The 57,671-nt window shown below is 64.3% G+C and carries 44 protein-coding genes (2 of these 44 cut by a window edge); 27 read left to right on the plus strand and 17 right to left on the minus strand.

From position 1 onward, the window contains the following. From EJ067_RS28070 to EJ067_RS28100, 7 genes are all read right to left on the minus strand, one after another. A protein-coding gene (locus EJ067_RS28070) for a sulfate/molybdate ABC transporter ATP-binding protein (RefSeq protein WP_126088396.1) crosses the window boundary here: on the minus strand, positions 1 to 1,018 show its 5' portion. It extends 23 nt beyond the left edge of the window; 1,018 of the gene's 1,041 nt are visible here — the first part of the coding sequence; the start codon lies at positions 1,016 to 1,018; its stop codon lies beyond the left edge, outside the window. Between the two features lie 13 nt (positions 1,019 to 1,031). Continuing rightward, positions 1,032 to 1,916, minus strand: a complete 885-nt coding sequence (gene cysW, locus EJ067_RS28075) for a sulfate ABC transporter permease subunit CysW (RefSeq protein ID WP_126088397.1) — start codon at positions 1,914 to 1,916, stop codon at positions 1,032 to 1,034. Next, entirely contained in the window at positions 1,909 to 2,760 is an 852-nt protein-coding gene (cysT, locus tag EJ067_RS28080; RefSeq protein WP_126088398.1) for a sulfate ABC transporter permease subunit CysT, read from the minus strand. The genes cysW and cysT overlap by 8 nt, the downstream gene beginning before the upstream one ends. Before the next feature lie 110 nt (positions 2,761 to 2,870). Further along, entirely contained in the window at positions 2,871 to 3,899 is a 1,029-nt protein-coding gene (locus EJ067_RS28085) for a sulfate ABC transporter substrate-binding protein (RefSeq protein WP_126088399.1), read from the minus strand. 204 nt (positions 3,900 to 4,103) lie between these two features. Further along, positions 4,104 to 4,802, minus strand: a complete 699-nt coding sequence (locus EJ067_RS28090; protein WP_189510819.1) for a M15 family metallopeptidase — start codon at positions 4,800 to 4,802, stop codon at positions 4,104 to 4,106. Positions 4,803 to 4,884: 82 nt separating this feature from the next. Next, on the minus strand, positions 4,885 to 6,975 hold the full coding sequence (gene pbpC / locus EJ067_RS28095) for a penicillin-binding protein 1C (protein WP_245468078.1): 2,091 nt from the start codon (positions 6,973 to 6,975) through the stop codon (positions 4,885 to 4,887). A gap of 81 nt (positions 6,976 to 7,056) precedes the next feature. Next, positions 7,057 to 12,549 carry an alpha-2-macroglobulin family protein gene (locus tag EJ067_RS28100; protein WP_126088402.1) on the minus strand — a complete coding sequence of 1,831 codons (5,493 nt, stop codon included), beginning with the start codon at positions 12,547 to 12,549 and terminating at the stop codon, positions 7,057 to 7,059. A gap of 278 nt (positions 12,550 to 12,827) precedes the next feature. Here EJ067_RS28100 and EJ067_RS28105 point away from each other — a divergent pair, with 278 nt between their 5' ends. The 6 genes from EJ067_RS28105 (at position 12,828) to EJ067_RS28130 (ending at position 27,421) form a co-directional block, all read left to right on the plus strand. After that, positions 12,828 to 14,756: an autotransporter assembly complex family protein gene (locus tag EJ067_RS28105; RefSeq protein ID WP_126088403.1), complete on the plus strand. Its 1,929-nt coding sequence runs from the start codon at positions 12,828 to 12,830 to the stop codon at positions 14,754 to 14,756. 2 nt (positions 14,757 to 14,758) lie between these two features. Continuing rightward, positions 14,759 to 20,809: a translocation/assembly module TamB domain-containing protein gene (locus tag EJ067_RS28110; protein ID WP_126088404.1), complete on the plus strand. Its 6,051-nt coding sequence runs from the start codon at positions 14,759 to 14,761 to the stop codon at positions 20,807 to 20,809. Positions 20,810 to 21,082: 273 nt separating this feature from the next. Beyond that, the gene (locus EJ067_RS28115) at positions 21,083 to 22,732 is read left to right on the plus strand and encodes an ABC transporter substrate-binding protein (protein WP_126088405.1); all 1,650 of its coding nucleotides are present in this window, start codon (positions 21,083 to 21,085) and stop codon (positions 22,730 to 22,732) included. Between the two features lie 226 nt (positions 22,733 to 22,958). Next, positions 22,959 to 23,993, plus strand: coding sequence for an ABC transporter permease (locus EJ067_RS28120; RefSeq protein ID WP_126088406.1), 1,035 nt, complete (start codon positions 22,959 to 22,961; stop codon positions 23,991 to 23,993). A 12-nt stretch (positions 23,994 to 24,005) separates the two neighbouring features. Further along, positions 24,006 to 25,163 carry an ABC transporter permease gene (locus EJ067_RS28125; RefSeq protein ID WP_126088407.1) on the plus strand — a complete coding sequence of 386 codons (1,158 nt, stop codon included), beginning with the start codon at positions 24,006 to 24,008 and terminating at the stop codon, positions 25,161 to 25,163. Positions 25,164 to 25,210: 47 nt separating this feature from the next. After that, the gene (locus EJ067_RS28130; RefSeq protein ID WP_126088408.1) at positions 25,211 to 27,421 is read left to right on the plus strand and encodes an ABC transporter ATP-binding protein; all 2,211 of its coding nucleotides are present in this window, start codon (positions 25,211 to 25,213) and stop codon (positions 27,419 to 27,421) included. A 95-nt stretch (positions 27,422 to 27,516) separates the two neighbouring features. Here EJ067_RS28130 and EJ067_RS28135 read toward each other — a convergent pair whose 3' ends face one another. Then, positions 27,517 to 28,107, minus strand: coding sequence for a transglycosylase SLT domain-containing protein (locus EJ067_RS28135; RefSeq protein WP_126088409.1), 591 nt, complete (start codon positions 28,105 to 28,107; stop codon positions 27,517 to 27,519). Between the two features lie 211 nt (positions 28,108 to 28,318). Between EJ067_RS28135 and EJ067_RS28140 the strand changes: the two genes are divergently transcribed. Next, positions 28,319 to 29,857 carry a trimethylamine methyltransferase family protein gene (locus EJ067_RS28140; protein WP_126089780.1) on the plus strand — a complete coding sequence of 513 codons (1,539 nt, stop codon included), beginning with the start codon at positions 28,319 to 28,321 and terminating at the stop codon, positions 29,855 to 29,857. A 64-nt stretch (positions 29,858 to 29,921) separates the two neighbouring features. Further along, the gene (locus EJ067_RS28145) at positions 29,922 to 32,348 is read left to right on the plus strand and encodes an FAD-dependent oxidoreductase (RefSeq protein WP_126088410.1); all 2,427 of its coding nucleotides are present in this window, start codon (positions 29,922 to 29,924) and stop codon (positions 32,346 to 32,348) included. A gap of 18 nt (positions 32,349 to 32,366) precedes the next feature. Here the strand turns inward: EJ067_RS28145 and EJ067_RS28150 are convergent, their stop codons facing one another. Continuing rightward, the gene (locus tag EJ067_RS28150; RefSeq protein WP_126088411.1) at positions 32,367 to 32,765 is read right to left on the minus strand and encodes a DoxX family protein; all 399 of its coding nucleotides are present in this window, start codon (positions 32,763 to 32,765) and stop codon (positions 32,367 to 32,369) included. Between the two features lie 182 nt (positions 32,766 to 32,947). Here EJ067_RS28150 and EJ067_RS28155 point away from each other — a divergent pair, with 182 nt between their 5' ends. Continuing rightward, a complete protein-coding gene (locus EJ067_RS28155) occupies positions 32,948 to 33,454 on the plus strand; it encodes a hypothetical protein (RefSeq protein ID WP_126088412.1) in 507 nt (168 codons plus the stop codon). Between the two features lie 139 nt (positions 33,455 to 33,593). Here the strand turns inward: EJ067_RS28155 and EJ067_RS28160 are convergent, their stop codons facing one another. Further along, the gene (locus EJ067_RS28160; RefSeq protein WP_126088413.1) at positions 33,594 to 34,370 is read right to left on the minus strand and encodes a VOC family protein; all 777 of its coding nucleotides are present in this window, start codon (positions 34,368 to 34,370) and stop codon (positions 33,594 to 33,596) included. Positions 34,371 to 34,547: 177 nt separating this feature from the next. Between EJ067_RS28160 and EJ067_RS28165 the strand changes: the two genes are divergently transcribed. From EJ067_RS28165 to EJ067_RS28195, 7 genes are all read left to right on the plus strand, one after another. Next, positions 34,548 to 35,282: a gamma-glutamylcyclotransferase gene (locus EJ067_RS28165; RefSeq protein ID WP_126088414.1), complete on the plus strand. Its 735-nt coding sequence runs from the start codon at positions 34,548 to 34,550 to the stop codon at positions 35,280 to 35,282. Positions 35,283 to 35,396: 114 nt separating this feature from the next. Beyond that, the gene (locus EJ067_RS28170) at positions 35,397 to 36,761 is read left to right on the plus strand and encodes an NAD(P)-dependent oxidoreductase (protein WP_126088415.1); all 1,365 of its coding nucleotides are present in this window, start codon (positions 35,397 to 35,399) and stop codon (positions 36,759 to 36,761) included. A gap of 2 nt (positions 36,762 to 36,763) precedes the next feature. Next, positions 36,764 to 38,077, plus strand: a complete 1,314-nt coding sequence (preA, locus tag EJ067_RS28175; RefSeq protein ID WP_126088416.1) for an NAD-dependent dihydropyrimidine dehydrogenase subunit PreA — start codon at positions 36,764 to 36,766, stop codon at positions 38,075 to 38,077. Between the two features lie 112 nt (positions 38,078 to 38,189). Next, positions 38,190 to 38,708 carry an Rrf2 family transcriptional regulator gene (locus EJ067_RS28180; RefSeq protein WP_126088417.1) on the plus strand — a complete coding sequence of 173 codons (519 nt, stop codon included), beginning with the start codon at positions 38,190 to 38,192 and terminating at the stop codon, positions 38,706 to 38,708. Between the two features lie 40 nt (positions 38,709 to 38,748). Then, positions 38,749 to 39,207 (plus strand): carboxymuconolactone decarboxylase family protein, encoded by a 459-nt coding sequence (locus EJ067_RS28185; protein WP_126088418.1) that lies wholly within the window; start codon positions 38,749 to 38,751, stop codon positions 39,205 to 39,207. A gap of 64 nt (positions 39,208 to 39,271) precedes the next feature. Continuing rightward, a complete protein-coding gene (locus EJ067_RS28190; protein ID WP_126088419.1) occupies positions 39,272 to 39,649 on the plus strand; it encodes a DoxX family protein in 378 nt (125 codons plus the stop codon). A gap of 100 nt (positions 39,650 to 39,749) precedes the next feature. After that, a complete protein-coding gene (locus EJ067_RS28195) occupies positions 39,750 to 40,244 on the plus strand; it encodes a DUF3592 domain-containing protein (protein ID WP_126088420.1) in 495 nt (164 codons plus the stop codon). 12 nt (positions 40,245 to 40,256) lie between these two features. Here the strand turns inward: EJ067_RS28195 and EJ067_RS28200 are convergent, their stop codons facing one another. Both EJ067_RS28200 and EJ067_RS28205 read right to left on the minus strand, forming a co-directional pair. Next, positions 40,257 to 40,979 (minus strand): SDR family oxidoreductase, encoded by a 723-nt coding sequence (locus tag EJ067_RS28200; protein ID WP_126088421.1) that lies wholly within the window; start codon positions 40,977 to 40,979, stop codon positions 40,257 to 40,259. Then, positions 40,976 to 41,821: an SDR family oxidoreductase gene (locus EJ067_RS28205; protein ID WP_126088422.1), complete on the minus strand. Its 846-nt coding sequence runs from the start codon at positions 41,819 to 41,821 to the stop codon at positions 40,976 to 40,978. The genes EJ067_RS28200 and EJ067_RS28205 overlap by 4 nt, the downstream gene beginning before the upstream one ends. 102 nt (positions 41,822 to 41,923) lie before the next feature. On the opposite strand from EJ067_RS28205, the gene EJ067_RS28210 reads away from it, so the two are divergent. Beyond that, a complete protein-coding gene (locus EJ067_RS28210; protein WP_126088423.1) occupies positions 41,924 to 42,796 on the plus strand; it encodes a helix-turn-helix transcriptional regulator in 873 nt (290 codons plus the stop codon). A gap of 11 nt (positions 42,797 to 42,807) precedes the next feature. On the opposite strand, the gene EJ067_RS28215 is transcribed toward EJ067_RS28210, so the two are convergent. After that, complete coding sequence (locus EJ067_RS28215) at positions 42,808 to 43,437, minus strand: TetR family transcriptional regulator C-terminal domain-containing protein (RefSeq protein WP_126088424.1); 630 nt, start codon at positions 43,435 to 43,437, stop codon at positions 42,808 to 42,810. 239 nt (positions 43,438 to 43,676) lie between these two features. Here EJ067_RS28215 and EJ067_RS28220 point away from each other — a divergent pair, with 239 nt between their 5' ends. The 4 genes from EJ067_RS28220 to EJ067_RS28235 all read left to right on the plus strand — a co-directional run bounded on the left by EJ067_RS28220 (position 43,677) and on the right by EJ067_RS28235 (position 48,227). Next, positions 43,677 to 45,005, plus strand: coding sequence for an aspartate aminotransferase family protein (locus EJ067_RS28220; RefSeq protein WP_126088425.1), 1,329 nt, complete (start codon positions 43,677 to 43,679; stop codon positions 45,003 to 45,005). 70 nt (positions 45,006 to 45,075) lie between these two features. Next, on the plus strand, positions 45,076 to 46,326 hold the full coding sequence (locus EJ067_RS28225; protein ID WP_126088426.1) for a Zn-dependent hydrolase: 1,251 nt from the start codon (positions 45,076 to 45,078) through the stop codon (positions 46,324 to 46,326). A 69-nt stretch (positions 46,327 to 46,395) separates the two neighbouring features. Beyond that, the gene (gene hydA, locus EJ067_RS28230; RefSeq protein ID WP_126088427.1) at positions 46,396 to 47,847 is read left to right on the plus strand and encodes a dihydropyrimidinase; all 1,452 of its coding nucleotides are present in this window, start codon (positions 46,396 to 46,398) and stop codon (positions 47,845 to 47,847) included. 2 nt (positions 47,848 to 47,849) lie between these two features. Continuing rightward, complete coding sequence (locus EJ067_RS28235; RefSeq protein WP_189510151.1) at positions 47,850 to 48,227, plus strand: hypothetical protein; 378 nt, start codon at positions 47,850 to 47,852, stop codon at positions 48,225 to 48,227. A 17-nt stretch (positions 48,228 to 48,244) separates the two neighbouring features. On the opposite strand, the gene EJ067_RS28240 is transcribed toward EJ067_RS28235, so the two are convergent. After that, entirely contained in the window at positions 48,245 to 48,655 is a 411-nt protein-coding gene (locus EJ067_RS28240; RefSeq protein WP_189343863.1) for a cupin domain-containing protein, read from the minus strand. Between the two features lie 110 nt (positions 48,656 to 48,765). Here EJ067_RS28240 and EJ067_RS28245 point away from each other — a divergent pair, with 110 nt between their 5' ends. The 4 genes from EJ067_RS28245 to EJ067_RS28265 all read left to right on the plus strand — a co-directional run bounded on the left by EJ067_RS28245 (position 48,766) and on the right by EJ067_RS28265 (position 52,826). Continuing rightward, positions 48,766 to 49,557, plus strand: a complete 792-nt coding sequence (locus EJ067_RS28245; RefSeq protein WP_126088430.1) for an ABC transporter ATP-binding protein — start codon at positions 48,766 to 48,768, stop codon at positions 49,555 to 49,557. 226 nt (positions 49,558 to 49,783) lie between these two features. Beyond that, positions 49,784 to 50,662, plus strand: a complete 879-nt coding sequence (locus tag EJ067_RS28255; protein ID WP_126088432.1) for an ABC transporter permease — start codon at positions 49,784 to 49,786, stop codon at positions 50,660 to 50,662. Continuing rightward, the gene (locus EJ067_RS28260) at positions 50,659 to 51,813 is read left to right on the plus strand and encodes an ABC transporter permease (protein WP_126088433.1); all 1,155 of its coding nucleotides are present in this window, start codon (positions 50,659 to 50,661) and stop codon (positions 51,811 to 51,813) included. The genes EJ067_RS28255 and EJ067_RS28260 overlap by 4 nt, the downstream gene beginning before the upstream one ends. Positions 51,814 to 51,854: 41 nt before the next feature. Next, entirely contained in the window at positions 51,855 to 52,826 is a 972-nt protein-coding gene (locus EJ067_RS28265) for an ABC transporter substrate-binding protein (RefSeq protein WP_126088434.1), read from the plus strand. 39 nt (positions 52,827 to 52,865) lie between these two features. Here the strand turns inward: EJ067_RS28265 and EJ067_RS28270 are convergent, their stop codons facing one another. After that, positions 52,866 to 53,324: an Lrp/AsnC family transcriptional regulator gene (locus EJ067_RS28270; RefSeq protein WP_126088435.1), complete on the minus strand. Its 459-nt coding sequence runs from the start codon at positions 53,322 to 53,324 to the stop codon at positions 52,866 to 52,868. 123 nt (positions 53,325 to 53,447) lie between these two features. Between EJ067_RS28270 and EJ067_RS28275 the strand changes: the two genes are divergently transcribed. Continuing rightward, positions 53,448 to 54,731, plus strand: coding sequence for a cystathionine gamma-synthase family protein (locus EJ067_RS28275; RefSeq protein WP_126088436.1), 1,284 nt, complete (start codon positions 53,448 to 53,450; stop codon positions 54,729 to 54,731). Between the two features lie 162 nt (positions 54,732 to 54,893). Then, entirely contained in the window at positions 54,894 to 55,340 is a 447-nt protein-coding gene (locus EJ067_RS28280) for a CHRD domain-containing protein (RefSeq protein WP_126088437.1), read from the plus strand. Positions 55,341 to 55,390: 50 nt separating this feature from the next. Here the strand turns inward: EJ067_RS28280 and EJ067_RS28285 are convergent, their stop codons facing one another. Next, on the minus strand, positions 55,391 to 57,040 hold the full coding sequence (locus EJ067_RS28285; protein ID WP_126088438.1) for a thiamine pyrophosphate-binding protein: 1,650 nt from the start codon (positions 57,038 to 57,040) through the stop codon (positions 55,391 to 55,393). After that, positions 57,037 to 57,671, minus strand: partial view of a CaiB/BaiF CoA-transferase family protein gene (locus tag EJ067_RS28290; protein WP_126088439.1) — the 3' portion only. The gene runs 541 nt beyond the window's last position; only the last 635 of its 1,176 coding nucleotides appear in the window; its start codon lies off the right edge, out of view — the gene reads right to left on this strand; its stop codon occupies positions 57,037 to 57,039. The genes EJ067_RS28285 and EJ067_RS28290 overlap by 4 nt, the downstream gene beginning before the upstream one ends.

Raw genomic sequence — 57,671 nt, forward strand, 5'->3', positions numbered from 1 at the left:
AGCGTCCCGGCCTGAACGCCACCCGGCTCTTCTGCGCCGCGGGATGATCGATGGGCAGCTCGATCTCGACGCGCTGGCGCTCGCCGCCGACCTCGAGCTCGACCCGTCTGGTGCCGGCGACGCGCCGGCTGGCGGCGACCGTGCCGGCGATGCAGCCGCTGCAGCCGTCAAGCAGCTCGACATCGTGCGGACGGAAATAGAGCAGTGCCTCGCCGGGGGCAGCGTTCGGCGCCGGCAAGCCGATCGGCCGGTCGGCGAGCCAGATCTCGCCGTTGTCGACCTTGACCGGCAGCGAGCTCGATTCACCGATGAAGGAGTAGACGAAGGGCGAGTTCGGCGCGTCGTAAATCTCGTCGGCCGAGCCGACCTGCTCGATGCGGCCCTGGCTCATCACGACGACACGGTCGGCGAGTTCCAGCGCTTCCTCCTGGTCGTGCGTGACGAAGACCGTGGTATGCCCGGTGGCGTCGTGGATCTCGCGCAGCCAGCGGCGCAACTCGCGACGCACTTGCGCGTCGAGGGCGCCGAACGGCTCGTCGAGCAACAGCACCTTGGGCTCGATCGCCATGGCGCGCGCAAGCGCCACGCGTTGACGCTGACCGCCGGAAAGCTGCGCCGGGTAGCGCTTCTCCAGCCCCGACAGCTGGACGAGGTCGAGCAGTTCCGACGCCCGGCGACGGATCTCTTTTCCAGACGGCCTTGCGGTTCCATGCCGGACCTTCAGGCCGAAGCCGATATTGTCGGCAACCGTCATGTGGCGGAACAGCGCGTAATGCTGGAAGACGAAACCGACATTGCGCTCCTGGATCGACTTCTGGGAGGCGTCCTCGTCGCCGAAGAAGATGGCCCCTTTGGTCGGCCGTTCCAGGCCGGCGATCAGCCGCAGAAGCGTCGTCTTGCCGGAGCCGGACGGTCCAAGCAGCGCGATGAGCTCGCCCGACCTGATGTCGAGCGACACGTCATGGAGCGCCGGAAACCGCTCAAACTCCTTGCGCACGTTGACAACGCGAACTTCCATAGAATGACCTCTATCAATGTCCGCGCGACGCGGCGATCTCGGCGCCGTAGCGCATCTCGAGAAGTGTTTTCAAGACCAGCGTCACCAGGGCCAGGCCGGCCAGCAGCGAGGCGACCGCGAAGGCGCCCACGGCGTTGTACTCGTTGTAGAGGATTTCCACATGCAGCGGCATGGTGTTGGTGAGGCCGCGAATGTGGCCTGAGACCACGGACACTGCGCCGAACTCGCCCATGGCGCGAGCGTTGCAGAGAAGCACGCCGTAGAGCAGCCCCCATTTGACGTTGGGCAGCGTTACATACCAGAAGGTCTGCCAGCCATTGGCGCCCAACGAAAGCGCCGCCTCCTCGTCGCCATTGCCCTGTTCCTGCATCAGCGGGATGAGCTCCCGGGCGACGAACGGAAAGGTGACGAAGACCGTGGCCAGCACGATGCCGGGCACAGCGAACAAGATCTGGATGCCATGCGCCTTGAGCCATTCGCCGAGCAGTCCTTGCGCGCCGAAGAGCAGCACATAGACCAGGCCGGAAATGACGGGCGACACCGAGAAGGGCAGGTCGATGAGCGTGGTCAGAAACGCCTTGCCCTTGAACTCGAATTTGGCGATCGCCCAGGCGGCCGAGATGCCGAAAATGACGTTGAGCGGCACCGAGATCGCCGCCACCAGCAGCGTCAGGCGGATCGCCGAGCGCGTGTCGATACTGGAAAGGGCCTCCGAGTAGGAGCCGATGCCCTTGGCAAGCGCCTCGTGGAAGACGACGATCAGCGGCAAGAGCAGGAAGACGGCGAGGAAGGCGAAGGCGATTGCCATCAGCACGGTCTTGACTTGCCGGCTTTCGGTCACCGCCGCCGACTGGCTCTCGTGATGCGGCTCGTAGGATTTGATCTCGGGGTCAGCCATAGCGCTTGCGGCTCCAAGTCTGCACGAGATTGACGACCAGAAGCATCAGGAAGGATAGCGCCAGCATGATCGCGGCGACCGCGGTCGCCGCCTCGTAATTGTATTCCTCGAGCCGGATCACGATCAGAAGCGGCGCGATCTCGGACTTGAAGGGCAGGTTGCCGGCGATGAAGATGACCGAGCCGTATTCGCCGACGCCGCGCGCGAAGGCGAGCGAAAACCCGGTGATGATGGCCGGCGCCAGGCCGGGAAAGAGCACGCGGGTAATGATCTGGAAGCGGCTGGCGCCTAATGTGGCTGCAGCCTCCTCGACCTCCTTGTCGATCTCTTCCATGATCGGCTGTACGGTGCGCACGACGAAAGGCAGCCCGATGAAGACGAGCGCCACGACAATGCCGAGCGGCGTGTAGGCGACCTTGATGCCGAGCGGCATCAGAAGCTGGCCGACCCAGCCATTCGGCGCATAGAGCGTGGTGAGCGCGATGCCGGCGACCGCCGTGGGCAACGCGAAGGGCAGGTCGACCATCGCATCGGCGACGCGGCGGCCGGGGAAACGGTAGCGGACCAGCACCCAGGCGACGATCGTGCCGAACACGACGTTGACGACCGCAGCCAGGAAGGCGGTGCCGAAGCTGATCTTCAGGGCATTCAGGGTGCGGCGGTCGGTAGCGATCGCCCAGAAATCTGTCCAGCCAAGTGCTGCCGAACGCCAGACCAGCCCCGAGAGCGGGATGAGGATGATGAGCGTGAGGTAGGCAAGCGAGAAGCCGAGCGTCAATCCGAAGCCCGGAATGACGCTCGGCTGTCTGAACCGCCACCCCGCTTTAGCGGGTGTTGTGGTCATGGAATTCCGGCTTGTCCCTTCTTACTCAGAACCAGACCGCCCATCGCCTCGGCTCGGGCACTCGTACAATAGACCCAATCAGGTTCATCCGGCCTAATGGCCACCATGCTTCATTGGGCGGGCTTGTAAATCTGGTCGAATATACCACCGTCGCCGAAATGATAAGGCTGCGCCTTCTTCCAACCGCCGAATTGCGGATCGTCGATGGTGACCAGCTTGATTGCAGGCAGCTTGGCGAGGTCCTCAGCAGGCACAAGGTCGGGCTTGGCCGGACGATAGTGGTTCTTGGCGATGATTGTCTGGGCCTCCTTGGAATAGAGCCAGCCCAGATAGGCCTCGGCGACTTTGCGCGTGCCCTTGGCGTCGACATTGGCGTCGACGACCGCGACCGGCGGCTCGGCCAGGATCGAGGTCGGCGGGTAGACGATGTCGAAATTGTCGGCGCCGAATTCGTCGAGCGCGAGATAGGCCTCGTTCTCCCAGGCGATCAGCACGTCACCCAACCCCTTCTGGGCGAAGGTCACCGTCGAGCCACGGGCGCCGGTATCGAGCACCGGGACATTCGCATAGAGCTTGCCGACGAATTCCTTGGTCTTGGCTTCGTCGTTGCCGTCATTGGCGTTGGCGTAGGCCCAGGCGGCGAGATAGTTCCAGCGAGCGCCGCCGGAGGTCTTCGGGTTCGGCGTGATCACCTGGACGCCGTCCTTGATCAAATCGTTCCAGTCGTGGATGCCCTGGGGGTTGCCCTTGCGCACCAGGAAGATGATGGTCGAGGTGTAGGGTGCCGAATTGTTCTCGAACTTCGTGCGCCAGTCCGGATTGATCTTCTTCGTCTTCGAGGCGATGGCATTGATGTCGCCTTCGAGCGCGAGCGTCACGACGTCAGCATCGAGGCCGTCGATCACCGCGCGGGCCTGCGCGCCGGATCCGCCATGCGATTGCTGGATGGTGACGGTTTCGCCGGTCTCGGCCTTCCAATGCGCGGCGAAGGCCTCGTCATAGGCCTTGTACAGTTCACGCGTCGGGTCGTAGGACACATTCAGAATGGTCGTGTCGGCGAACGCGAAACCGAGCGTGCCGAACTGGACAGATGTGGCGACCAGCGCGCCGAGCAGTTTCCTGAAATGAGGGTTGGTCATTTCCGCCTCCGTTGAACGGCACGAACTCTAGCGATTTTATAGAAATTAGATGCATTGAATGTTGCCTTTTTCGCCTCCTTGCAGCAATTTTTCGCTGAGCAGCGCCTGGTCAAGGAAACAATTTCCTCAGCCTGCAACGCCGGACTCCTCGTCAGCCGACCTAATTAGAAGCGGTCCGCCTCCAGGCAAGTCCCTGCGGTCTAGCTAGTTTGCGGTGACCGGAAAATCGAAACGCTGTTTCGGAAAGGGCTCTTTCGCCAGCGTGAAGTGCCACCATTCGCGCGCATAGTTGCGGAAGCCGGCGGAGCGCATGGCCGCCAGCAGCATCTTGCGGTTGGCGGCTGCCTGGGCGGGAAGAGGGCGATGGACCGTCTCGCTCATTGGATCGAAACAGTCGAAGCCGGTGCCGAAGTCCAGCGTGACCGCGTCGGGTGCCCCGCAAGCGGGATGTGCCGCGCTTGTCTTGTCCATCTCGGCGATCGCCAGATCGACGGTCGAGCCGCGCGAATGGCTGGACAGCTCGCCGACGTAACCCTTGGCGATGAGGTCGCCGCGCTCGACCGTCGGGTACCATCGCGGGTCGGGTGGGCCGCCTTGCCGCGTCCATTGCCCCATATCGGCAACGGCGCGCGCCGGGCGGTAGCAGTCGAAGACGACCAATGTCAGGCTCCTCGCGGCGATCGCTTTCTGGACGCTGGAAAGCGCCTTCGCCGCCTGTTCGGTCAGAATGCAGACCGGCGCTTCATAGCCTTCGACCTTGCGGTGCAGGAAGTTTTGGGATCCGGCATAGCGGATGTCCTTGCGGATGGTCGGATCGATATCGGCCAGCCGCACGAAGCCGGCGGGGAGGGGATCGGCGTGGGCGGCGAAGGAGGTGGCAGCCAGAAGAGCCAGCGTTGCGATGGTTGCAGCAGACTTTGACGGGGGATGCCTCGTGCTGGACCTCAGGCCAAGAAGCGCAATCCGCTGAATCGCTTGCTGCAAATTATTCAACGAAAACCTTCACGCTGGCCGCGCGTCCGGCGGCGTCGATCACGGTCAGCGTCGAATAGCCGGTGCCGTCGGGCTGCCAGGTCGCGGTGCGGCGGCGGTCGATGCCGGCGAGCGGCTTGCCGTTGGCCAGCCAGCGGAACGGTGCGCGGCCGCCTTGCAGCTTCAGCACCAGCGGCGTGGCCTCGGCCGAATTTGCGCCGAGATCGACGCGGGCGCCGTCCGGCGGGAAGACGATGGTCGGCGCCGGCTCAGTCGCCCTTGCCTGCACCAGTCCGTCCGATCCGGCGCCGAAGCGGGCGAGCGTCACCGGCAGTTCCTCTCGCTTGGGGTTGAAGACGCCCGGCGGCCGGCCGGACAGCGGCACGCTGGCCAGACCCGAGCGGACGAAGCCTTCGAACAGGATCGGCGCGGCCGAGACGTAGCCGGAAAGGCCGGGGATGGGGCTGGCGTCGGCGCGGCCGACCCAGACGCCCAGCACGTAGCGGCCGTCGAAACCGACCGACCAGGCATCGCGATAGCCGTAGGAGGTGCCGGTTTTATAAGCGATGCCGCGCTGGGCAGCGCCTTCCGGCGGCTTCACGCCGGACAGGATGTCGTCGATCTGCCAGGCGGCCTGGTCGTCGAGGATGGTAGCGGTGGTGCGCTCGGCGTTGGCCGGCTCGGTGCCGTCATGCAGCGTGTGCATCTTGCCGCCATTGGAGAGGCCCGTATAGAGCTGCACGAGATCGCGCAGCGTCACGCCGGCGCCGCCGAGGCCGATCGCCAGGCCGGGCGCCTCGTTGAGCGGCAGGACCAGGTTGACGCCGGCCTGGCGGAAGCGCGCCGTGAGCCGCGCGGGACCGACCGCGTCCAGCACCCGGATCGCCGGCACGTTGAGCGACAATTGCAGCGCCTGCCTGATGCTGACGTCGCCTTGGTAGCCCATGTCGAAATTCTTCGGCCGGTAGCCGCCGAAATCGGCAGGGCTGTCCTCGATGATCGTCTCCTGCGCCACCAGGCCTTGCTCGAAGGCGAGCCCATAGATGAACGGCTTCAGCGTCGAACCGGGCGAGCGCACGACCTTGGTCATGTCGATCCAGCCGGAGCGGCTGGCGTCGAAGAAATCGGCCGATCCGACCTCGCCAAGAATGTCGCCCGTGCGCGCATCGGCCATCACCATGGCAATGGAGAGTTTCGGCCCGAGCTTCCTGGCGGCCTCCCTTGCCACCTGTTCCAGCCCCTGCTGGACGCTTCGGCGGATGGTGAGCTGCAGCGGCTTGCCGGGCTCCGCCTTGGGCAGCATGGCGTAGGAGGCATGCGCGGCCAGCGCCGGCAGCTTGCGGCGCAGGCCGGATACGTCGTCGAGGGCGGCGCGCGCGGCCTCGCGTTCGCCAAGCAGGCCGGCGGACACCATGCGGGCGAGCACGCGATCACGCGCGGCATGCGCGATGTCGAGGTTGCGGTCCGGCCGCCGTTTTTCCGGCAGTTGCGGCAGCGCGACGAGCAGCGCGGCCTCCGAGACCGTCAATCGCTTCGGCTCCTTGCCGAAATACGCAAGCGAGGCGGCGCGCACGCCCTCGAGATTGCCGCCATAGGGCGCCAGCATCAGGTAGCGTTCGAGGATTTCGCGCTTGGACAGCCGCCGCTCGATCTGGATGGCGCGCAGGATCTGCTTGAGCTTGGAGCCGAGGCTGCGGCCGTCGCGCGGCTCGATCAGCCGGGCAAGCTGCATCGACAAGGTCGAGCCGCCGGAAACGATATGGCCGCTGGTGGCGAACTGGCCGGCGGCGCGGCAGAGCGCCAGCAGGTCGACGCCGCGGTGGTCCCAGAAGCGCTTGTCCTCATAGGCGACGAGCATGTCGACGAACTCTCTGTCGACCTGGTCGAGCCTGGTTCCGAGCCGCCAGTAGCCGTCCGGCGTCGCGAAGGCGCGCAGGAGCTGGCCGTCGCGGTCCTGCACCTCGGTCGAGACCGTCAGCGTTGCCGGCAAAGGCGGCGGGAAGGCGCGGTCGAGCTCCCAGAGGGCGGCGACGGAGGCGGCCGCAAGACAGGCAAGCGAAATGCCCGCGATGGCGGTTCGTCGGAGGAGTTTCCTGGAGAGCATGGCGCTGCCCCTCATCCGCCTGCCGGCCTTCTCCCCATGTAGTGACGGGGAGAAGGGAGACACCGGCAGCGCTGGCGATCGTTACTCCGCCTTGACCTCCATCATGCCGGAGGCGGTGCGGGCCGAATATTGCGGCCGGTACATGTCCTCCACCGTCGCCGCCGGATGGGCATAGGTGCCCGGCGTCACGGCGCGCACGACATAGGCGAGCGTGATGTTGCGGTCGCCGTCGCCTTCATTGGGATTGAAGGCGGCTACGAAGCGGTCGTCGCGGAACTCCAGATGCGCGGCATCCGTCTGCGCCAGCCACGAGAAGTTCGACAATTGCGCGCTGGAAACCAGGCCCGGATTGTCGATCTCGAAGCCTGCCGGCAGCAGGTCGGTGATCAGCAGACGAGACGCCCATTTGTTCTGCTCGTAGATCTTGAGCACGACCACATAGCGTTCGTTCTGCCTGGCCTCGGTGACGTTGGCCTCGGTGCCGTCGAGCCTGTAATAGGTGCGATCGATGGTGAAGCCGTCGCCGCCGGCCGGCAGCGGGTCGACCGGCGCCGCCACCGCGGTCACAACCGCCTGCAGCGGCGTCGTGCCGGTGTTGGCGATGGTGAGCGGGCTGCCCTCGAGGTCGCTGCCGGAAACGCGGTCGGAATAGCCGCCCGAATGCGGCGCGCCGTTGACGGAAAGCGTGATGGAATCATTGCCTTCCTTCAGCGCGCGCGCCGCCAACAGCATCCAGGATTCGTCCTGCGTGCTCGTCCAGCGGGCGTCGGCGCGTTCCCTTGCCAGCAGCCTGATCAGCTGCGGCACGATGCTCGGCACCGGCTTCGATTCCGCCGCCAAAGCCAGCATCGCAGCGCCATCGCGGAGCGGCGAGCCGTAGTCGGACCGGTAGTAGTCGTATTCGGTGCCCGCCTGCGCCAGCCGCAACGCCGTCTGGAAGGTGGCTTCCGAACGCTGCGTGTCGCCATAGAGCGCCAGGCTCGCCGCCAGCTGCGCGACCGCCATCGGGCTGGTGAAGGCCTCGAGCTGCGTATCGGCATAATAGCGCAGATCGCCGATCGAGGCCTTCTTGTTGCGGGCGAGCACGTAGAGCGCGTAGGCGATCTCGCTGCCGCGATCCTGGACGTCCTGGTCGTAGCCGAGCGAGTTCTGCAGGTTGTTCAGCGCCTGGCTCATCGCCTGCGCCGGCACGTCGTATTTCTGCTCGCGCGCCCGGGTCAGGAACTCCGTCACATAGCCGTCGAGCCAGAGATCGCCGGAGCCCGGACCCCAAAGACCGAAGCTGCCGCTGGAAGCCTGGTAGCTGAGCACCTTGTAGACGGCGTCCTGGATGCGCCCGTGCAGGTCGGGATCGCTCTCCATACCGATGCTGGTGGCCATGTCGTTGACATAGAGCAGCGGCATGGCGCGGCTGGTGGTCTGCTCGGCGCAGCCATAGGGGTAATGGTCGAGGCTCATCAAAAGCGAAGGCACGTCGAAGGCCGCCGCCTGCGAGACGCCGACGCTGACCGAGGCGCCGTCGAGCACGCTTGCCGCGAGCAGCTCCCTGTCGACGCGCAGCGCGCCGCCATTGGGTTTCAGGTCGACCACCATGCGGTTGGTGACCGGAAGCTGCGCCGGGCGCACCGGCAGATAGAGCGTCTGCTCGACCTCGGTGCCGCTGTCATGCGCGAGCTTGACGGTGATCGAAGCGTCGCCCGCCGTCCGCGCGATCAGCGGGAAGGAGAGCGACTGCCGCTTGCCCTGGGCGAGCGTCAGCTTCTCGGGCAGGGGTTTCTCGCCGGTCGAGAGATCCCCGGTCGTGGTGACCGAGAGCTTGTAGTCGCCGACGGGACCATCGGTGTCGGCGATGTCGAGGCGCATGGTCGCGGCATCGCCGGGTGCCAGGAAGCGCGGCAGGCCGGCGGTGATCACCACCGGATCGCGCACGATGACGTCGCTCTCGGCATGGCCCACAGCCTCCTTTGTCCAGGCGACGGCCATGACGCGCACGGTGCCGTTGAACTGCGGGATGTCGAAATCGACCCGCGTCTTGCCGTTGGCATCGAGCTCGACCGGGCCGGAGGAGAAGGCGACCAGCTTTTCGGTCGGCGGGCTGCCTTGCGACTGCATGTTGGCGCCGTCGCCGCCGGTCCTGAGCTTGCCGGTGGTGCCGAGCGAGCCGTCGATCAGGCGGCCATAGAGGTCGCGGATCTCGAGGCCCAGCATGCGCTGCCCGAAGAACCAATTTTCCGGATCGGGCGCCTTGTAGTTGGTCAGGTTGAGGATGCCGACGTCGACGGCCGCGACCATGACATAGGCGTTGCTGCCGGGTTGCGCGCCGCTGACGGCGACCGGGATCGAAAGCTGCTGGCGCGGCGCGGTCTTTTCCGGCGGCGTCAGCGTGACGGCGAGCTTCTTCGAGCCCGGATCGACGGTCAGCCATTTGACGCCGATGGCGCGGGCCGGCATGCGCGATTGCTCGGCATCGCCCGGCCTGAACAAAGTCGCCGTGACATAGGCCCCGGCGCCCCAGTCGTCGCCGACCGGGATGTCGACGGTGCTGCCGCCGGCCGGCACCGAAGCGGTGACGGTCTTCAAGAGTTTGTCGGCGCCGATGGTGACGAGCAGTTCGCCGGCAAAATGCGGCGAGACCTTCAGCCTGGCGACTTCGCCGGCAGCGTAAGTGTCCTTGTCGAGCGCGATCTCCAGGCCGTCAGGCGTCTCGGTGGTGGTCGAGGCGACGTACCAGCCGGCGTCGAATTCGTAGCTGGTCGCCGGACCGTCGGGGTCTGCCGTCTCGACCTCGAGCCGGTAGCGGCCCCAGTCGACTGGAAGCGATACGGTCGCCTCGCCGTCGGCATTCAGGTCGATCTGGCCGTTGGCGACCGCCTTGGTGAGGTTCACCGCTTCATAGTTCCAGTAGTTGTTCGAGCGGTACCATTGGTAATTGCGCTCGACCTTGACCAGCGACCACTGGGCGCCTTTCAGCTCCTCGCGCTTGCCGTTCGGATCGACAGCGATGATGCTGAACTTCGCCGTCCCGCCTTGCGGCACCTCATCGCCTTCGAAATCCGGACGGATGCCGATCATCTCCTTCTCGGGATGGACGGCGATGTCGAGCGAGCGCTCGACGGCGCGGCCGCCGGCTTCCCGCATGCGGACAGTGACCTTGGCGTTGACCAGCTTGGTGGTCGAAGGCAACTGGTCGATCGAGACCGGGAAGGTGGCCTTGCCGTCATCGCCGACGACGGGAAGGTTGGCCAAAGGCGTCACCGTCGGCTCGGCCGACTGCTCGTCGGCGAGGCCGAAGGTGAAGCCCTTGAACCGGTCCCAGCTGCTTGTGGTCGACAGCGTCATCTCGCCTTCGAGCGCGAGGCCCGCGGCCGGCGCGCCGTAGAGGAAGCGGCCGTCGACGCTGGCATTGGCGGTCTCGCCCTGGGCGATCTCCTTCTTGTCGGCCGTCAGGTCGAACTCGATGCGATCCGGGACGAAGTCTTCGACCAGGAACATCTGGCTCGCCACCGGTGACTGCTTGGGATCGGTATAGATCGACACCGTCCAGGTGCCGCGCATGGCGTTGCCCTCGAGCGGCAGGTCGACGGCATGGCCACCAGCCGACGCGCCGTCGCTGACGATGCGGCGGTTCTCGACGCCGTCAGGACGGGTGAAGATGAAGGTCAGCGGCAGGTTGTCGACCGCCTTGGCCGCGCCGTCGCGGGCAAGGGCCGCGACATGGACGTCCTCGCCCGCGCGGTAGATGCCGCGCTCGGTCCAGGCATAGACGTCGAGAGCGCCGGGCGCGGCACGCCCGGCAACGCCACGGTCCGACAGATCGAAGCCGGCACGACCCATGTCGAGGAAGACGAAGTCGTTGTCGCCCTGCTTGGCCATCAGCACGGCCGGCACCATGCCGCCTTCGCCGCGCGTCAGGCCCGGGTTGAACACTGCGTGGCCTTCGGCATCGGATGTCGCCGTGCCAAGGATCTCGTTGTTCTTGGCAAGCAGCGTCAGTTCGGCGCCGGCGATCGGCTTGGCGGAGCCGAGCGATCGGGCAAAGACGTTGAGACCGTCCTCGCCGGTATAGGTGGAGAGGCCGATGTCGGAGACGACGAACCACTGCGTGGCGCGCGAACCATAGTCGTCGTCCTTGTCGTCGACCGGCTGGGCGGTCAGCACATAGACGCCGGGTTTGCGCTGCGGGATCGCCTCGTCCACCGGAAACGAGGTGGTGACCTCTTTGTTGAGGTCGTTGGCGATGTCCAGCGTGCCTTCCCAGACGGGCTCGCCCATCTGGTCGGAAATGGTGGAAATGTCGTAGCCGTCGAGCTGGTGCAGGAATTGGTAGCCGGACAGAAGCTGCGCCAGCGAACGATCGCCGATGCGATAAAGCTTCATCTTGGCGGCGTTCATATTGACGGTGACGACGGGAATGCCGCGGCGGGCGCCGGAAGGCAGCACGAAGCTGTCGCCGGTGAAGCGGGCCGACGGGGCGCGGTCCTGGACATAGATCGACAGCACGACCGGGGCGGCGATCGTCTCGCCGATCGCCGCCGGCAGGCCGGCGCGGAAGGTCACGTCATAGTGCTGGCCGTGCTCCAGCCCCTCGACGCAGATCTGCTTGTCCTTGGCCTCGACGGCCTTGGGCGCGGCGTTGTCGACGGTGACGAACTGCGAATAGTCGACGCCGGTCTTGACCAGTGCCTCGGAAAACTGGGCGCAGATGCGCGGCGTGCTGGAATCGGCATCGACCGAGTGGTCGATGACGCGGAAACCCTTGCGCGCCTTGAGGTCGGCATAGTCGGCCTGCACGGCGGGTGAGCTCACCAGCGCCAGGCTCGCCTCATAGGCCTGGATCGCAGGCCGGAAGAGGTCGCGCTTATCGAGGCCGGCGGCAAGCAGCGCCAGCGCCTCGGCGCGGGTCTTTGCGGTGCGCACCAGCTTATACGCGTTGAAGGCGGCCGAAGTGACGTTTGCCGGCAAGGTCGAGGATTCGGAGGTATTGGAAGCCGGCTGCACGCCGAGCGTCTCGCGCGCCAGCGCCAGCCAGAGCGCACCGTCGTCGGGCAGGACGGACAGCGCCGCCTGGTATTTCTGCATGGCGAGGCGATGGTCGCCGGTCAGCGCCGCCTGCTCGGCCGCGGCCTGAAGCGCCGCCAGCCCTTCGGCCGGCTTGTCATAGGCCGGATCGGTCAGCTTGTTGCGGAACTGCTGGGCCTGGTCGACCATCCAGCCGGGAAAGAAGGTAAGTTCCGGCGGAGCGCCGATGTCGGGGTCGCCATCGACATTGGCGATCTTGCCGGCGACTGCGCCGCTGAAGGGTTTGAGCTGATTATAGTCGGATTTGAGAAAGCACCATTTGGCCTTGGTGTTGTAGGTGAAGGCGCGGCAGGCGGGGTCGCCGAGGCATGTGGTCTTGCATTGGTCGAGGCTGACATTCTGGTCCGACCTGAGATCGAAACCGAAATAGTCGGAATTGTCCGTCGTTACGATTCGCCGGGCTTCGGCCGCGAGTGCCGCGCTCGATGCGAGGAAGACAGGAGCGAAAAAGAGAAGGAGAAGGAAAGAGAGACCACGAGCCGCGCGCATTGCCACATCACCCTCCAGACATTGCCAGCGTCCGGGCATGATCAAGCATCAAGCGGGCTTGTCAACGCCGGAACGCTGCAGGTTTTTCAACCCGCCAACGGTTTCCAAGCCGGCCAAAGGCCGGTATTTCGACAGAACCTCTATGAGATGGATCACACATTCTTGCGAAGATGCAAAAGGTGTGAATTCCAAGCCCGGTCTATTTCAGACAATTGGATTGTGGCCCCTTTACGAGCGTTTCAGAACTTCATTCCAATTTTAGTTTTGTCGACTAGGTTGTGTTAATGCCGGCGTATGAAACGCAGATGTCAGGAGGGATCGCGCCAGGGCGCGGGCTTCCGCGCGCCCTGCTTTTCGCGCTCGCCTGCTCCGCGATGATCGCCTTCGAAGCGCGGCCGGCGGTTGCTTTCGAGATTTTCGGCATCAAGCTCTGGGGCTCGTCCAGCGACGAGGACGCCGATATCGTCGATCCGCTGCGCTATTCGGTGACCATCGATGCGCCCGACGCCGACAAGGATCTGGTCGAGAAGCTGGAGAATGCTTCGACGCTCAAGAGCGACGAGGAGCATCCGGTTTCGGGGTCGCTCGGCCTGATGGCCAAGGCGCGCAGCGACCGGGAACAGCTCGTGGCCGCCCTTTACGCCGACGCCCGCTACGAAGGCGTGGTCACCATCACCATCCAGGGCAAGTCCATAGACGAACTGCCGCCGGATGCCGAATTCAAGGGGCCGCAGCCCATCCCGGTGGTCGTCAGCATCGCCGCCGGGCCGAAATTCACGCTTGGCGACATCAGGCTGAAGGGCGACGCGGCCGGTCTGGCGAGCGCCGATTTCGGCTTGATCGCCGGCGGCGACGCAGGATCGGGTGCGGTGCTCAAGGCCGAAGCGGCGATCGTGCGCGCCCTCAAGGAAGAGGGCAGGCCGCTCGCCAAGGTGACGGACCGCGAGATCGTCGCCGACCATAAAAGCTCGACACTCGACGTGACGCTGACGGTGGCGGCCGGTCCGGTCGCCGGCTATGGCGACACCACGGTCGAGGGCACCGAGAAGGTCGACCGCGACTTCACCGAATACATGACCGGCTTGAAGCGGGGCCAGCAATATTCGCCGCAAGAGATTGACGATGCCCGCGATCGGCTGCTCGGGCTCGAGGTCTTCAACAGCGTGACCATCAAGGAGGGCGACAGCCTCGACACCCAGGGCAATATCCCGATCGGCGTCCAGGTGAGCGAGCGCAAGCCGCGCTTTTTCGGCATCGGCGGCACGTTTTCGAACACGGAAGGGCTGGGGCTCGAAGGCTATTGGGGCCACCGCAACCTGTTCGGCCGGGCGGAGAAGCTGCGCATCGACGGTTCCATCAGCGGCATCGGCAGCAACAGCATTTCGGCGCTCAACTACAATGCCGGCATCATGTTCGAGAAGCCGGGCGTGCTCGGGCCGACCTCGAAGTTCTTCACCGGCATCAAGACCGTGTTCGAGCACCCCGACGCCTATGACCATTTCTCGGTCAAGGGCAATATCGGCGTGTCCTACGATCTCGACAAGAAACAGAGGGTTTCGGCGGAATTCGCGCTCGACTACTCGCGGATCACCGACGTCTTCGGCAAGCACACCTATCTGATCGCCAGCATTCCGCTGCAATATGTTTATGACAGCCGCGACAACAAGCTCAATCCGACCAGGGGTTTCCGGGCGCTCGCCTATGCCGAGCCGAGCTACGACATCCTGAACGGCGCGACCTTCCTCAAGCTGAAGGGCGAAGGCTCCGCCTATCAGTCGCTCGACACGGCGAGCAAGTTCGTGCTGGCCGAACGCGCCGTGCTCGGCTCGATCGTCGGCACCGGCTTGCAGAACGTGCCCGCCGACCGGCGTTTCTATTCCGGCGGCGGCGGCTCGGTGCGCGGCTATGCCTATCAGGGCATCGGCCCGAAGGACATCGACGGCCAGCCGATCGGCGGTCTGTCCTTCTTCGAGACGTCGATCGAGATGCGTATCGCCGTCACCGACACGATCGGCATCGTGCCCTTCGTCGATGCCGGCACGGTCTCGACGAAATCCTTCCCGGATTTCTCGGACGTCAAGGTCGGCGCCGGCGTCGGCTTGCGCTATCTTACGCCATTCGGGCCGCTGCGCATCGATGCCGCCGTGCCGCTCAACCGCGATCCGAGCGATCCGCATTTCGGCATCTATGCCGGCATCGGCCAGGCGTTCTGACGATGAAGATATTCTGGCGCATCCTTCGCATCTGTCTTTACGCGCTGCTCCTGCTGCTCGTGCTGGCGATCGGCGCGCTCGTCGTGCTGACCGGGACCGAAGGCGGCCGGCAAAATCTTGCCGGCCTGATCTCGAACATGGCCTCGACCGACGACCGCAAGGTCACTGTCAGCGGCATTGAAGGCATATGGTCCGGCGCGTTGCGGCTGGACCATGTCGTGCTGGAGGATCGCGCCGGACCCTGGCTGGTGGCGCGGAAGGTGGCGCTCGACTGGTCGCCGACGGCGCTCCTGTCGCGCAATTTCAATGCCGATCGCATCGCCGCCGAGCGCATCGAGCTGGCGCGGCTGCCGCAAGGCGGCCAGCAGTCTTCGCAGAGCGGCTCGACCGGCTTGCCGGTCTCGATCGACGTGAAGCAGATCGACCTGCCGGAGATCGCGCTTGGGCAGGAGCTGGCCGGCAGCGGCATTGCGGAACTAGCCGCCAAGGGCTCGCTCAAGGCCGATCCGTCGCCGCTGGCGATCGACACGGTGCTCAACGTCGCCCGCCACGACGGCAGAGAAGGCAGTGTCGACGCCAAGGTCCATTTCGCGCCGGCCGACAACAAGCTCGACCTCGATCTCAAGGCTTCGGAACCGGCCGGCGGCATCATCGCCAACCTGCTCAAGCTCCCCGATGCGCCGCCGGTCGATATCGTCGTTTCGGGAACCGGGCCGCTCGCCAATTGGAGCGGCATCGGCACCTTCGTCGTCGACCGCCAGATCGTCACCCAGCTCACCGGCCGGCATCAGCTCAGCGACAAGGGGCATTATATAGAAGCAAAGGGCGACGGCGAATTCGAGCGCTTCCTGCCGGAGAAGTTCAAGTCGCTGTTTGCCGGCAAGACGAGCTTCGACGTGGCCGGGACGGCGATCACGAGCGGCGGGGTCGATATCGAGCGCGCCACCATCGAGAGCGACGCGGTCCACGGCACGGCCACCGGCAATGTCGACCCGAAGGGCGCCAGCGACCTTGCCGTCGAACTCTCGGCCAAGGAAAAGCCGGTCACCATCGATGTCGGCACCAGCGCGGTGCCGATCCTGGTCGCGATCGATAAGGCGACGGCGCGCGCCTTTGGCGATGGCAAGGCGCCGATGGTCGACATCGGCACTGCGTTGGCCTCGATCGCCGTCGGCGGCACGCAGCTCAACAACGTGACGGGGGAAATCCACTCCGACGGCTTCGACGTTGAAAACCGAAGCGGTCCGGTCAGCATCAAGCTCGCCGCCGCCGGCCTGAAGACCGACGTGGCGACGCTGGCGCCGCTGGTGACGGGCAAGCTCGCCGCCGATCTCTCCGGTTCGATCAGCCGCGAGACCGTTACCGTCGACAAGGGCACGCTGCGCAGCGACGCGCTGAATGCCGCGCTGACCGCCGGCGTGTCGCTCGCCGATCTGTCGATGACGCTGAAGATGAACGCCGACGCCGTGTCGAAGGCGCTGCCGCCGCAGATCAGCTCGCTGCTCGGCGAGCGGGTGAAATTCTCGGCCACCGCCACCCGCGATCCGGAAGGCGCGTTCGCGGCCAACGAGCTGGAACTCACGTCCGGCTCGCTTAGCGCCCGCGGCACCGCCAGCGCCCAAGGCTCGGACATCCAGGCCAACGTCAAGGGAACGCTGGGCGATGTATCGGCGCTGTCGTCGCTGGCAGGCACGCCGCTCGCCGGCGGGATCAATTTCGCGCTGAGCGCAAGCGGACCGCGCTGGGCGCCGGACTTCTCGGTCTCGGCCGACAGCGCCAGCCTGACGGCGGCCGGCCGCACGGTGAAGGACATCAAGCTCTCGGCAAAGGGCAAGGCCGATATCGCCAACCCGTCGGCCGACGTTTCGCTGACCGGCAGCGCCGAGGAGCAGCCGCTCGACATCCGGGCCTCGCTGGTGACCGCCGACGGCAAGCGCTCGATCAGGGGGCTCAGCCTCGCGCTCGGCGACAACAAGGTTTCGGGCGATCTTGCATTCGACGATCAGCTCCTGCCGATCGGCACGCTGACGCTTGCCGTGCCGGACATCGCGCCGCTTGCGGCACTCGGTAACCAGAGCGCGACCGGCGATATCAACGGCACGATCGTCTTCGCCAAGGACGGCGCGGCGCCGAACGTCACCATCAATGCGGCAAGCACCTCGATCGCGCGCGGCGAGCTGGCGGCAAAGACGATCACCGTCGACGCGCTGATCGCCAATTACCTCAAGGGTCCGGCGATCTCGGGCACGATCAGGGCCGACAGCGTGACTTCCGGCAGCACGGTGATCAGCGGTATCGGCATCGATTTGAAGCGCGACGGCGACTGGACCAATTTTTCCGGCGGCGCGACGGCATCGGGCATTCCGGCCACCGCAACCGGTCGCGTGAAGATCGCCGACGGCAAGACCAGCGTCGAGATCGCGTCGGGCGAAGCGACCGTGCGCGGCATCAAGGCGGCGATCGCCGAGCCTTCCAGCCTCTCGATCGCCAATGGCGTCACCAGCATCGAAAAGCTGGCGCTCAACCTCGGTGGCGGCACGGCGACGGTTTCCGGCAGCGCCGGACAGACGCTCGACCTTACCGCCAATTTCGCCAGCCTGCCGGCGGCGCTCGCCAATGATTTCGTGCCCGGCCTCGACGCAGCCGGAACGCTGGAAGGCGCGGCGCATGTCACGGGTCCTTCGTCCAGCCCCGATGTCCAGTTCAACGCCAAGCTCGCCGGCGCCGAGACCAGCCAGACCCGGCAGGCGGGGCTCGGGCCGCTCAATCTCGATGCCGCCGGCAGCTATACGCTGGCGGGCGGCGTGGCCCTCGACCACGCAAGGCTTTCGGGCGACAAGATTTCCGGCAACGCCGCCGGCACCATAAATCCGAACGGCGTCAGCGACTTTTCGCTCGATCTCACATCATCCGGACCCAGCCTGCCGTTGACGATCGGCAGCGCCGAGAGCCCGGTCAAGGTCGAGGTCCAGTCCTTGTCGGCAAAAATGGCGGGCGAAAGCACGCAAGCCCGCCTTGATGTTTCCGCGATCCTGCCTTCCGTTGCCGCCAGCCAGGCGAAGGTGGACGGTCTTGCCGTGGCGCTGCATTCGGATGCGTTCGATCTCAAGGGGCGTGCGGGGCCGGTTTCCGGCACGGTGTCGGTCGACAGGATCGGTCTCGACAACCCCATGATCGCGCCGTTGATTGCCGGCAAGGTCACGGCCGCGGTCAACGGCCGATTGACGGCCGATGCCGTTGCCGTCAGCAGCGGCTCGTTCAAGAGCGATGCGCTCAACAGCCAGGTCGCCGGCCGGATATCGCTGCGCGACGGCGCCATCGACCTCAATATGAAAGCCAATGTTGCTTCGTCCGCCTTGCCGGCCGCGGTGCGCGGCATGCTTGGCGAGAGCGCGCAGTTGAGCGCCGCGCTGAAACGCGACGCCAATGGCAACGTCAATGTCGACGGCCTGAAGGTCAACTCGGGCGCGCTGAGCGCCGACGGGCAGGCGAGCCTTGCCGACAACAAGCTTGCCGCCGACGTCAGGGGCGCGCTGAGCGACGTTTCGCTGCTGTCGAAAGACGCCAAGGGCGCCATCGCTTTTGCCCTGAATGCGCAAGGTCCGATCATGGGGCCAGACCTGTCTCTGACCGTCAACAGCGACCGGCTCTCGGTCGCGGCGCGCGAGATCACCGGGCTGAAGCTGACCGCGACAGGCAAGGCGGATGCCGCCAATCCGGCGGCCATTGTGCAATTGACCGGCAATGTCGCCGGGCAACCGCTGCAGGGCAATGCCGTCCTTGCCACCACCGGCGGGAAGAGCGCGATCAACGGGCTTCTTCTGTCGCTAGGATCGAACAGGATTTCCGGCGATCTCGCGTTGGACGAGGCCTTCGTGCCGGTAGGCACGGTGTCGCTCGACCTGCCCGACATCGGGCCGCTGGCCGCGCTCGCGCTGGAAAAGGCGGAAGGCGACGTCCGCGGCACGATCGCCTTCTCGAAAGCCGAGAACGGCCCGAACGTCGCCGTCAAGGCGACCACGGCGGCGATCAGGCGCGGCGACCTTTCCGCCAAGAACGTCGCCATCGACGCGCAGATCGCCAACTATCGGGCGGCACCTGTCATCTCGGGCAAGGTTCGCGCCGAAAGCGTGACCTCCGGCGGCACTGCCGTCACCGGCATCGATGTCGACCTGAAGCGCGACGGCGACTGGACCGGCTTCTCCGGCGGCGCCACGGTCAAGAACATCCCGGCAAGGGCAGCCGGCCGGGTTAAAGTGGCCAACGGCACGACGACCGTCGAGTTGGCGTCGGGCCAGGCGACGGTCCAGGGCATCAAGGCCGCGATCGCGCAGGCCTCGACGGTGACCATCGCCAACGGCACGACGACGCTCGACCGGCTGGTGCTCAATCTCGGCGGCGGCACGGCGACGGTGACAGGCAAGGTCGCGCAGGCGCTCGACATCAACGCCAATCTGGCCCGGGTGCCGGTCTCGCTCGCCAATAGCTTCGCGCGCGGCCTCGATGCGGCAGGCTCGATCTCGGGGACGGTCAAGGTCACCGGCGCGCCGGCGACCCCGTCGGTCGCCTTCAAAGTCGACGCTTCCGGTGTGCAGACCTCGCAGACGCGAGGCGCCGGCCTCGGCGGCATGAACATATCGTCATCGGGAACCTTCGCCGGCAACAAGCTCGCCTTCGACGCCAATATCAGCGACGGCGCCGGCCTCGGCCTCAAAGGCGGCGGCACGGTGACAACGGCGGGCACGCCGGCCCTGGCGCTCGACTTCAACGGCAATGTGCCGTTCTCCTTCCTTGCCGCCAGGCTCGCGGCACAAGGCCTGGGACTTACCGGCACGGCGAATGTAAGCGTGCAGGTGCGCGGCCCGGCGTCCTCGCCGGTGATTGGTGGCAAAGTCACCACGTCCGGCGCACGCCTCATCGACGCGCGTTCCGGGCTTGCGGTCAACGACATCGCGGCCGACGTGTCGATCGGCGGCGGCGTCGCCAGGATCAATCGCCTGACCGGCACACTGTCGACGCGCGGCAGCCTTTCAGCCAGCGGCACGGTCGGCATCACGCCGGCGCAAGGCTTCCCGGCCGACCTGTCGATAAAACTCACTGACGCCCGCTACACCGACGGCAGGGTGGTGACCGCCAACCTCGGTGGCGACCTGACCATCAAGGGGCCGCTCGTTTCGGCGCCGGTGATCGCCGGCACCATCAACCTGGCGAGGACGGTTATCACCGTGCCGGAAAAGCTGCCGGGCTCGCTCTCGGCACTGGATGTGAAGCACAAGAACGCGCCGCGCGCGGTGCGCGCGCAGGACAGGGCGCTGAACCCGCCGACATCCGGTGGCGGCAATGGCGGCGGCGGTCTTACCCTTGACGTGACTGTCAACGCGCCGAACCAAATCTTCATCCAGGGCAGGGGCGTCGACGCCGAGCTCGGCGGCTCGCTCAAGCTGACCGGCCCGGCGTCTGCGCCGCAGGCGGTCGGCACCTTCACCTTGCAGCGCGGGCGGCTGACGATCCTGGCCAAGCGGCTGACCTTCACCGAGGGCACGGTCGGGTTCCAGGGGTCGCTGGTGCCCTACCTCAACCTGACGGCGACGACGACGACCAGCAGCGCCACCGTAACCATTGTCGTCTCCGGAGAGGCGACCAATCCCAAATTCAACTTCTCCTCGGTGCCGGCGCTGCCCGAGGACGAGGTGCTGGCGCAGTTGATCTTCGGCCGCTCGATGTCTAACCTGTCGCCGCTGCAAATCGCCCAGCTTGCAGATGCGGCCGCGCAACTGGCGGGCGCCGGCGGCTCGACCTCGCTGCTCGACAATCTGCGTAGCGCAATCGGCGTCGACGATCTCGATGTGACGACGGACGAAAAGGGTGGCACCGCCGTTTCGGCCGGCAAGTACCTCAACGACCGCACCTATGTGACGATCCAGAAGGGTGACAAACCGGGTTCCGGCAAGGCGACGATCGATCTCAATGTCGGGCGCGGCGTCAAGCTGCGCGGCGAGGCCAACGACGCCGGCGAGGCCAAGGGCGGCGTCTTCTACGAACGCGAGTATTGATGGCGTGATGTTCGTCTCCGGTCGGCCCAAGAACGCTTTAGCCGCATGCGCAAGGTCGTTATCCACCTAAAATGGCTTGATTTAATCGCCTGTCGATTTCTTGGGAAATGTGCGGCGCACTAGCAAATTTGCGTCAAGACTGTCGCTATCACGCGAACCGGTCTCATTCCAAAGTTGCACATTCGCTAACATGTTCCCAGTCCAGACCGTCTTTGACATCACGGTCCGGATGCGGAATGTTAAAAGGCAGAAAGCCAACAATGGGAGTCAGTCATGGCAATCTACAAAAGTAATGGTGATCGCGTTCCGGACCACATCCTGGCCATGGCCGAAGAAGCCAAGGCCGGCAAGGTGGATCGCCGCGAATTCCTGGCTCTGGCCAGCGTCTTCGGAGCGTCCACGGCGATGGCCTATGGCATGCTCGGTCTCGCCGTGCCGAGCGAAGCAAGAGCCGAAGACGCCCCGAAGAAGGGCGGCACCCTCAAGGTTGCCATGTGGATCAAGGATCCAAAGGATCCGCGCAAGGCCGACTGGTCGGAGATCGCCAATGCCGAGCGCCAGGCGCTGGAACCCCTGGTCAAATATACAGCCGATTATACCTTCCGCCCCTATCTGCTGGAGAGCTGGGACGTCAATGACGACGCCACCGAATACACGCTGCATGTACGCAAGGGCGTGACATGGTCGAACGGCGACGCGTTTACCGCTGATGACGTCATCTTCAACCTGAAGCGCTGGGCCGACAAGAAGGCCGAGGGCAATTCCATGCCCGGCCGTCTAGGCACTCTGGTCAAGGACGACAAGCTCGACGAAAGCGCCGTGACCAAAGTCGACGACATGACGATCAAGCTGAAGCTCGGCAAGTCCGACATCGCGCTGATCCCGAACGTATGCGACTATCCCAGCCTCCTTGTCCACAAGACGTTCGACGAGAAGGGCGGCGATTTCAAGGCCTGTCCGATCGGCACCGGTCCGTTCGAGCTGGTCTCCTACGATGTCGGCCAGAAGGTGGTCTACAAGCGCCGCGAGGACAACAAGTGGTGGGACGGCGAGGTTCCTCTCGACGGCATCGAGTTCATCGACTACGGCGCCGATCCGGCCGCAACAGTCAGTGCCTTTGAGGCGGGCGAAGTCCATTGCAACTACGAGACCACTGCGGACTATGTGGCGATCATGGATGGTCTGGATCTGGTCAAATCGGAAGTCGTCACCGCGACGACGATCGTCTGCCGCACCAATGTCAACAACAAGCCGTATGACGACCAGAAGGTGCGCCACGCGCTGCAACTCGCGGTCGACAACAATGTCGTCCTCCAGCTCGGGATCGGCAACGCCGGCAAGGTGGCTGAAAACCATCACGTCTGCCCGATCCATCCGGAGTACTACGAACTGGCCAAGGTCGCGCGCGATCCGGCCAAGGCAAAGGCGCTGCTGGCGGAAGCCGGCCAGGCCGATTTCGAGCATGAGCTGATCACGGTCGACGAGGATTGGCACAAGAACTCCGGCGACGCCATCGCCGCGCAGATGCGCGACGCCGGCATCAAGGTGAAGCGCACGGTGCTGCCGGGCTCGACGTTCTGGAACGACTGGACCAAATATCCGCTGTCGATGACCAACTGGAACATGCGGCCGCTCGGCGTCCAGGTTCTGGCGATCGGCTACCGCAGCGGTGAGGCCTGGAACGAGACTGCCTGGTCGAATCCGGAATGGGACACCAAACTCAACGCCGCACTTGGCGTTATCGACCCCGCCAAACGCAAGGAGATGATGAAGGATATCGAGCAGATCCTGCAGGATTCCGGCATCATCATCCAGCCCTTCTGGCGCAATCTGTATTGTCACTCGACGGCTGCGGTGAAGGGGTACTACATGCATCCGAGCTTCGAGCACGACTTCGGCAAGGTATGGCTCGATCAGGCGTGATTGGACCGATCACGGGAAGGGGCGCTTGCCCCTTCCCGTCACTCCCCGCACAATGCCGGAACCGGAAGCCGACGCAGCAAAATGATGCGGACTCTTCCGGGGGTGTCGTGCAATAAAACAGGGTTGATCGCATCCGAGGGTCCGTTTGACAGCCAGCCTCCGCCGCGAGCGGACGCGCCGGTTTCCAGACAGGCTGCAACCCCAACCAGAACGGCAGGGGACCGCCATGCTTTCTTTTGTTATCAGGCGTCTCGGCACCATGGCATTGACGATGCTGTGCCTGACGTTGATCGTCTTCTTCCTGATCAATCTAGACCCGAATCTCAAGAAGCTGGCGATCAGCCAGACTGAAATGCATACGTCGGCCGAGCAGCTAGAGGACTGGCTGGTCAACCATGGCTACCGGCAGAACTTCTTCGTTCGCTACGGGCAATGGCTTGGCCTGCTGCCCAAGCAGCCGGCGACCGATCCGGCGACGGGCAAGCCGGCGCAGCGCTTCTCTTTCTGCAACGACCCGGTCGAGCCGAAATTCTCCGGCGTGCTGCAGGGCGATTTCGGCTGTTCGACCAAGTTCAAGACGACGGTCGCGGCCAAGCTGTTTCCGGCGCTCGGCGCCACCGGGCTTTTGATGTTCTGGGTGCTGGCGGTGATGGTGCCGATCTCGCTGCTCATCGGGATACTGGCCGGCATGCGCGAAGGTTCGCGCACCGATCGCACGCTGTCGGTCGCCTCGATCGCCTCGACGGCGACGCCCGAATATGTGTCGGGCGTCATCTTCACCGTCATCTTCGCCTCGTGGCTCGGCTGGCTGAACGGCTCGGCCGCATCGGCAAGCCAGGGCCTTACCTTCTACAATTTCACGCTGCCGGTGATGACGCTGGCGATCTACGGCACCGGCTACATTGCGCGCATGACGCGCGCCTCGATGGTCGAGGTGATGACACAGCAATATATCCGCACCGCCCGCCTCAAGGGGCTCTCCTTCAGCAGCGTCGTCGTCAAGCATGCGTTGCGCAACGCGCTGATCGCGCCGTTCACCGTCATCATGCTGCAGTTTCCGTGGCTGCTCACCGGCGTGGTCATCGTCGAGGTGATGTTCCGCTACCAGGGCTTCGGCTACACGCTGGTCGAGGCCGCCGGCAACAACGACATCGACCTTCTGCTCGGCTGCTCGCTGGTCTCGGTGTTCATCGTGCTGATCACGCAGCTCATCTCGGATGTCGGCTACGCGTTTCTCAATCCGCGTATCAGGGTTCAATAGGGGGCGAAGCGGATGCAGATCGAATATATCAGCGCCCTCAGCGTCATTATTGGTGTGATTTCCAGGTTCTGGCCGGTCTGGCTGGCGCTTGCCATCGTCATGGGCGTGAGCTTGGCCTATAAGAAGAAGCTCGGTCTCTACGGCCAGCTGTTCGACAGCGGCGTCGGCATTGCCGGCGTCGGCATCTGCCTGTTCTGGCTGTTCACAGCAATCTTCGCTTCGACGATCTCGCCTTTCGATCCGCTGGCGCAGGTGTCGATCATGAAGGACTCGCTGCCCGGCGCGATCGAACCGACGTCGAAGCTCATCTACTATTTCGGCGGCGACAAGCTTGCGCGCGACGTGTTTTCGCGCATGGTCTATGGCAGCCAGATCGTGCTGATCATCGCGCCGGCGGCGACCGGTTTCGCGCTGATGGTCGGCATCACGCTTGGCCTGCCGGCGGGCTACTATGGCGGCAAGATCGACACGCTGCTGTCGTTCCTGGCTAATCTTGTGCTGGCCTTCCCGGTTATCCTCCTGTTCTACCTGCTGGTGACGCCCGGCATCATGGACACGCCGATCCCCTATGCCATGGCAGGGTTGTTCTTCCTGTTCCCGATCATCTTCTTCAGTGTGCTGTTCTGGACCCGTTTCAAGAACCGACCGGACCGCCTCTATATCCTCCTCGGCCTGACGCTGGTCATCGGCGGATGGATCTATGCCGGGCTCGTGTTTGACGCCGATCCGCTGAAGATCGTCCACATCGATCCGAACCAGCTCAATATCTTCGTGGCGGTGGTGTTCGCTTCCAGCCCCGGCGTGTTCCGCATCGTGCGCGGGCTGACCATGGACATCAAGACGCGCGACTATGTGGCGGCGGCGCAGACGCGCGGTGAATCGCCCTGGTACATCATGCTGTGGGAAATCCTGCCGAATGCGCGCGGACCGCTGATCGTCGATGCCTGTCTGCGTATCGGCTACACGACGATTCTGCTCGGCACGCTCGGTTATTTCGGCCTGGGGCTGGCGCCCGAAAGTCCCGACTGGGGCACCGCGATCAAGGACGCCAGCCGCCTGCTGCGCTCCTTCATCCATCCGGCGCTGCCGCCGACGATCGCGCTGATGTCGTTCGTGCTGGGGCTGAACCTTCTGGCGGACTCGCTGCGCGAACAGTCGATGAAGGATTGATGGAAGGGTCTTCGGCCCTACTTTGAAAACAAGGATTGGAGCGACCCATGAACGAGGCAGTTCGAGATCCAGCCAAGTCGACCAATGGGCCGATCATCGAGATTGAGAACCTCTCGATCTCCTTCTTCACCCGCAAGGGCGAGATCCCGGCGGTGATGGACTTTTCCTGCACGGTCATGCCCGGCGAGGCGATGGGCATCGTCGGCGAATCCGGCTGCGGCAAGTCAACCGTGTCGCTCGGCATCATGCGCGACCTCTCCAACATCGGAAAGATCGTCGGCGGCCGCATCAAGTTCCAGGGCAGGGACATGGGCGAGATGTCCCAGGAGGAGCTTCGCGCCATCCGCGGCAACAAGATCGCCATGATCTACCAGGAGCCGATGGCGAGCCTCAATCCGGCGATGAAGATCGGCCAGCAATTGATGGAAGTGCCGCTGATCCACGACAAGGTGTCGAAGGACGAGGCCTACAAGCGCGCGCTGGGGATGGTGCGGGCGGTGAAGCTGCCCGATCCGGAGCGCATGATGCGCTCCTATCCGCACCAGCTTTCCGGCGGCCAGCAGCAGCGCATCGTCATTGCCATGGCGCTCTTGTCGAAGCCGGCGCTGCTGTTGCTCGACGAGCCGACGACGGCGCTCGACGTCACCGTCGAGGCCGGCATCGTCGAGCTGGTCAAGGGGCTGGGCCAGAAGTTCGGCACCTCGATGATCTTCGTGTCGCACAATCTCGGCCTGATCCTCGAGACCTGCGACAAGATCACGGTGATGTATTCCGGCGAGGCGGTCGAGACCGGCAAGATCGAGGACGTCTTCGACCGGATGCGCCACCCCTATACACAAGGGCTGTTCCGCTCGATCCCGCTGCCCGGCGCCGACAAGAATTCGCGGCCGCTGATCTCCATTCCCGGGCAGCTGCCATTGCCGCATGAGCGGCCGAAGGGATGCAATTTCGGCCCGCGCTGCCACCATTTCGTTGAGGGCGTCTGCAACGCCGCCGAAATCCCGATGGTTCCCGTCGAAGGGCATGAGGGCCATTTCTCGCGCTGCGTGCGCTTCAACGAGATCGACTGGGAAGCGCTGCCACCGGGCGCCAAGAAGGTCAACGAAAAGGTCGAGCCCGGCGCGCCGGTGCTCAAGATCGACGACCTCAAGAAATACTACAAGGTCGGCGGCAGCGAGGTGTTCGGCTCCAGCGAAGGCCGCGTCGTCAAGGCCAACGAGACGATCTCGTTCACCGCGCGCGAGTCGGAGACGGTCGCGATCGTCGGCGAATCGGGCTGCGGAAAGTCGACGCTCGCCAAGGTGCTGCTCGGACTCGAGACCGCAAGCTCGGGCACCGTGACGCTCGGCAACAAGGAGATCCAGTCGACCGGCATCGAGGACCGCAATGTCGAGACCGTGTCGTCGATCCAGATGGTGTTCCAGAATCCGTTCGACACGCTGAACCCCAGCCATACGGTCGGCTCGCAGATCATCCGCACGCTGGAGAAGTTCAATGTCGGCAAAACGGTTGCCGAGCGGCGCAAGCGCATGCTGGAACTGCTCGACCTGGTGAAGCTGCCGCGGGCCTTCGAGACCCGCAAGCCGCGCCAGCTCTCAGGCGGGCAGAAGCAGCGCATCGGCGTGGCGCGCGCCTTCGCCGGCGATGCCAAGGTGGTGGTGGCCGACGAGCCGGTCTCGGCGCTCGACGTCTCGGTGCAGGCGGCGGTGACCGAACTGCTGATGGACATCCAGCGCAAGAACAAGACGACGATGCTGTTCATCAGCCACGACCTGTCGGTGGTGCGCTACATCGCCGACCGGGTCGTCGTCATGTATCTCGGCTATATCGTCGAGCAGGGCACGACGGACCAGATCTTCTCGCCGCCCTATCATCCCTACACGGAGGCGCTACTGTCGGCGATCCCGATCGCCGACACCAGCGTCGTCAAGAAGCACATCGTGCTCGAGGGCGACATCCCGTCGGCGATGAACCCGCCGACCGGATGCCCGTTCCAGACGCGCTGCGGCTACAAGAAGCTGGTGCCGGACAATCTCTGCGAGACGAAGGTGCCGCCGGTCAAGAATCTCGGCGACGGCCATATGAGCCTGTGCTGGCTCGCCGACGACGTGCTGGCGAAGATGGAGCAGGTCATCAAGTTCGACAAGGAGCATGCGGCGCATGAGGGTGTGCCGGACGATGCACCCCACGTGCCTGGCCCGGGCTTTGCCGGCACACCGCCGAAGCGTCCGAGCGGCAAGAAGCCGAAACCGAACTAAGTCCGGTGATATTCAGGTGAGGCCGGCGTGCGCGATTTTCGGCTCGGCCTGACCTGAACCTCAACAAATCTGGGAGGCAGCGTGGCGTCGTGCCATCAGCTGCCACACTGCCGCAGCTGCGCGGCGTAGTCGCGGGCCATCTGGTCGGTGGCGCGCGCGTAGCTCTGCACGCCTGAGTCCCCGCGATTGCCGCGGCCGTAGGCCGACCAGCCAAGGTAATAAGCGAGATAGAGATTGTACGTGTCGTTGCGGGCGACGCCGAACGTATCGACGGTCTTGGAATGATACCAGCCGACGAAATCGATGGCGTCAGCGAAACGGCTGCGCCGCGCCGCCCAGTTGCCGGTCTCCATCTGGTATTGCGACCAGGTGCCGTCGAGCGCCTGCGAGTAACCCGCGGCAGTGGAGACATGCTTCCAGGGAATGAAGCCGAGCAGCTTGGTGCGCGGCGGCCGGGCATTGCTCTTGAAGCCGGATTCCTTGCGCACCGTCGCCATCAGCACCGGAACGGGAATGCCGTACTTCTGCTCGGTGCGCTCGGCGGCGGACTGCCAGTTGTCGAACCAGCCGTCATTCTGGTCGAAGACGGCGCAGACATTGTTGATGTGGCTGGGCGCCGTCGCGCAGGCCGAAAGCGCCAGCAGCACAGACACAGCGACAATTTTACTAAAACTCGACCTACGCATCGGAGGACGAATAGGCGTAAATCATAAAAGGAGTCTTTCGAGCTTCCTTAACGCCGGCCGTGACGGGCCGATCATCGATCTATCGATATTTCGACCGGATGTGTCGCATTTCTTTTCATCGATTTGAGAAAATGCCGCCGTGGCTAAAATCACGCCGGCAAATGGCGAATTCCTGACAGCTGCCGCGCCCGGCCGGCGCTCTGATGCGCGCATGACCGAACCAAGACGAAAACGCGGCGCCGAGCGAACCAGCAACCGGGGGCCGTCCGCCATTCCGCAGTTGCCGCTCAGGCGGGTGATGAATCCTTATCCGCCGATGGCGCTGCTTTCGGCCGACCAGATCGAGGCAATTCATCATGCTTCGATGCATATCCTGGAAAATTTCGGCATCGAGGTGATGAGCCCGCGGGCGCTCGCCCTGTTCGAACGCGCCGGCGCCAGGGTCGACCACAGCTCGATGAACGTGCGCGTCGATCGCGGCATGGTCAACGAGGCGCTGAAGACGACGCGGCCTTCCTACACGCTTACCCCGCGCAATCCAGCCCGCGCCATCCATCTCGGCGGCAACACCATCAACTTCACGCTGGTCGCCGGGCCGCCCAATGTGCATGACATGGAACGCGGCCGCCGCGCCGGCAATCTCGCTGACTACTGCGACCTCGTCCGGCTGGCGCAGCATTTCAACTGCATCCACATGCTGGGCAACCAGGTCTGCGCGCCGATCGAATTGCCGGCGAATTCGCGCCATCTCGACACCTATTTTGCCAACATCACACTGACCGACAAATGCTTCCATGTCTCGGCGATCGGTCGGGGCAGGGCGCTCGACGGCATCGAGATGATGGCGATTGCGCGTGGCTTGACGCTCGACCAGATCGGCCAGGATCCCGGCGTCACCACCATCATCTCGGTCAACTCGCCGCGCCGCTTCGACGAGATGATGGCCGAGGGGCTGATGACCATGGCCGAATACGGCCAGTCGGTGGCGGTGACGCCGTTCACGCTGATGGGCGCGATGAGCCCGGTGACGCTGGCCGGCGCGCTGGCGCAGCAGAATGCCGAGGCGCTGTTCGGCATTGTGCTGACGCAGCTCGTGCGCCCCGGCGCACCGGTGATGTACGGCGCCTTCACCTCCAATGTCGACATGAAGTCCGGCGCGCCGGCCTTCGGCACACCCGAAAACACCAAGGCCAACATCGCCTCCGGGCAATTGGCGCGGCGCTACAACCTGCCGTACCGCACCACGCCGGGCTCGGCCTCGAACGCCGCCGACGCGCAAGGCGCTTATGAGACGCTGATGGCGCTGTGGGGCGCCGTGCTCGGCCACGGCAATCTCGTCTACCACGCCGCCGGCTGGCAGGAGGGCGGGCTGACGGCATCGTTCGAGAAGCTCATTATCGATGTCGAGATGATGCAGCACATGATGGAGTTCCTGCGGCCGATCGTGGTCGATGAGGCCGAACTTGCGGTGGAGGCGCTGGGGGCGGTGCCGACCGGCGGCCACTTCTTCGGCGAGCCGCACACGCTGGAACGCTATGCCACCGCCTTCTACCAGCCGATGCTCTCCAACTGGCAGAACTACGAAGCCTGGCAGGAGGCCGGCGCGCTCGACACGACGGCGCGCGCGACGCGGCTGTGGAAAAAGGCACTGGAGGAATATGTTGAGCCGGCCATGGACTCCGCCGTGCGCGAAGCGCTCGAAGCCTATATCGCGCGCCGCAAGGAAGCGATCGGGCAGGGCGAGCCGTGAGGGAACAGCTTTCCATCCTGATTCATTTCATTCTCTCAACTCACTGAAATAACGAGAAGAACCCATGAAGTCGCATGCAAAGGTCGTGGTCATCGGCGGCGGTGTCGTCGGATGCTCGGTGCTGTTCCATCTCGCCCGCCACGGCTGGACAGATGTCGTGCTGCTGGAGCGTGATGAGCTGACCTCGGGCTCGACCTGGCACGCGGCCGGCGGCATGCATACCATCAACGGCGATCCCAATGTCGCCAAGCTGCAGAAATACACGATCTCGCTCTACAAGGAGATCGAGGAGCTTTCCGGCCAGGCGACCGGCGTGCATCTCACCGGCGGCGTCCTGTTGGCGGCGACCGAGGCGCGGCTCGACTGGCTGCGCGGCGTGGTGTCGAAGGGCCGCTATCTCGGCATCGACCTCGAAGTGATCTCTGCAAATGAGGCGGCCGAGCTGATGCCGCTCATCGACCCAAAGCAATTCGTCGGCGCGGTGCGCAACAAGGAGGACGGCCATCTCGATCCGTCGGGCGTCACGCATGCCTATGCCAAGGCGGCGCGGAAGCTCGGCGCCGAGGTCGAGCGCTTCACCAAGGTCGAGGACATCGTGCGCCGGGCCGACGGCCTGTGGCGCGTCATCACCAACAAGGGCGAGGTGGTGGCCGAGCATGTCGTGAATGCTGGCGGGCTATGGGCGCGCGAGGTCGGCCGCATGGTCGGGCTGGAGCTGCCGGTGCTCGCCATGGAGCACATGTACCTGATCACCGAGGACATGCCGGAGGTCGCCGACTGGAACCGGAAGACCGGCACCGAGATCATCCATGCGGTCGATTTCGACGGCGAGCTCTATCTGCGCCAGGAGCGCGGCGGCATGTTGATGGGCACCTACGAGAGGGCCAACAAGGTCTGGTCCGAGTTCTCCACACCGTGGAACTTCGGCCATGAGCTGCTGGAACCGGACATCGACCGCATCGCGCCGTCGCTGGAGGTCGGCTTCCGCCATTTTCCGGGCTTCCAGAAGACCGGCATCAAGCAGATCATCAACGGCCCGTTCACCTTCGCGCCGGACGGCAATCCGCTGGTCGGCCCGGTGCGCGGCCTGCCGGGCTTCTGGGTCGCCTGCGGCGTCATGGCGGGATTTTCTCAAGGCGGCGGCGTCGGGCTGGCGCTCTCCAACTGGATGATCGAGGGCGACCCCGGCGCCGACATCTGGGCGATGGACGTGGCGCGTTACGGCGACTGGGCGACGATGGCCTACACCAACGCCAAGGTGCGCGAGAATTATTCGCGGCGCTTCTCGATCCGCTTTCCGAATGAAGAACTGCCCGCCGGCCGTCCGCTCAAGACGACACCGGTCTACGACACTTTGTCGGCCAAGGGCGCGCAATGGGGCGTGGCTTACGGGCTGGAGGTTCCGCTCTGGTATGCGCCCGAAGGCGTCAGCGACGAGTTCTCGTGGCGGCGTTCGACCGACTTCGATCATGTCGCGAAGGAGGTTGCCGCCGTTCGCAATGGCGTTGGCTTGGCGGAGATTTCAAGCTTCGCCAAATACAGGGTGACGGGCGAGGGGGCGGCCGCCTGGCTCGACCGCATGCTCGCCTGCAAGCTGCCCAAGCCTGGCCGCATGACGCTGGCGCCGATGCTGAAGCAGGACGGCAAGCTGATCGGCGATTTCACGCTGGCCAATTGCGGAGAGGGCGAGTGGTTCATCGCCGGTTCCGGCGTCGCCGAGCAGTACCACATGCGCTGGTTCGAGACGCATCTGCCAAAGGATGGCTCGGTGCGCATCGAGGCGTTGGGACAGAAGCTCACCGGCCTCGCCATCGCAGGGCCGAGGGCGAGGGAGGTGCTGGCCAAGGTTACCCGTGCCGACCTCTCCAGCGCTGCCTTTCCGTTCATGGCTTTTGCAAGAATGGATATCGGCATGGCGCCGTGTCTGGTCGGCCGGGTCAGCTATACCGGCGATCTCGGCTACGAGATCTGGGTGGCGCCGGAATATCAGCGCGCCGCCTACCAGGCGCTGATCAAGGCAGGCGAGGCGTTCGGCATCGGCCTGTTCGGCTCGCGCGCGCTCAACGCGCTGAGATTGGAGAAGAACTACGGCTCCTGGGCGCGAGAATACCGACCTATCTACGGACCGGTCGAAGCCGGACTCGACCGATTCGTCGCCTATGGCAAGGAAGCCGATTTCATCGGCAAGGAAGCGGCGCTCGCCGAGCGCAAGCAGGGCGGCAAGCTCAGGCTGCGCACCTTCATCGTCGACGCCGCCGATGCCGATGTCATCGGCGACGAGGCGATCTGGCATGACGGCGCCGTGCGCGGCTGGGTTACGTCCGGCGGCTACGCTCATCATTCGAAGAAATCGGTCGCGATGGGTTATGTGCCGAAGGAGATCGCCGACGAGCCGGACGGCTTCGAGATCGAGATCCTCGGCAAGCGCCATGCGGCACGGGTCCAGCCGGCGCCTCTGTTCGACGCCAATTTCGAGCGGATGCGCGCCTGAAGCGAGGCGCGCCCGTGATCAGGCCTTGGCGTTGTTGCGATTGTCGAGCGCGAAGGCGCCGGGGCCGGCGAAGACCAGGTAGAGGAAGATGAAGCAGAACGAGATCGCCGCGTCGCCGCCATTGTTGACGGGGAAAAAGTCGCGCGGCATGTGGGCCATGAAATAGGCAATCGCCATCTCGCCGCAGAGCAGCAATGCCACCGGGCGCGTGAAGAGGCCCAGTGCCAACAGCACGCCGCCGGCGAATTCGAGGATCCCGGACGTCAGCGCAAGGCCGGTCAGCGCCTCGGCATGGGGGCCGGCTGGAAAGTTGAACAGTTTCTGGGTGCCGTGCTCGATGAACTGCAACGCCGTTATGATACGGAGCACGCCCAGCACCAGCGGGCGGTATTGGGCGAGGCTTTCGAAAAGCTTCATGCAAACTCCATTTGCCCGTCCGCACCGGCCATAAATTATCGTGCGGCAGTGGACCACTCACTTCCCGTGGCCTGCCATCAACAATCGGTGACCGGAAATCGTTCCAGTTTCGTCCCGATTTTTTCTCTCTTTGGTTGCATTAGTATCCCTATGGTTGTATTGATGTGCGGAGACATCAAACCATGCGGGTTGCCTTTGCCATGAAAAAAGTCGTCATCAGCCTCTTCGCACTCCTTGCAGGCACGAGCTTCGCCATGGCCGCCGGCGCCGGTTGTGACGCCTTCAAATGGCCGGTGACACGCGAGCAGGCCCTCTTTCCGGCGGCGCCCGCGGCGCAGTCCGGCGCTGACCTGACAGTCGGGCAAGCGATGGATTTCGCACTTGTGGCTGTCGATACGATCAGCTTTGAGGTGCCGCCGGCGCGCGCGCCGGCAGCCGGCACCTTCGGCGCGACGGCAAGCGTCATCGTGCCCCCTGAAGGCGAACTCCAGCTCAGCCTGTCCGACGAGGCCTGGATCGATGTCGTGCAGAACGGCCGTGCGGTGAAGTCGACGGGTTTCAGCGGGGTGAAGACCTGCCCAGGCATCCGCAAGAGCGTCCGCTTCAAGCTCGCGGGCGGCGCGGCGATCATCCAGCTCAGCGGCGCGAAGAAGGCCGATCTCAAGGTGGCGGTGCTGACGCCGGAGTAATCTCAACAGCGAAAGGTCGGCGAGACAACGTCCCTATATGTCCTGCCGGCTTTCGTCGGATGGAAAGCCAAGCAATTGGCTTTCCATCCGCTTCCGACTGCGACGAGGACGAGATTGTTGCCGCCGGCTTCGCCATTTGTCACCGCACCGGAGCCAGCAGCGCGAAATGCGCGCCTTGCGGGTCCTGGCACTGGACCACCCATTGCGCGCTCGGCACCTCCATCGGCCCCATCAGCACCTTGCCGCCATTGTCGGTGACGCGCTTGGCGGCGGCGTCGATGGCATCGACGTTGAAGTAGAACAGCCAGACCGGGACCGGAATCTGCGGCGGCTTGTTCATCATGCCGCCGCCCGATTCCGGGCCGGCGCCGAAGGTCTGGTAGATGCCCATCTCGCCCATGTCGAACTGGCCGGCGCTCTCCCAGCCGAACTGGCCTGAATAGAAGTCGAAAGCCGCCTTCCAGTCCGAAGTGTAGAGTTCGTGCCAGCCGATATGGCCGGGCGTGGTGGCCGGTACCGGCGGCTGCTCGGGCTGGTTGGGCTGCAGGAACATGAAGTTCGCCCCTTGAGGATCGGCGACGACGGCGAAGCGGCCGACGCCGGGAATGTCGTCCGGCGCGCGGTGGACAGCGCCGCCCGCCTCCTGCAAAGCCTTCGTCGAGGCGTCGACATCCCTGGTGTAGATATAGCCGAGCCAGGCCGGCGGCATGCCCATCTTGGCGGCGTCTTCCGGCAGCGTCATCAGCCCGCCGACGCCGCGCACGCTGGAATTCATCACGATGTAGCGCGGCATGCCCGGCGCCTGATCGAAGGGCTCGGCCCTCCAGCCGACGACGGCGGTGTAAAAGGCCTCGGCGGCGTCGAGGTCGGTGGTCAAAAGTTCATACCAGAAGAAAGGTTGCGGGGAATTCGGCATGGTCGGTCTCCTTACCGGTTCAGGCAGCAATCGCGGTTCGATCCATCCTAGGACGATCTCGGCGACAGAAATCCGACATCTGGACCAGAAATCGCGAACGGCAAGGCGTAGGAAACCTTGATCTTGCGTGTCATGCGATTTTCGATTTTGCTGGCGTCAAAGAGGGGCTCTTTTCCATTGCGCCGAATGTCGCTCACGCCCGAGCTTGTCGCTCTGTGCCACCGGGAGGAGGTCGATCCTGGCCCCGACGGCAGCTGGGCGCAGTTGGACGACGATGATTTCGGAATGCTCGCCTCGCGCCTGTCCGGCGAAGCCGACGAAGGTCCGCTGTGGGTGTTCGCCTATGGCTCATTGATCTGGAAACCGGCCTTCGAGTCCGTCGAGCAGCGGCGTGCCGCCGCGCATGGCTGGCACCGTTCATTCTGCCTCGACATACAACGCTGGCGCGGCAGCCGCGAGCAGCCTGGATTGATGATGGCGCTGGAACGGGGCGGCCGATGCGATGGCGTCATCTACCGCCTGCCGGACGGCGAAAAGACCGCCCAGATCGAAAGGCTGCTGCGGCGTGAGATCGACGACCACGAGGCCGTCAGCTCGGTCAGATGGGTTCCGGTGCGCACGACGCAGGGATCCTTGCGAGCGCTTGGTTTCTGGGTCGGCGTGACCGGCAGGGGCACGTCGCTCAGGCAGCCGCTGGAAAGGGTGGCGAAGATACTGGCGCGCGCCTGCGGCCATGTCGGCTCGGGCGCCGAATATCTCTACAACACCGTCAGCCACCTCGAGACGTTCGGCATCCGTGACCGCAATCTATGGCGATTGCAGGAACTGGTCGCCGACGAGATCAGGTCGATCCATGGCCACAGGATCGCAGTCAGCGAGCCGTCGGCAGTCGCAGTCGGCGCTATAACATGAGTACAACTATCATGTTTTTATCGAGCCATTCCAGTGGTTTGGCCGAAAATTGACCAATTGATAAAAAAATAAAACGTGCTAGCCTTCCCCAAAACGACAACAAGGGGAACTGGAATGGCGACTGGTCATTTCATCGAAGGCATTGCCGGCGGCCGGCTGTCTTCCGAGCAATATGCCGACAATTTCTCCGATCTGCATCCGCCGCTCGATCATCACGAGGCGCTGGTCGAAGCCGATCGCTGCTATTTCTGCTACGACGCCCCGTGCATGAATGCATGCCCGACGTCGATCGACATCCCGCTGTTCATTCGTCAGATCGCGACCGGCAATCCGCTCGGCTCGGCCAAGACGATCTTCGACCAGAACATCCTCGGCGGCATGTGCGCCCGCGTCTGTCCGACCGAGACGCTTTGCGAAGAGGTCTGCGTGCGCGAGGTGGCGGAGGGCAAGCCAGTGCAGATCGGCCGGCTGCAGCGCTACGCCACCGATGTCGCGATGGACGAGGACAAGCAGTTCTACAAGCGCGCCGAACCGACCGGAAAAACGGCCGCGGTGGTCGGCGCCGGGCCTGCGGGTCTCGCGGCGGCGCATCGTCTTGCCCGCCACGGCCATGACGTGACGATCCTCGAGGCGCGGCCCAAGGCGGGAGGACTCAACGAATATGGCATCGCGGCCTATAAGAGCGTCGACGATTTCGCCCAGGCCGAGGTCGACTATGTCACCTCGATCGGCGGCATCGACATCCAGAACGGCAAGGCGCTCGGCCGCGACTTCCAGCTCTCCGACCTGATCCGCAACTACGACGCGGTGTTCCTCGGCCTCGGTCTTGGCGGCATCAATGCGCTGCGCGCCGACGGCGAGGAGGCGGACGGTGTCGCCAACGCCGTCGAGTTCATCGCCGAGCTCAGGCAGGCGAGCGATCTCGGCAGCCTGCCGGTCGGCCGGCGGGTCGTCGTCATTGGCGGCGGCATGACGGCGATCGATGCCGCGGTGCAGTCGAAACTGCTCGGCGCCGAAGAGGTGACGATTTGCTACCGGCGCGGGCAGGAGCACATGAACGCTTCCGGCTTCGAGCAGGATCTCGCCGCCGCCAACGGCGTCACCATCCGCCACTGGCTGCAGCCGAAGCGGGTCATTGCCGAGAACGGCAAGGTGTCGGCCATCGAGCTCGAATACACCGCGATCGACGGCGACAAGCTTGCCGGCACCGGCGAGACGCTGACGCTCGCCGCCGATCAGGTGTTCAAGGCGATCGGCCAGAGTTTCACGCCCGCGGTGCTCAACGGCAGCGTCGCCTCGATCGAGCTCGAGGCCGGCCGCATCAAGGTCGACGCCGAAGGCCGCACCTCGCTAGCCAAAGTCTGGGCGGGCGGCGACTGCATCTTCGGCGGCGACGACCTGACGGTCTCGGCCGTGGCGCAAGGCCGCGACGCCGCCGAGAGCATCCACCGGGCGCTGACCTCTAACGGGAGGGCATGAGCATGGCAGACATCCGCAACACTTTCGTCGGCATCAAGTCGCCCAATCCGTTCTGGCTGGCCTCGGCGCCGCCGACCGACAAGGCCTACAATGTCGAGCGCGCCTTCAAGGCGGGCTGGGGCGGCGTGGTGTGGAAGACGCTGGGCGAAGAAGGCCCGCCGGTCGTCAACGTCAACGGCCCGCGCTACGGCGCGATCTGGGGCGCCGACCGACGCCTGCTCGGCCTGAACAACATCGAGCTGATCACCGACCGCGACCTGCAGACCAACCTGCGCGAGATGAAGCAGGTGAAGATGAACTGGCCGGATCGGGCGCTGGTCGCCTCGATCATGGTGCCATGCGAGGAGGAGAGCTGGAAAGCGATCCTGCCGCTGGTCGAGGAGACCGGCGCCGACGGCATCGAGCTCAATTTCGGCTGTCCGCATGGCATGAGCGAGCGCGGCATGGGCTCGGCGGTCGGCCAGGTGCCGGAATATATCGAGATGGTGGTGCGCTGGTGCAAGCAGTACACGCGCATGCCGGTCATCACCAAGCTGACGCCCAACATCACCGATATCCGCAAGCCGGCCCGCGCGGCGAAGGCCGGCGGCACCGACGCGGTGTCGCTGATCAACACCATCAACTCGATCACCGGCGTCGACCTCGACAGCTTCGCGCCGCAGCCGACCATCGACGGCAAGGGCTCGCATGGCGGCTATTGCGGCCCGGCGGTGAAGCCGATCGCCATGAACATGGTGGCCGAGATCGCGCGCGATACAGAAACGCACGGCCTGCCGATCTCCGGCATCGGCGGTATCACCACATGGCGCGACGCCGCCGAATTCATGGCGCTCGGCGCCGGCAACGTGCAGGTCTGCACGGCGGCGATGACCTACGGCTTCAAGATCGTGCAGGAAATGATCGCCGGCCTGGAGAACTGGATGGACGAGAAGGGCCATGCCTCGCTCTCCGACATCATCGGCCGCGCCACGCCCAACGTCACCGACTGGCAGTATCTCAACCTCAACTATGTCGCCAAGGCGCATATCGACCAGGATGCCTGCATCAAGTGCGGCCGCTGCCACATCGCCTGCGAGGACACCTCGCACCAGGCGATTACCTCGATGGTCGACGGTGTCAGGCATTTCGAGGTGATCGAGGCCGAATGCGTCGGCTGCAACCTCTGCGTCAATGTCTGCCCGGTGGAAGGCTGCATCACCATGGAGCCGCTGGCGGCGGGCTCGATGGACCAGCGCACCGGCAAGCCGGTGTCGCCGACCTACGCCAACTGGACGACGCACCCGAACAATCCGATGGCCAAGGCGGCGGCGGAGTAGGGCAGGCATTCGCTCAAAGGAAGCGGCGCTTTCCGGCGCCGTTTTTCATTCTCACTATTGCCGATAAAAAATATCCATGATAAAAACTATCCATGAATAGGAGCGACAGAGCATGAAGCTGGGAGAGGGCGTCGAAGCGGCGATCCATTGTGCCGCCATGCTTGCCGGCGTCGACGGCAACAACACCATGTCGGGCGCCGCCATGGCCGAAGCCTTCGGCCTGTCGCCGAGCTATCTGTTGAAACATCTCAATCAGCTCACGACGGCGCGTATCCTGGAATCGGTGCCGGGGCCGGCCGGCGGCTATCGGCTGGCGCGGCCGGCCGAGCGCATCACGCTGCTCGACATCGTGCTGGCCGTCGAGGGACGGGAGCCTGCTTTTCGTTGCGGCGAAATCCGCCAGCGTGGCCCGGTCAAGATCGATGCGTCGGCCTATGTCAAGCCCTGCGGCATCAATGCCGCGATGCTCAAGGCCGAGCGCGCCTATCGCGCAGCGCTCGCCGAAGTGAAGCTGTCCGATATCGTGGCGGACTATGCCGCGGAAGGCGATCCCCGCTCGTTTGCCGCGAGCTGCGCCTTCGTCGAGCGTCACCAGCGGCCGCAGAAATCCGGTCCGCCCAAGCAGATCTGAACCGAACTCCAAACCCACCCAAAACCTGGAAGGAAAGACGATGCAACCGAGACTGCAATTTTTCGCCAAGGCGCCAGAGATTATGAAGGCGGTGTCGGCGCTCAACAAGGCCGTCGACGAATGCGGGCTGGAAGTGAGCCTGCTGCACCTGATCAAGCTCAGGGCCTCGCAGATCAATGGCTGCTCGTATTGCGTCGAGATGCACAGCCGTGAGGCGCGGCGCGACGGCGAGAGCGAAACCCGGCTCTATCTCGTCGCCGCCTGGAAGGAATCGCCGCTGTTTTCCGAGCGCGAGCGCGCCGCCTTCGCCTGGACCGAGGCCGTGACGCTGATTGCCGACAACGGCGTATCGGACGAACTCTACGCCCGCACGCTCGAGCATTTTTCGGGAGAGGAACTGGTCAAGCTCTCGGTCGCGCTCGGCATGATCAACACCTGGAACCGGCTGTGCATCCCATTCCACGCCATCCATCCGATGCCGGCCGCCAAGGCTGCCTGAGTTTATCCATCGACAGCGTGGGGCTTTCGAACGCCCACGCTTTTTCATCTTTGGGATCAATGACATGTTTGAGAATTTTCAGAATGAGATTCTGGTCGGAGCGCGGCTGCTGCTTGGCGGCGCTTTCGTTTTTGCCGGCCTGCGCAATATCCAGAACAGAAAGCTGGTCGCGTCGTTGATGGCTGCGCGCGGTGTGCCACAGGCCGGGCTTGCCCTGTGTCTGGGCATTGCGCTGCAGGTCGTAGCCGGTGCGCTGGTGATTGCCGGCATATGGACGGCGCCTGCGGCAGCGGCGCTGATCCTGTTCCTTGTCGTCGCGACGCCGATGTTCCACAATTTCTGGGACCATCGGGGACCGGATCGCGCATCCCGCATCAACGGCGTCGTCAGCAATGTTGCTTTGGCCGGCGGGTTCCTGGCGCTGATCGCGCGCTTTCTGTGACCGCCGGCTGTCCGGTTCGGCGCAATTTACGGCCGCGCGTTAATCGCTCTGTCGCGATCGTGCTGTATGAAAGCCGCGGGTCGGCGCGGGTAGGGCGGCTATGGAGCAGAGCTGGACTTCATTCTGGGCACGCGTTTCGGAAGCCTTCCATCAGGCGCTGTTCCCGTTCCGCGCGGTGGCCGGGGCCCTCGGCCAGCACCCCAGCGACATACAGATTTGGTGTTTCCTGTGCGGCGTCTTCTTCCTGATCGTCATCGGCGTGCAGAGCTATGGCGATATTGTGCTGCGCCGCCGCGGTGCCTTTGCCAGCGGCAAAGTGGTCGACATCGACAGGTCGAGTGACGGCCCGGACACGCCGGTCATCGAATTCGCCGACCGGCTGGGCAAGACCTGGCGGTTCAGCTCCTATTTGCCGGTCAACGGAACCACCGGGTCGATCGGGGCGCCGGTCGAAGTGCTCTACGATCCGCTTCACCCGCAGCGGGCACGCGAAGCGGGCCGCCCGCTGATGAAGGCGGTCCACCTGATTATCTGGTATGCGGTTGTTGCCGGGCTGATGGTGCTCGCCTTCTGGCCCGGCCTCGTTTCAAACTGATCTGTTGGCCGTTCAGGCGGCAAAGCGCAGGCCGCCGTCGCAAGTCAGCACCTGGCCGGTCATGAAGCCGTTGCAAACCAGGAAGGCTATGGCCTCGGCCACATCGTCGGCGCGACCGACGCGGCCGACCGGCGTCTTGCCGGCATATTCGGCAAAGACCGCTTGCCGCTGCTCGTCCGGCAGAAAATCCCACCATGGCGTGTCGATGACGCCGGGCGCGACGACATTGACGCGCAGCGGCTTCAGTTCGACGGCGAGGATCGGCGCTACAGTGAGCAGCATTCCGTTGATGGCGCCGATGCCGGCGATGCCGGGCGCCGCGAGCTGTGCCGAGACGGCTGAAATGAAGGTGACCGATCCGGCGATGTTCAAGGTCGGCAGCGCCGCCTGCAGGCAGGCCAGCTGCGGCCGGACCTTTTCGTCGACGCCGCTGCCGATATCGGTGAGGTCCAGCGTTGCGAATGGCCCCAGGCCCTTGCCGCCGCTTGCCGCAAGCACGAGATGATCGAATGGGCCGAGATCGGTGAAGAAGCGCCGCACCTCGTCCGGTTTGGTCGCGTCGAATGCAGCCTTGCCGACGGTGCCGCCAAGGCTCTTCCAGGCGCTCTTCAGCTTTTCCTCGTTGCGGCCGGTGATCGTCACTTTCATTGTGGGGCTGACCAGCCGCTTTGCCGTGGCAAGGCCGATGCCGGACGAGCCGCCGATGATCACGCAGTGTTCGATAGTCTCGCTCATGAGTGCTGTTTCCTGGATGTCGTGGAAGATTGTCCGGTCAGGTCGAGGCTGAGATCCCGCAACCGGCGGCGGGCCTTTTCGTCATAGGCCTGTGCATCGGCGCGCGATTCCCGCTGGCCGTCGAAATAGAGGCCGCTGCGGCCTTCGAGCGCCGGTGAGGCGGCGAGGTTGACAATGGCGTCGGCGCCGGTCTCGACCGAGCTCCATGGCGTGACGCCCGCCTGCCGCACCATCGTCGTGTCCATGTAGCTTGCCGGGTGGAGCGCATTGACGGTGACGCCGGAGCCCTCGAGCTGTTCGGCCAGGTCGATGGTGAACAGGATCTGCGCCAGCTTGCTCTGGCAATAGGCGCGAACGCCGCTATAGCCATGGGTCAGCATGACGTCGTCGAAGTCGATCGCCTGCTGGCCGGCCGAGGCGACGTTGACGATGCGCGCCGGCGTGCTGGCCTTGAGCAGGGGCAGCAGCTCCGACGTCAGCAGGAAGCCGGCGAGATAGTTGACGGCGAAGCGCAGTTCGTAGCCGTCGGCGCTCACCTGCCTTCTCGCGTCCTGGCCGCCGGTGCCGACGCCGGCATTGTTGATCAAAACATCGAGCCGGTCTGTCCTTGCGCGCACCGCTTCGGCGAGGCGGCGCACTTCGGCAAGCGAAGCGAGGTCGGCGGCGAGAAATTCGGCCTTGCCGCCCTTTGCTACGATGGCGGCGACTGTCGCCTTGCCCCGGCCTTCGTCGCGGCCGTGCACCAGCACGCGGGCGCCGGCGGCGCCGAGTCTTTCGGCGACCACGCGGCCGACGCCGTCGGTCGAGCCGGTGACGAGAACGGTTTTGTCCTTGAGTTCCATGTTCAGAGCCTCCTTGTGTTGCTCTGAACGCAAGATGGGGCGCGGCGCGCATCCCAAACAGTTCAAACTTTATCCTGGTATCAATACTGCTATAATAATGTCATGGATGCCGTGACCCAATCCCCCGAGGACAGCCGCCGCCACGAGCTCGGCGCCTTCCTGCGCTCGCGCCGCGAGAGGCTGTCGCCCGCCGACATCGGCATCGCGACCGGCGCCAGGCGGCGCACGCCCGGGCTGAGGCGCGAGGAAGTGGCGATGATCGCCGGTGTCGGCACCACCTGGTACACCTGGCTGGAGCAGGGCAGGGACGTGCGGCCCTCGGCGGAAGTGCTGACGGCGCTCTCGGAGGCATTGCGCCTCGACGCCATCGAGAAGCGGCATCTGTTCATCCTCGCCGGCCGACAGCAGCCCGAGCGGCGCGCGGCGTCGCCCGAAAAAGTCGACGGGACGCTGCTGCACATGCTGGAGAACCTCGTCCTGCAGCCGGCCTATGTCGTTGGCCGGCGCTGGGACGTGCTGGCCTGGAACGATGCGGCGGCGGCCGTGTTCGGCGACTATGGCCTCTTGGAGGGCGATGCGCGCAACATCGTGCACCTGGTGTTCACCAGCACGCACCACCGCCGGCTGCTGGTCGACTGGGAAGCGCGCGCGCGCGTGGTGCTCGCTTCTTTTCGCGCCGAGAGCGCCAAATATGTCGGCGATCCGGATTTCGAGCGGCTGATCGCGCTGATGATGCGCTCAAGCCCGGAGTTCCGGGATTGGTGGCCAAGGCGGGACGTGGCGCGAAGGCTGACGGGGGTGAAGCATGTCCGCCATCCCAGCGCCGGCGCGATGGCATTCGAGCATATGAGCCTGTCGATCGACGACGGCTCGGACATGCGGCTGATCGTCTATACGCCGTTGCCCGAGCAGAATTCGGTCGCCAAGCTGAAGAAGCTGCTCGAAGCGCAGCCTGTCAAGAAGCGCAGCGCCTGACGGGTTCCGGCTCAGCCCTTCGGCTTCAGCCCGTCGAGGAACAGTTGCTCCAGGAAGCGCGCTGCGTCCTCGAAGCGGCCGTCGCCGCCGCGGTCGGGGCCGAGCACGGCACGGACCTGGACATCGAAATCGGCGTAATGCTGCGTCGTCGCCCAGATCGAGAAGATCAGATGCCAGGGATCGGTGCGGGCGATCTTGCCGGCGCGCATCCAGCCCTTGATGACGGCGGCCTTCTCGTCGACCAGCGTCTTCAACTCGCCCTCCAGCATCGGCATGATGCGCGGCGCGCCCTGCAGGATCTCGTTGGCGAAGAGCCGGCTTTCGCGCGGAAAATCGCGCGCCATTTCGAGCTTGCGGCGAATATAGCTTTTAAGTTCGGTCATCGGGTCGCCGATGTCGTCGAGTTCGCGCAGCGGCGCCAGCCAGGTGTCGAGCAGCCGCTGCATCAGCGTCTCGTGAATGTCTTCCTTGCGGCGGAAGTAATAGAGAAGGTTCGGCTTCGACATGCCGGCGGCCTCTGCGATCTGGTCGATGGTCGAGCCGCGAAAGCCGTTGGTTGAAAAGACTTCGAGCGCGGCTTCCAGGATGAGGTCGCGCTTTTCCTGCTGGATGCGGGTGCGGCGGGGCGCTGAACCTTCCATCGTCGCCGTCATCCCCGCAAAACTTTGCCGTGCGCGCGATCTGGACCAATTCTCTGGACCAGTTTTTCCTTGGCCTGTGGAGCGCGCTTCCGATGCCGCATTTCCGTTAGTAATCCCTTGACCGCCAACATGGCGGTGCTAACGTTTGTCCAATCGGTCAAAAATTTGCGTAGCACGAAAACGCAGCGAAGACCAAGCGTTGGCCTCACCGAAACAGGTTACAAGGGGAAGTCTTGGTCATGTCCAACCGGCTGAAAGTCACGCCGAACGATCTCAGCGCATTCTGGATGCCGTTCACGGCAAACCGGCAGTTCAAGCAGGCGCCGCGCATGTTCGTGTCCGCCAAGGACATGCATTACACGACAAGCGACGGCCGCAAGGTGCTCGACGGCACCGCCGGCCTGTGGTGCGTGAACGCCGGCCACTGCCGGCCGAAGATCACCGAAGCGATCCAGAGCCAGGCGGCGGAGCTCGACTATGCGCCGGCCTTCCAGATGGGCCACCCGATCGTGTTCGAGCTGGCGAATCGTCTGGTCGACATCGCGCCGAAGGGCATGGACCATGTCTTCTTCACCAATTCCGGCTCGGAATCGGTCGAGACCGCGCTCAAGATGGCGATCGCCTATCACCGTGCCAGGGGCGAGGGCTCGCGCACCCGGCTGATCGGCCGCGAGCGCGGCTATCACGGCGTCAATTTCGGCGGCATCTCGGTCGGCGGCATCGTCAGCAACCGCAAGATGTTCGGCACGCTGCTCGGCGGCGTCGACCACTTGCCGCACACGCACCTGCCGGAGAAGAATGCCTTCTCGAAGGGCGTGCCGGAACATGGCGCGGAGCTGGCGAACGAGCTGGAACGCCTCGTCGCGCTGCATGATGCTTCGACCATCGCCGCCGTCATCGTCGAGCCGGTCGCGGGTTCCACCGGCGTCATCCTGCCGCCGAAGGGCTATCTGCCGAAACTTCGGGAAATCTGCACGAAGCACGGCATATTATTGATTTTCGATGAAGTGATCACCGGCTTCGGCCGTCTCGGCGCGCCGTTCGCGGCGGATTATTTCGGCGTCACGCCCGATATCATGACCACGGCAAAGGGCGTTTCCAACGGCGTCATCCCGATGGGCGCGGTGTTCGTGAAGAAGGAGATCCACGACGCCTTCATGACCGGTCCGGAACACATGATCGAGTTCTTCCACGGCTACACCTATTCGGGCAATCCGATCGCCTGCGCCGCGGCGTTGGGCACTTTGGACACCTACAAGGAAGAAGGCCTGCTGACGCGTGGCGAAGAGCTCGCGCCTTACTGGGAAGACGCGCTGCATTCACTGAAGGGCGAGCCGCATGTCATCGATGTCAGAAACATCGGCCTGATCGGCGCGATCGAGCTGGCGCCGATCCCCGGTAGCCCGACCAAGCGGGCCTTCTCGGCCTTCGTCAAGGCATTCGAGCGCGGCGCGCTGATCCGCACCACCGGCGACATCATCGCGCTGTCGCCGCCGCTGATCATCACCAAGGGCCAGATCAACGAACTGATCGACCATGTTCGGGACGTTCTGCGCTCGGTAGACTAAACTGCTTCAACCGGCCGGGCGGCGTCGGGAACCGCCGTCCGATCGGTGACATGAAATGAGAGGACTTTGAATGGCCGCCCCCGGCGAGAATCTGCGAGTGAATTCAGACCGTTTGTGGGATTCCATCATGGAGATGGCGAAGATCGGCCCCGGCATTGCCGGCGGCAACAATCGCCAGACGCTCACCGATTCCGATAAGCAGGGCCGCGAGCTGTTCAAGTCCTGGTGCGACGAGGCCGGGCTCACCATGGGCGTGGACCAGATGGGCACCATGTTCATGACGCGACCCGGCACCGATCCGGACGCGCTGCCGGTCTATGTCGGCTCCCACCTCGATACCCAGCCGACCGGCGGCAAATATGACGGCGTGCTCGGCGTGCTTTCCGGCCTGGAGGTCGTGCGCTCGCTCAACGATCTCGGCATCAAGACCAAGCATCCGATCGTCGTCACCAACTGGACGAACGAGGAAGGCGCCCGTTTCGCGCCGGCCATGCTTGCGTCGGGCGTATTCGCAGCCGTGCATACCCAGGACTACGCCTATGCCCGCAAGGACCTCGACGGCCTGACCTTCGGCGACGAGCTGAAGCGTATCGGCTGGGTCGGCGACGAGAAGGTCGGCGCACGCAAGATGCACGCCTATTTCGAGTACCATATCGAGCAGGGGCCGATCCTCGAAGCCGAGAACAAGCAGATCGGCGTGGTTACGCACTGCCAGGGCCTGTGGTGGCTGGAGTTCACGCTGACCGGCAGGGAAGCGCATACCGGCTCGACGCCGATGAACATGCGCGTCAATGCCGGCCTTGCCATGGCGCGCATCCTGGAAATGGTGCAGACGGTCGCGATGGAGAACCAGCCGGGCGCCGTCGGCGGCGTTGGTCAGGTGAAGTTCTCGCCCAATTCGCGCAATGTTTTACCGGGCACTGTGATCTTCACCGTCGACATCCGCTCGCCGGACCAGGCGAAGCTCGACGGCATGCGCGCCCGCATCGAGAAGGAAGCTCCGAAGATCTGCGAGCCGCTCGGCGTCAAATGCTCGGTCGAGGCTGTGGGCCATTTCGATCCGGTGACCTTCGATCCGACGCTGGTCGGGCGCGTGCGCACGGCGGCCGAAAAACTGGGCTACAGCCACATGAACCTCATTTCCGGCGCCGGCCACGACGCCTGCTGGGCGGCCAAGGTCGCGCCGGCGACCATGGTCATGTGCCCCTGCGTCGGCGGGCTCAGTCACAACGAGGCCGAGGATATCTCCAAGGAATGGGCGGCGGCGGGCGCCGACGTGCTGTTCCACGCGGTGGTCGAGACGGCGGGAATCGTTGAATGACCGAATAGATCCGTCACCTCGCAACACCGCTCGCAAAGAAGCGCGAAAAGATCAGGGGAACTGAAGAGAATGACCAAAGTCATCAAGAACGGCACCATCGTCACCGCCGACCGGACATGGAAGGCCGACGTGGTGTTCAGCCACGGCAAGATCATCGCCATCGGCTCGGACCTGCACGGCGATCATGAGTTCGACGCCACGGGCTGCTACATCATGCCGGGCGGCATCGATCCGCACACCCATCTCGAAATGCCTTTCATGGGCACCTATTCGGCCGACGATTTCGAATCCGGCACGCGCGCGGCGCTCTCCGGCGGCACGACGATGGTGGTCGACTTCTGCCTGCCGGCGCCGCAGCAGTCGCTGCTCGAGGCCCTGCAGATGTGGGACAACAAGACCTCGAAGGCGGCTTGCGACTATTCCTTCCACATGGCGATCACCTGGTGGGGCAAGCAGGTGTTCGACGAGATGGCGACCGTGGTCGACCGGGGCATCACCTCGTTCAAGCACTTCATGGCCTATAAGGGCGCGCTGATGGTCGACGACGACGAGATGTATGCCTCGTTCCAGCGCTGCGCCGATCTCGGCGCGCTGCCGCTGGTGCATGCCGAGAATGGCGACGTGGTCGCTGCCCTCTCGCAAAAACTGCTTGCCGCCGGCAACAACGGGCCGGAAGGCCATGCCTATTCGCGCCCGCCGGAGGTGGAGGGCGAAGCGACCAATCGCGCCATCATGATCGCCGACATGGCCGGCGTGCCGCTCTACGTCGTGCACGTCTCCTGCGAGCAGAGCCACGAGGCCATCCGCCGCGCTCGCCAGAAGGGCATGCGGGTGTTCGGCGAGCCGCTGATCCAGCACCTGACGCTCGACGAGACCGAATATTTCAACAAGGACTGGGACCATGCGGCGCGGCGTGTGATGAGTCCGCCTTTCCGCAGCAAGTGGCATCAGGATTCGCTGTGGGCGGGCCTGCAGGCCGGCTCGCTGCAGGTGGTGGCGACGGACCACTGCTCCTTCACCACCAAGCAGAAGCGCAACGGCGTGGGCGACTTCACCAAGATCCCGAACGGGACCGGCGGGCTCGAGGACCGCTTGCCTATTCTTTGGACTACCGGCGTCAACACCGGCCGGCTGACGATGAACGAGTTCGTGGCGGTGACCTCGACCAACATCGCCAAGATCCTCAACATGTATCCGAAGAAAGGCGCGATCGTCGAAGGCGCCGACGCCGACATCCTCGTCTGGGATCCGAAGCGCAAGAAGAAGATCTCGGCCAAGAAGCAGCAGTCGGTGATCGACTACAATGTCTTCGAAGGTTTCGAGGTGACCGGCCTGCCGCGCTTCGTCTTCTCGCGCGGCGAGCTCTCGATCGAGGAGGCGGACGTCAAGGCCAAGATCGGCCATGGCGAGTTCGTCGCCCGCGAGCCGAACGCCGCGGTAAACCGGGCGCTGTCGACCTGGAAGGAGATTTCCGCGCCGCGTAAGGTGGAGCGCACCGGCATTCCGGCGACGGGAGTTTGAGCGTGCGGGCTCTCTATCTTGCAATCGCGGCTGCCTCGCTGCTGACCGCAGGCTCGGCCTTTGCTGCCGGCATCGACCTCAGCAAGCCTTACGGCGACAAGTATGGCTGCATCAACAGAAACGGCCAGGAAGTCACCGCCGATCAGATGCTGCTTCTGACCGACAAGGAGCTGATCACTGCGGCCAGCGCCTGCACCTTCAGCGACAAGCAGGTGCAGGCCGATGGTTCGCTTGTGGTGACAGCAAAATGTGAGGCGGAAGGCGAAGAGGGGCAGGCGCCGATCAAGTTCACCATCAAGCGCAGCAAAAAGAATGCGAAGAAGCTGGTGGTGACCGACCAGGACGGCAATGCAATGGGAGAAGTCTCCCGGTGCAAATGACGGCAATACCGTCGACCTCAGGCAACCAAGGCATCCAGTTCCGGCAGCAGGACAACGCTTTCCTGCTCGTTGGGATCTGTGCGGGCAATGACGGCCGAGGAAGGCGCGCCGCTCAGATTGGCCGGCAGATGCGGCACGCCAGCGGGGATGTAGAAGAGGTCGCCGGCCTTGACGACGATATGATGCTCGAGCCGGTCGCCGTACCAGGTGTGGACCTCGCCGGAGAGCACATAGATCGCCGTCTCGTGGTTCTCATGCATATGCGCCTTTGCGCGGGCGCCGGGTGGCATGGTGAGAAGATGCATGCAGATGCCGGAAGAGCCGACGGTCTCGGCGGCTATGCCGGCGAAATAGCTCAGCCCCTGCTTGCCTTCATAAGTGCTTTCAGGGCGAATAAGATGACAAGTGGGTTTAGGCGACATCGGCAAGGCTCCGGGCGTCGATCGAATGGGACTGGACGAGTGGAAAACAACATCAACGCAAAAGCAACGGGATTTCATCCTGCGCGGCAGCGGCTGCGAAAGGCAGGTTTCTGCCAATGAGCGGACAGTCGCCAGCCGTCGTTTCGGCAAGCAAGCTCGGCCTTACCTTCCAGACCAATGACGGTCCGGTGCAGGCGCTGTCAAATGTCGATCTCACCATAGGCAAGGGCGAATTCGTCTCCTTCATCGGCCCCTCGGGTTGCGGCAAGACCACGCTTCTGCGCGTCATCGCCGACCTGGAGAAGCCGACTTCGGGAACGATCTCCGTCAACGGCATGACGCCCGAGCAGGCGCGCGAGAAACGCGCCTATGGCTATGTCTTCCAGGCGGCGGCGCTGTTCCCGTGGCGCACGATCGAGCGCAACGTCGCGCTGCCGCTGGAGATCATCGGCCTCAGCCAGGCCGAGCAGGCGGAACGCATCAAGCGCACGCTCGAACTCGTCAACCTCTCCGGTTTCGAGAAGAAATACCCCTGGCAGCTTTCCGGCGGCATGCAGCAGCGCGCTTCGATCGCGCGTGCCTTGGCCTTCGACGCCGATCTGTTGTTGATGGACGAGCCGTTCGGCGCACTCGACGAGATCGTGCGCGACCATTTGAACGAACAGCTTCTGGAATTGTGGGAGCGGACCAACAAGACGATCTGCTTCGTCACCCATTCGATCCCCGAGGCGGTCTATCTGTCGACCCGCATCGTCGTCATGTCGCCGCGGCCGGGCCGCGTCAGCGACGTCATCGAATCGACCCTGCCGCGAAAGCGGCCGCTCGACATCCGCGAGACGCCGGAGTTCCTGGCGATCGCTGCGCGCGTGCGCGATGGGTTGAGGGCCGGGCACAGCTATGATGATTGAGCGCCGTCAGGAGCGAGCGCCTGCCCGCGCCTTCGTCATCCCAGGACGGAGCGCCCGCGATGCGGCGTGCGTGAAGGGAGCGGCCAACCACGCCTTCGTCATCCTAGGGCGAAGCACGCGCGAAGCGGCGTGCGCAGACCCTAGGATGACGAAGAGGAAGGCGCCCGGCCTTCGCTTCGCTCCGGCCACCCTCTCCCCGGTGGGGAGAGGAGAAGGGCGGCGCTAGATGGACTCCTTCCGTTCCAAGATCATTCCCGTCACCACCATCCTCGCCGGCCTGGTGGTGATCTGGTACGTCTTCGCCGTTATCCTCAACGCGCCGTTCCAGCGCGATCTTGACGCCAGAGCCAACGAGACTCCCGGCACTGTCGAATTCGTCGGCAAGACGCTGTCGCAGCCGAAGCCGACGCTGCCGGCGCCCCATCAGGTGGCGGTGAACTTCTTCGAGAACACCTTCCTGCGGTCGATCACCTCGAACCGCAGCCTCGTCTACAATGCCTGGGTGACGCTGTCCTCGACGCTGCTCGGCTTTGCCTTCGGCACGGCGCTGGGCATCGTCATCGCGGTCGGCATCGTGCATGTGGCGACGCTCGACCGCAGCCTGATGCCATGGATCATCGCCTCGCAGACTGTCCCGATCCTGGCGGTGGCGCCGATGATCATCGTGGTGCTGGCGGCGATCGGCATCACCGGCCTGGTCCCGAAGGCGCTGATCTCGACCTATCTCTCTTTCTTCCCCGTTGCTGTCGGCATGGTGAAGGGCCTGCGCTCGCCCGAGCTCATGCATCTCGACCTGATGCACACCTACAACGCCAGCCGCTCGCAGACCTTCTGGAAGCTGAGGGTGCCGGCTTCGGTGCCGTTCCTGTTCACCTCGATGAAGGTGGCGGTGGCGGCAAGCCTGGTCGGCGCCATCGTCGGCGAACTGCCGACAGGCGCCGTCGCCGGCATCGGCGCCAAGCTCTTGTCCGGCGCCTATTACAGCCAGACGATCGACATCTGGTCGGCGCTGGTCGCTGGTTCCGTGGTCGCTGCGCTGCTGGTGATGGTGGTCGGCATTGCCGGCCGCTTGGTCGACCGCGCCATGGGCGGGAGGCCGGCATGAACTGGCTGAAACCATCCTGGCAAGCGATGCTTGCGATCGTCTTTTGCCTCATCGCCTTCGCGCTCGGCGCGATGTCGAAACCGGAAGCGGCCGCGCTGGCCCAGCCCGCCGCGACGATCGCCTACCCGTATATGGGCACAAAGGGCCTGATCCTCGCGCTGCTGCTGATCGCCGCGCTGGTTTCCACCGTGAGACTCGCGCCGGTTGTCGAGGCCGCCGTGCTGTTCATCGGCGCCCATTTCGCTGCCTGGCTGCTGATCAAGGGCATAGGCGGCTTCGAGGGTACTGCGTTGGCGCCTTACTTTTTGACTCTCGCAGCCGCGTGGTTGCTTGCTTGGCGCTGTGTGGCCCTCCTATCTTCGCTAAGACCCGCGGCCAACGGGGCGAAGACCGCGCTGCGCCTCATCATCCCGGCGATCTTCGGCGCCTGGATCCTGATCATCTGGGAAGCGGTGACGCGGGGCGCCGGCATCCCGTTCATCCTTTTGCCGCCGCCAAGCGCCATCGGCGCGCGCATCGCCAACTCGCTGCCGATCCTGGGGTCGGATGTGCGGCAGACCATCTTCAAGGCGGTGCTGGTCGGCTATATCGTCGGCAACCTCGCCGGCTTCATCGTCGCCATCCTCGCCGACCGCGTGCCGTTCCTGCGGCGAGGGCTGCTGCCGATCGGCAACATGGTGTCGGCGCTGCCGATCATCGGTGTAGCGCCGATCATGGTGATGTGGTTCGGCTTCGATTGGCCGTCCAAGGCCGCGGTCGTCATCATCATGACCTTCTTCCCGATGCTGGTGAACACGGTCGCCGGGCTTGCCGCCTCCGGCCATATGGAGCGCGACCTGATGCGCACCTATGCGTCGGGTTATTGGCCGACGCTTCTGAAGCTCAGGCTGCCGGCGGCAATGCCGTTCATCTTCAACGCGCTGAAGATCAACTCGACGCTGGCGCTGATCGGCGCCATCGTCGCGGAGTTCTTCGGCACCCCGGTGGTGGGCATGGGATTCCGCATTTCGACGGAAGTCGGGCGGATGAACATCGACATGGTGTGGGCCGAAATCGCAGTTGCAGCACTGGCGGGTTCGGTCTTTTATGGTGTGGTCGCTCTAGTCGAGAGAGCCGTCACGTTTTGGCATCCCTCTGTCCGTGGTGGATAGGGGCGGTGGGTTCAAGGGTGCTAACTTCAGAGGGTAAAAACATGAAAAGACTTGTAATTTCTGCTCTGGCCGGGGCGATGTCGCTGGCCGCTTTCCAGGCGATGGCCGCCGACAAGCTGACGCTGCAGCTGAAATGGGTCACCCAGGCCCAGTTCGCCGGCTATTATGTCGCCAAGGCGAAGGGCTTCTATGATGCCGAGGGCCTCGACGTCGACATCAAGCCCGGGGGTCCCGACATCGCGCCCGAGCAGGTGATCGCCGGCGGCGGCGCCGACGTGATCGTCGACTGGATGGGCGGGGCGCTCGCCGCGCGCGAAAAGGGCGTGCCGCTGGTCAACATCGCCCAGCCGTTCAAGAAGGCCGGCATGGAGCTGGTCTGCCCGAAGGACGGCCCGATCAAGACCGAGGCCGATTTCAAGGGCCATACGCTCGGCGTCTGGTTCTTCGGCAACGAATATCCGTTCTACGCCTGGATGAACAAGCTCGGCCTCAAGACCGAGGGGGGACCGGACGGCGTCACCGTGCTCAAGCAGAGCTTCGATGTGCAGCCGCTGATCCAGAAGCAGGCGGACTGCATCTCGGTCATGACCTATAACGAGTACTGGCAGCTGATCGACGCCGGCTACAAGCCGGAGCAGCTGACCGTGTTCAACTACTCGGCCATGGGCAACGATTTGCTCGAAGACGGGCTCTATGCGTTGGGAGACAAGCTCAAGGATCCGGCCTTCGAGGACAAGATGGTGCGTTTCGTGCGCGCTTCGATGAAGGGCTGGAAATATGCCGTGGACAACTCCGACGAGGCAGCCGGCATCGTCATGGACAATGGCGGCCAGGACGAGAACCACCAGAAGCGGATGATGGGCGAAGTCGCCAAGCTGATCGACAATGCCGATGGCAAGCTGATTCCGGAAGCCTATGAGCGCACCGCCAAGGCGCTGCTCGACCAGAAGATCATCGCCAAGCAGCCGGAAGGCGCGTACACCACGGCGATCACCGACAAGGCGATCAAGTAGGCCGGCTGAACGCTGACATGCTGATCTGGGAACGGCGCCTCAGAGGCGCCGTTCCTTTATGGTGTTCATGACGAAGCTGGTCTCGATCGAGGCGACGCATTTCAGCCGCGCGATCTTTTCCTTGATGAAGCGCTCGTACTGCTCGAGGCTTCCTGCCACCACCTTCAGCACATAGTCGCGCGAGCCGGTGACGAGGTGGCATTCCAGGACCTCTTCCCAGCCGCGGATCGCGTCCTCGAACATGACGATCTCGTCCTCGTTCTGACGGCTGAGCCGGATGGTGGCGATGGCAACCATACCCCAGCCGAAGGCGGCCGGATCGACCAGCGCGGTGTAGCCTCTGATAACGCCGGCTTCCTCCAGCCGCCGCACGCGCCTCAGGCAGGGCGACGGCGACAGGCCGATCCGCTCGGCAAGCTCGTTGTTGGTGATGCGGGCGTCGGCTTGCAGCTCACGCAGGATCTTGCGGTCGAAATCGTCGGCTATCTTCTGCTGCATTTTCGGCCTTTCCAGGCAATAGATTGCCATAACGCAGCCATGAGAGCCCAAAAATAGCAAGGACTGTATGATTGGGATCGCATAAATTGCGGTGCGACACTCCTCGAAAAGCAGGAAAAAGCCATGACCGCGCCGCGCCCTTCGAAAACCCATATCGGCAACCACAAGCTCCACCCTGAGACGCTGATGCTGAGCTATGGCTTCGATCCGCAGCTCTCGGAGGGGGCGGTCAAGCCACCGGTGTTCCTCACCTCGACCTTCGTGTTCAGATCGGCGGAAGAGGGACGCGATTTCTTCGACTACACCTCGGGCCGCAAGGAGCCGCCGAGCGGCACGGCTTCCGGTCTGGTCTATTCGCGCTTCAACCACCCCAACAGCGAGATCGTCGAGGACCGGCTGGCGATCTATGAGGGAACGGACGCCTGCATCCTGTTCTCATCCGGCATGTCGGCGATCGCGACGACACTTTTCGCCTATGCTCGCCCGGGCGATGTCATCCTGCATTCGCAGCCGCTCTATGGCGGCACCGAGACGCTTCTGACGCGCACGCTTGCCGGCTTCGGCATCGAGGCTGTCGGCTTCGCGGACGGTGTCGATGAGGCGGCGGTACGCGTGGCTGCCGACGCTGCCGTCGGCAAGGGCCGCGTGTCGGTCATTCTGATCGAGACACCGTCAAATCCGACCAACAGCCTTGTCGATATTGCGCTGATGCGGAGGATCGCCGACGAGATCGGCGTCCGGCAAGGAACGACGCCGATCATCGTCTGCGACAACACCCTGCTCGGTCCGGTATTCCAGCGGCCTATCGAACACGGCGCCGATGTTTCCGTCTATTCGCTGACCAAATATGTCGGCGGCCATTCCGACCTGATCGCGGGTGCCGCCATGGGCAGCAAGGCGGTCACCAAGCCGATCAAGGCGCTGCGCGGCGCAATCGGCACGCAGCTCGACCCGCATTCCTGCTGGATGCTCGGCCGTTCGCTGGAAACGCTGTCGATCCGCATGGAACGGGCAAACGACAACGCGCGCCTGGTCGCCGAATTCCTGCGCGACCATCCCAAAATCGCGAGGGTGCACTATCTGCCGTTTCTGGACGAGGATACATCAGCGGGCCGCACCTACCGAGCACAATGCAGTGGCGCCGGCTCGACATTTTCCTTCGACATTCGCGGCGGCCAGAAGGCGGCTTTCGGGTTTCTCAACAGCCTGCAGATCTTCAAGCTGGCGGTCAGCCTCGGCGGTACGGAATCGCTGGCCAGCCATCCGGCTGCCATGACCCATTCCGGTATTCCCTACGACGTGCGCCAGCGCATCGGCGTGCTTGAGACCACAGTCAGGCTGTCAATCGGCGTCGAGCATGCTGACGATCTGATCGCCGACCTGACACAGGCGCTGGCGGCCGTCTGATCATTACCTTCGTGGAATCTGAAAAAGGGGCGGGCGATCGCCCCTTTTTCGTGGTGCGGTAAAATCTGCGTGTGCCGGGATACATCGGGCCACTCAGCCGTTGCAGTGATGCATCCGCGCGCCGGGGGGCCGCGGCGGAGCTGTACTCAACGGAGGTTCTTCATGCGCATCCAATCCTTGCCGCTGCTTTCGGCGCTAGCGGTTTCGACCGCCTTCCTGCTCGCATCGCCGGCCATGGCCGAGACGATGAAGTTCAAGGCGACGCTCGATGGCAGCCAGCAGACCCCGCCCGTCACCACCAAGGGCAAGGGAACTGCCACGTTCACATTCAACACCACCAGCAAGAAGCTTAGCTGGAACGTCAAATATTCCGGCCTCAGCGGCCCGGCGGCAGCCGCTCACATTCACGGCCCGGCCGCAATGGGGCAAAATGCCGATCCGGTAATCCCGTTCAAGAAGCTCAAGAGCCCGATCAAGGGGTCGGCGACCTTGACCGATGCGCAAGCGGCCGATCTGGAAGCCGGCAAGTATTACGTCAACGTCCACACCAAGGCGAACCCTGACGGCGAGATCCGTGGGCAGATCGAGAAGGCGGCGGCGTCGATGTAGCAGGGTTTGGTGGCCAAAAACGAGGCGGGCGGTCCGCCTCGTTTTTGGAGTCACGACTTGTCGCGGATCTGCGTCAGCGTGCGCGTCGGCGTGATCGCCTCGGGATCGAGCTTGATCTCGACGATCGACGGCTTGCCGCTGGCGCGGGCGCGTTCGAAGGCAGGCGCGAAGTCTTCGGTCTTCTCGACCGTCTCGCCATGGCCGCCATAGGCGCGGGCAAGCGCGGCGAAGTCCGGGTTCTTGAGGTCAGTGGCGACGACCCGGCTCGGATATTCCCGCTCCTGATGCATGCGGATCGTGCCGTAAATGCCGTTGTTGACGACGATGACGATGATCGGCAGGTCGTATTGCGCGGCGGTCGCGAATTCCTGCCCGTTCATCAGGAAGCAGCCGTCGCCGGCGAAGGCAACTACGGTGCGATCCGGGAACAGCGCCTTGGCCGCGACCGCGGCCGGAGTGCCGTAGCCCATCGAGCCTGAGGTTGGTGCTGCCTGCGTGGCGAAGCGGCGGGAGCGGTAGAAGCGATGCACCCAGGTGGCGTAGTTGCCGGCGCCGTTGGTGAGGATGGCGTCCTCCGGGAGCGTCTCATTCAGATAGTCCATGATCGGCCCCATCTGGACCGCGCCCGGACCGGTTTGCGGCGGCGTCGACCATTCGAGATAGGCGGCATGCGCCTTTTCCGTCTCGGGTGACCATGAAGGCTTGGCGGCAGGCTTGCGCCTGGCAAAGGCCTCGACGAAAGCGGCGGGCGAGGCGTTGATGGCAATCGTCGGCCGGTAGACGCGGCCGAGCTCGCCGGCATCGGCATGGACATGGACCAGCGCCTGGTCGGGGTAGGGGCTCTTCAGCAGCGTGTAGTCGGAGGACGGCATCTCTCCCATGCGACCGCCGATCAGCAGCACGACATCGGCCGCCTTGATCTGCGCCGCAAGTTTGGGATTGATGCCGATGCCGACATCGCCGGCGTAGTTCGCATGAAGATGGTCGAACAGCATCTGGCGGCGGAAAGAACAGCCGACGGGAAGCGACCATGCCTCGGCGATCGCGCGCATCCGCGCCACCGCTTGCTCGTCCCAGCGCGTGCCGCCGAGGATGACGAACGGGCGCTTGGCACCGGCGAGCAGCATTTCCAGCGCGTCGAGCTCGGCCTCGCCGGGTCGCGTCTCCACCGGCGTATGGGGAAGCGCTTGCGGCGCCTCGACCTCGCTGGTCAGCATGTCCTCGGGCAGCGAGATGACGACCGGGCCGGGGCGGCCGGATGTTGCCACCGCGAAGGCGCGGGTGACGAATTCCGGAATGCGCGAGGCGTCGTCGATCTCGACCACCCATTTGGCGATGTCGCCGAAGAAGCGCTTGTAGTCGACCTCCTGGAAGGCTTCGCGCTGCTTGGCGTGGCTGGCGACCTGGCCGATGAACAGGATCAGCGGCACCGAATCCTGCATGGCGATGTGGATGCCGGCGGAGGCGTTGGTGGCGCCGGGGCCGCGGGTGACGAAGCAGATGCCGGGCTTGCCGGTCAGACGTCCCTGGCAATCGGCCATCATTGCCGCACCGCCTTCCTGGCGGCAGACAATGGTGCGGATCGACGAGTCATGCAGCGCATCGAGCACCGCCAGATAGGATTCGCCGGGCACGCAGAAGATGCGGTCGGTGCCGTTCGCTTCGAGCGCCTCGACGATCAGTTGTCCGCCGGTCTTCATTTTGCTGATCCCTCCAGTTCGGCGAGGATTTCCTCTGTGTGCTCGCCGAGCCGCGGCGACGGGCGCTCGAAGACGAGCGGCGTGCCCGACATCACCATCGGCGCGCGCACCGAAGGCAGAACGTTGCCGTGGCCGTCGTCGAGGTCGAGCCGCATGCCGCGCGCGATGGTCTGCGGGTCGGCGAACATCTGGCCGATCGTGTTGATCGGGCTTGCCGGCACGCCCGCCGCTTCGAGCTTGGCCAGCAGCGGATCACGATCCCAGGTGCTCAGCGTCTCGATGATCAGCTCGCGCAGCTTGGCCCGATTGGCGACGCGCGCGGGGTTGGTGGCGAAATCCGGATTGGCAGGCAGATCGTTGAGGCCGACGACGGCGCAGAACTTGCCGAACTGGCCGTCATTGCCGACCGCAAGGATGATGTGGCCATCCTTCACCGGCAGCACCTCGTAAGGCGCGATGTTCATATGCGCGTTGCCCATCTGCACCGGCGATTTGCCGGAAACGAGATAGTTGAGGTTCTGATTGCCGAGCGCCGAGATCTGGCTGTCGAAAAGCGCCATGTCGATATGCTGGCCTTCGCCGGTCTTCTCGGCGTGGCGCAGCGCCGCCTGGACGGCGATCACCGAATAGA

The organism is Mesorhizobium sp. M1D.F.Ca.ET.043.01.1.1, assembly GCF_003952385.1.
GTDB lineage: Bacteria > Pseudomonadota > Alphaproteobacteria > Rhizobiales > Rhizobiaceae > Mesorhizobium.

Coding starts and splice junctions, on each gene's coding strand:
- pbpC (WP_245468078.1), bottom strand. CDS start 6,975: ATGCTCTCCAGGAAACTCCTCCGACGAACCGCCATCGCGGGCATTTCG.
- EJ067_RS28180 (WP_126088417.1), top strand. CDS start 38,190: ATGAAGCTGGGAGAGGGCGTCGAAGCGGCGATCCATTGTGCCGCCATG.
- EJ067_RS28190 (WP_126088419.1), top strand. CDS start 39,272: ATGTTTGAGAATTTTCAGAATGAGATTCTGGTCGGAGCGCGGCTGCTG.
- cysT (WP_126088398.1), bottom strand. CDS start 2,760: ATGACCACAACACCCGCTAAAGCGGGGTGGCGGTTCAGACAGCCGAGC.
- EJ067_RS28225 (WP_126088426.1), top strand. CDS start 45,076: ATGGCCGCCCCCGGCGAGAATCTGCGAGTGAATTCAGACCGTTTGTGG.
- EJ067_RS28170 (WP_126088415.1), top strand. CDS start 35,397: ATGGCGACTGGTCATTTCATCGAAGGCATTGCCGGCGGCCGGCTGTCT.
- EJ067_RS28215 (WP_126088424.1), bottom strand. CDS start 43,437: ATGGAAGGTTCAGCGCCCCGCCGCACCCGCATCCAGCAGGAAAAGCGC.
- EJ067_RS28120 (WP_126088406.1), top strand. CDS start 22,959: ATGCTTTCTTTTGTTATCAGGCGTCTCGGCACCATGGCATTGACGATG.
- EJ067_RS28085 (WP_126088399.1), bottom strand. CDS start 3,899: ATGACCAACCCTCATTTCAGGAAACTGCTCGGCGCGCTGGTCGCCACA.
- EJ067_RS28135 (WP_126088409.1), bottom strand. CDS start 28,107: ATGCGTAGGTCGAGTTTTAGTAAAATTGTCGCTGTGTCTGTGCTGCTG.
- EJ067_RS28275 (WP_126088436.1), top strand. CDS start 53,448: ATGACCGCGCCGCGCCCTTCGAAAACCCATATCGGCAACCACAAGCTC.
- EJ067_RS28255 (WP_126088432.1), top strand. CDS start 49,784: ATGGACTCCTTCCGTTCCAAGATCATTCCCGTCACCACCATCCTCGCC.
- hydA (WP_126088427.1), top strand. CDS start 46,396: ATGACCAAAGTCATCAAGAACGGCACCATCGTCACCGCCGACCGGACA.
- EJ067_RS28155 (WP_126088412.1), top strand. CDS start 32,948: ATGCGGGTTGCCTTTGCCATGAAAAAAGTCGTCATCAGCCTCTTCGCA.
- EJ067_RS28210 (WP_126088423.1), top strand. CDS start 41,924: ATGGATGCCGTGACCCAATCCCCCGAGGACAGCCGCCGCCACGAGCTC.
- EJ067_RS28115 (WP_126088405.1), top strand. CDS start 21,083: ATGGCAATCTACAAAAGTAATGGTGATCGCGTTCCGGACCACATCCTG.
- EJ067_RS28260 (WP_126088433.1), top strand. CDS start 50,659: ATGAACTGGCTGAAACCATCCTGGCAAGCGATGCTTGCGATCGTCTTT.
- cysW (WP_126088397.1), bottom strand. CDS start 1,916: ATGGCTGACCCCGAGATCAAATCCTACGAGCCGCATCACGAGAGCCAG.
- EJ067_RS28245 (WP_126088430.1), top strand. CDS start 48,766: ATGAGCGGACAGTCGCCAGCCGTCGTTTCGGCAAGCAAGCTCGGCCTT.
- EJ067_RS28270 (WP_126088435.1), bottom strand. CDS start 53,324: ATGCAGCAGAAGATAGCCGACGATTTCGACCGCAAGATCCTGCGTGAG.
- EJ067_RS28185 (WP_126088418.1), top strand. CDS start 38,749: ATGCAACCGAGACTGCAATTTTTCGCCAAGGCGCCAGAGATTATGAAG.
- EJ067_RS28105 (WP_126088403.1), top strand. CDS start 12,828: ATGCCGGCGTATGAAACGCAGATGTCAGGAGGGATCGCGCCAGGGCGC.
- EJ067_RS28195 (WP_126088420.1), top strand. CDS start 39,750: ATGGAGCAGAGCTGGACTTCATTCTGGGCACGCGTTTCGGAAGCCTTC.
- EJ067_RS28285 (WP_126088438.1), bottom strand. CDS start 57,040: ATGAAGACCGGCGGACAACTGATCGTCGAGGCGCTCGAAGCGAACGGC.
- EJ067_RS28160 (WP_126088413.1), bottom strand. CDS start 34,370: ATGCCGAATTCCCCGCAACCTTTCTTCTGGTATGAACTTTTGACCACC.
- EJ067_RS28140 (WP_126089780.1), top strand. CDS start 28,319: ATGACCGAACCAAGACGAAAACGCGGCGCCGAGCGAACCAGCAACCGG.
- EJ067_RS28205 (WP_126088422.1), bottom strand. CDS start 41,821: ATGGAACTCAAGGACAAAACCGTTCTCGTCACCGGCTCGACCGACGGC.
- EJ067_RS28280 (WP_126088437.1), top strand. CDS start 54,894: ATGCGCATCCAATCCTTGCCGCTGCTTTCGGCGCTAGCGGTTTCGACC.
- EJ067_RS28150 (WP_126088411.1), bottom strand. CDS start 32,765: ATGAAGCTTTTCGAAAGCCTCGCCCAATACCGCCCGCTGGTGCTGGGC.
- EJ067_RS28125 (WP_126088407.1), top strand. CDS start 24,006: ATGCAGATCGAATATATCAGCGCCCTCAGCGTCATTATTGGTGTGATT.
- EJ067_RS28110 (WP_126088404.1), top strand. CDS start 14,759: ATGAAGATATTCTGGCGCATCCTTCGCATCTGTCTTTACGCGCTGCTC.
- EJ067_RS28220 (WP_126088425.1), top strand. CDS start 43,677: ATGTCCAACCGGCTGAAAGTCACGCCGAACGATCTCAGCGCATTCTGG.
- preA (WP_126088416.1), top strand. CDS start 36,764: ATGGCAGACATCCGCAACACTTTCGTCGGCATCAAGTCGCCCAATCCG.
- EJ067_RS28130 (WP_126088408.1), top strand. CDS start 25,211: ATGAACGAGGCAGTTCGAGATCCAGCCAAGTCGACCAATGGGCCGATC.
- EJ067_RS28200 (WP_126088421.1), bottom strand. CDS start 40,979: ATGAGCGAGACTATCGAACACTGCGTGATCATCGGCGGCTCGTCCGGC.
- EJ067_RS28265 (WP_126088434.1), top strand. CDS start 51,855: ATGAAAAGACTTGTAATTTCTGCTCTGGCCGGGGCGATGTCGCTGGCC.
- EJ067_RS28145 (WP_126088410.1), top strand. CDS start 29,922: ATGAAGTCGCATGCAAAGGTCGTGGTCATCGGCGGCGGTGTCGTCGGA.